Origin of the sequence: Bacillus cereus group sp. RP29 (assembly GCF_040459765.1) — a bacterium.
GTDB classification, from domain to species: domain Bacteria; phylum Bacillota; class Bacilli; order Bacillales; family Bacillaceae_G; genus Bacillus_A; species Bacillus_A paranthracis.
In genome coordinates, this window is record NZ_JARVHN010000001.1 from 5,077,501 (window position 1) to 5,135,171 (window position 57,671).

Consider the following 57,671-nt stretch of genomic DNA (forward strand, 5'->3'; position numbering starts at 1 on the left):
TTCGCTCGACTTGCATGTATTAGGCACGCCGCCAGCGTTCATCCTGAGCCAGGATCAAACTCTCCAATAAAGTTAGTTTGTCTAGCATCTAAAATAAAAATTGACGTTTCACGTTGTTTGTTTCGTTCAGTTTTCAAAGAACTAAAAGCGGGTGAAGAGAATCGAACTCTCGACCAGAGCTTGGAAGGCTCTTGTTTTACCACTAAACTACACCCGCGTGGTCGGGAAGACAGGATTTGAACCTGCGACCCCCTGGTCCCAAACCAGGTGCTCTACCAAGCTGAGCCACTTCCCGTAATTGGCGCGCCCGAGAGGAGTCGAACCCCTAACCTCTTGATCCGTAGTCAAACGCTCTATCCAATTGAGCTACGGGCGCTTATTCATGATGTTTTTTTCGTCGTTGTATTTTGGCGACTCAATTATCTTATCATACTACATTTTCAAATGCAAGTACTTTTTTCAAAAGATTTTTGATGCGGCCGAGAGGACTTGAACCTCCACGGGGTTTCCCCCACTAGGCCCTCAACCTAGCGCGTCTGCCGTTCCGCCACGACCGCGCGGAAAAAACAAAAGTGAGCCATGAAGGACTCGAACCTTCGACCCTCTGATTAAAAGTCAGATGCTCTACCAACTGAGCTAATGGCTCGTAAATGGCTGGGCTAGCTGGATTCGAACCAGCGCATGACGGAGTCAAAGTCCGTTGCCTTACCGCTTGGCTATAGCCCATCGAAATACTTATCTTATTTCCAAAGACAAATGTTATTGTACCATAATGACCAATAAAAAACAACTGCCAATTAGCAGAAGTTAAAATGGCGGTCCCGACCGGGGTCGAACCGGCGATCTCCTGCGTGACAGGCAGGCATGTTAACCACTACACCACGGGACCATTTAATCTTTACATTAATGTCATTTTACTTTTCATTATAATATTATGGTGGAGGATGACGGGATCGAACCGCCGACCCCCTGCTTGTAAGGCAGGTGCTCTCCCAGCTGAGCTAATCCTCCGTAGTGGTGACCCGTACGGGATTCGAACCCGTGTTACCGCCGTGAAAGGGCGGTGTCTTAACCACTTGACCAACGGGCCAATATGAATGGCAGAGAAGAAGGGATTCGAACCCTCGCACCGCGTTCGCGATCTACTCCCTTAGCAGGGGAGCCCCTTGAGCCACTTGGGTACTTCTCTGTATGGCTCCGCAGGTAGGACTCGAACCTACGACCGATCGGTTAACAGCCGATAGCTCTACCACTGAGCTACTGCGGAATAATAAAGACAATTTGTATCTTATAAAAATTCTCATCACAAGTCAAGAAGTTTTTTCACAACATCTTGTACAAACGTGACATGTTTATAATATACTGGATTGCGTTTTCACTGTCAAGATGTTTTCTTTATTAGAATTAGTTTCCCTTTACACTTTCCGCAGACATATCTTTTTGTATTAATTTGACGTCTTCTTACATATTGAAGCAAACATTCCATACATTCATACATATAAGTCTTTTTTTCCTTCTCTCCATTCATCATTTGTTTACAAAAGCGCGGTGCATCAACTGCCTTTAATAATTCTCGAAAATCCTTATCCCGATGCTTATACCCTCTCCCTGTAATATGTAAATGATAATGACAAAGTTCATGTTTAACGATCCCAACTAATTCTTCTTTCCCATACATTTCGTAATATCGATAATTCAGTTCAATATTGTGTGTATTCAATAGATAACGTCCACCAGTTGTACGCAACCTACTATTAAACATTGCCTTATGTAAAAACGGCATCCCGAAATATTGTAGCGATACTTTTTCCACTAGCCGCTGTATTTCTTGCTCATCCATTTTCATTCCTCCTAAACAAAAAAATATTTTTACACTTTTCTCCTCTCTTATACATATATTAAATAGTACATATACCCATCCTCATTCAAGAAGCGTGGTTTCTAAAAACATAGCAAAAATAGAAATCCACTCACCAACCTCTCATCAATAGTACTTTACATTTATGAGAGTAGGATTAAACAAGGAGGGATTCCTATGCCTACATGGCTCAAAAAACAAATGCAACGCGCATATTTTGAAAAAAACCGGTATCAAATTAAATTACTAAATGAATGCTGGTTTTATTATAGCAAAATACATCAAAGTTCCTAATCCATTACACGTTTTATCCTATAAAAAAAGAGCAGTTTCATCTGCTCTCTTCTCTTACTATTCAATCGGCAACATAGATAATGCAACGCGACCTTTTTTCGTATCAATATCATCTACCCATACTTTGACGATTTGTCCGACAGATACAACATCTAACGGATGCTTCACGTATTGTTTGCTTAGTTTAGAAATATGTACTAAACCATCTTGTTTCACACCTACATCAACAAAAGCACCAAAATCAACAACGTTACGAACTGTTCCTTCCAGTTCCATACCACGTTTTAAATCTTCTAATTTCAAAATCCCTTTTTTCAGAAGTGGTTTAGGCAACTCATCCCTCATGTCTCGCTCTGGACTAATGAGAGCATCTATAATATCGACTAATGTCGGCTCTCCTACTCCCGTTTCTTGGGACAACTTAGAAATCTCCACTTCTTCTAAACTCTTTTGTAATTGCGGTTGCCCTACGTCATCTTTCGATAATCCTAGACTCTTCAATAACAATTCAACATTTTTATATTGTTCTGGATGAATACCTGTACGGTCTAACGGATTTGCCCCTTCTAATATACGTAAGAAACCTATACATTGTTCATATGTCTTCGCACCTAAACGTGGTATTTTCTTTAAGTCTGTTCGTTTTGTAAATTTCCCTTCTTCTTCACGCTTTGCTACAATATTTTTCGCAACAGTTTTTGATAAACCCGAAACATATTGCAACAACGCAACTGAAGCTGTATTTACATTCACACCGACTTGGTTAACTGCTGTCTCTACTACAAACGTTAATGATTCATTTAATCTTTTTTGAGACACATCATGTTGATATTGTCCAACCCCAACTGATTTCGGATCAATCTTTACAAGTTCAGCAAGTGGATCTTGCAGACGTCTACCGATAGAAACCGCACTTCTTTCTTCAACCTGTAAATCTGGGAATTCCTCACGGGCTAAATCAGAAGCCGAATACACACTCGCACCAGCTTCGTTCACAATAATATAGAAGACTTCTCGTTTCACATGTTGTAATACATCAACTATAAATTCTTCTGATTCTCTAGAAGCTGTACCATTCCCAATCGCAATCATTTCAACCTGATATTTATCTATAATAGAAAGAACTTTCGCTTTTGCATCTTCATATTTACGCACTGGTGGATGCGGATAAATAACATCAATATATAGAACTTTCCCCGTATCGTCTACGATAGCTAATTTACAACCCGTTCTATATGCAGGGTCTACAGCTAACACAACCTTTCCTTTCATTGGAGGTTGTAATAACAAATTACGTAAGTTCTCAGAAAAAATATGTATTGCTTGTTCCTCAGCTGTTTCTGTTAATTCTTTTCGAATCTCCCTTTCAATAGAGGATTGAATTAATCGTTTATAACCATCCTCAATTGCTAACTTTACATACTGTGCACTTTTTGAATCGTTATCACGAATTACTTTCTTATATAAGAAAGTTACTATCTCATCTACTGGCGGAACAACAGAAACTCTCAATATATCTTCTTTCTCACCGCGATTCATCGCTAATACACGATGCGGCACGACTTTCTGCAACGGTTCTTCATAATCGTAATACATTTCATATATATTTTTTTCATCTTTCTCTTCATCTTTTACAGCCGAAGACATAACACCTTTTCTAAAAGTAACATTCCGAATCCAACTACGATATGCTGCTTCATCTGAAACGATTTCTGCAATAATGTCTTGAGCACCTTGTAATGCCTCTTCTGCAGATTGCACTTCTTTCTCGGCATTTATAAACTCCATTGCCTTCTGATTCGGATCTTCTTTTGTATATAACAATAACCATTCAGCTAATGGCTCTAGTCCTTTTTCTTTTGCAATCGTTGCTTTCGTTCTTCTCTTCTCTTTATATGGACGATATAAATCTTCTACTTCTTGCAACTTTGTAGCTTTCACAATTTGCTGACGTAATTCTCCTGTCAGTTTCCCCTTCTCATCAATAAGACGAAGAACCTCTTCTTTTCTATCTTCAAGCTGCATTATATATTGCCATCTCTCTAAAATTGTACGAATTTGCACTTCATCTAAAGAGCCTGTCCATTCTTTTCGGTAACGAGCAATAAATGGAACTGTGTTACCTTCTTCTGTTAATTGAATAACATGACGAACTTGCTTTTCGGTAAAGCCTAATTCCTTCACTAACATTTTCATTAACGCTTGTCGATTATCTACCATTTCCATATACAACCGTAACCTCCTCTATAATAAAAAAAGTTGCCCTTCAAAGAGAGCAACTTAAACTGCCGATTTAAAAATCTATTAGTCCTAAACTAATTTGTAGCGCTTCATCTACACGAATCATCATCACTTCATCTAAGTGAGTGATTTTGTCCGTTAAGCGCTGCTTATCGATTGTTCGAATCTGCTCAAGTAAAATAACAGAATCTCTCTCAAAACCGTACTTTTTCGCATCAATTTCCACATGAGTGGGTAATTTCGCTTTTTGAATCTGTGCAGTAATAGCCGCTACAATCACCGTTGGACTAAAACGATTTCCGATGTCATTTTGAATGACAAGAACCGGACGAACGCCTCCTTGCTCAGAACCAACAACTGGGGAAAGGTCTGCAAAATACACGTCGCCGCGTTTTACAATCAAAATATTACCCCCCGCTAACTAAGCGTTCTACTGTATGAGCTGCTTCATACTCTGCTAAGAAAGCTTCAGATGCAATACCAAGATTAATTTTTCCCATTTCAATGTACCCACGTCGCATTGATTCATGTTGGTAGCGTTTCTTCGTCTTATGTTGACGCAATAACAGTTGTGTTGCCTGGCAAATTAGTTCATGGCGATTCTTATTCTCTTGTTTTCCAATTCCGTCCAATTCCGTTACCATTTGCTTTGGCAACCGAACCACGATTTCAGTAGTTACACTTGATTCGGACACAAAAATACACCTCCACCGTCAACTACACACCCAAATATATATATGACACCTATTGTAATAATACCATTGTATGGAGCCTGTTGCAAAGACTTCCTTATTCCTTGCTTATGTTTTCCAATTCACAAACAAAACATTCATATTCTTTTATTTTTTATCTCATTACAACAAGAAACGGAAGAGTTTCCACGTTAAATTATGTTAAAAGTAATGATAAGTAAAAAGCTTCTCGTCAAAAAACGAACTTATTCTTAGCCAACGAAAAGTCCTCTCACATGACAAGAAGCAAATCATACTACCTTCTATATATCATTCAAATAATTGATTACTTCCACAACTTTACCGTTCCGTATAAATATTCTCGGCACACGGAAACTAATCGTTGTAATAATTTCATAATTAATAGTACCCGAATATTCCGCAACCTCTGTAGCGCTAATATATTCATCTCCTTGCCTTCCAATGAGTGTAACTTTCGTACCAAGAGGCACTTTACAAGGAAGGTGAATCATGAATTGATCCATTGTTACTCGCCCTACAATCGGTACCCTTTTACCATTTACAAGCACTTCAAATCCTTGTAATCTTCTAAGCCAGCCATCTGCATAACCAATTGCAACGGTCGCAATCCATTCTTCCGTCTTCGTTCGATAAGTGACGTTATAACTAATTCCATCCCCTTTAATCACCTCTTTAATATGAGCAACTTTCGTATGCAATGATAGCGCTGGTTCTAATTTAAACGGTAAAAAAGGGCGTATTTCTACAGATGGAGATAACCCATACATCGCAATACCAATTCGTACTGCATTAAATGTAATCCCTTGAAAACGTAGCGTTGCAGCACTATTAGCTGTATGAACAAACTTAGGATCCACTCCGAATTCTTTCAACCAACTTAACTGCTCCAAAAATGTGTTATATTGCTTATCAAAGTAAGAAGTCTCCACCTCATCTGCCGTTGCAAAATGCGTATAAACTCCTTCCAATTCTAAGAATGGTGCACCTTCTAAGCTTTTTAAAAATCCTTTTAATTCTTTACGTTCACGTATTCCAATTCTCCCCATACCACTATCGAAATTAATATGGTATTTCATCGTAGACGAACCATCCCAAAGTTTGATTGCTTCATCTACCCATTCCTTTTGAAAAACAGTTAATGCTACATCATTTTCAGCAGCTACATTTATATCACGAGGAGGAGAAGGACCTAACACTAAAATCGGCGCAGTAATACCAGCTCTTCGAAGCACTAAAGCTTCATCTAAGAACGCAACTGCTAACCTTGTCGCCCCCGCTTCTAATGCTGTTTTAGCCACCGGTACATAATCGTGCCCATATGCATTCCCTTTAACAACGGCAAAAATTTCTACATCACTCGGGATAAATTCTTTAATATGTGTAACGTTGTTATAAATGGCATCTAAATCCACTTCCACCCAAGTGTCACGGTAAAATGGCGCTTCTTCCATAAACACACTTCCTTATACACGATATGCGAAGCTTATTCTTTTATATGCTTCTTTTATGAAATCCACCCTTCAAACTAAGAAAAGACGTGGTGCACATATATCACCACGTCTAAGAAGTTTACTTCACTTGCTTCTCTGTAACTGAACGAGCAACCATTAACAGCTCCTTCGGCTCTAAACCTTTAGACACGAGCATATATTCTACTCCGTTATGCGACCACGTTAAAGAGTCTTTCGTCAATGCTCCAATTGTAAAGCCAAGATCAACCAATTCCCCGCTCACACTTATCGCTGACGAAGCCTCTGCAACTTTTGCCTTTTCTTGTATTAAAGTAAAGGATTTCTTACTTCCAGTGTATGTGAGTATCGCACGCTTGCCACTGTCTGTCTTCAACTCTTTTTCATCTTTTAAAGTCATACCTTGCGGCGTATCACGCGGATACAAAATAGCAAATGGTTTGTCTTCTTTCGCTGTCGTTTGAACATCTACTTGCGCTCTAGACATATTTTGTTTCGTATCAAATGCACCTTTATCAAATTTCGCATCAAATTTCACTTTAGAGAAATCTACTTTCACAAGAACATTTTGATCATTATCCATTAACTTCACCGAAACTGGTGTTAAATCACTTTTCTTCAATGTAATCTCTTGTCTCGGCAACATGTTTTGATGCTGATAGTTTGTTTTTGTTTTAAAGATATAATACTTATCTGTTTTTTCAAAAGTAAGGTTTTTCTTATCCTGCAAAATATCCCTCACAAGAGATTCGTATAAATAAGCCTGGCTACTATTTTGCGGCCAATCACTTTGGAAACGGAAACTCTTATTAAGCGCTGGCGTTAATACAAATACACCTTCTTCATTCCTTAAAATAATTTGACTTTGGTCTTTTTTCGCATTCTGCAAATTCACACGATAAAAAGAAGGTTCCTTATGCCATATTTCTACCTTATACTCCTGAGGCTCATTCCCTGTTTTAATAGATAATTTCGCTTCAGCTTGATAGCTTTTCAACCCTTTTACTTTCGCTTCTAAATCTCTCACAACATCATCTTGTTTCTTTTCCATACAACCGGCCAACACAAAAACGGTTAATAAACCGACAAGAACTAAAAACAGACGCCTTTTCATCACTTCAGCCCCTTTGCCCCTATAAATGAATGGAAGATGTACCTTCCTTATCGCTACCACAAATATATGAGACAAAGATATAAAATATGCAGACTAGCGTGACGAGCTTTCTAAAACAACTTGAGCAACAGCAAATTCCTTACTATGACTAATTGATAAATGAACAATATGCTCTGTACTTGTAATAAGAATCGGCTTCCCTCTATCATCATTTCTTACTTCAATATCTAAAAAACTCACTTCTTTCCCGATACCAGTTCCTACCGCTTTTGAATACGCCTCTTTCGCTGCAAATCTTCCAGCTACAAACTCTGTAAGGCGGCTTCCCTTCAGCCCCTTAGCAACATTACGTTCACTTTCAGTTAAAATACGTTCCATAAATTTAAGCTTTCCATCTATCATTTTTTCAATTCGATTCAATTCAATAATATCGATTCCAATCCCTACAATCATTTCAAAATCCCCTTCTTCTATTTAGCTTTCTTTTTTCATATTGTAAGAATAACAGAGAATCTTTCTGATGCAAAAGGAGTGATACTCACAATATGCTAATACCATCCGCCCGCATTTCCTTACAACCAATCGTCATCGCTTTACTTCTCGTACAATTAATCATGATTATATTAGGCGATTTTTTCCTCTTTCCTATGGCAGCTTCTAATGAATATATCGCTAAAGGAGAATGGTGGCGTCTCATAACTTCCCTACTCGTACATGTAGACTTACCACATTTTCTTTCTAATAGTATTTGTTTATTCGTCCTTGGCTCTTCTATTGAAAAACAACTAGGCCACTTTTCTTTCATCATTATTTTTTTCCTTTCTGGCATTCTCGGAAATATTTTCTCTTATCTTATTATGCCCCATGAATATATTCATACCGGGGCATCTGGTGGTATCTTCGGATTGCTAGGTGCACAGTTATTTCTAATGTATAGCCGCTATCGTTCTTCCAATCCAAGAGACATCGCTATTTTTTCAATCATGATATGTATATTACTACTATTCACTTTCTTCAATCCCTCTGCCAACCCTATCAGCCATTTAACAGGATTGATCATTGGTGGTATTTGCACCCCTTTATTAATAAAAAAACTCGATGGTGCAGAGCTCATTTAATATAAAAGCTCGCACCATCGATAATTTCCACATCTGTTTTTTCACTTAAATCCCTCATGAGTTGAAATAAAGACTCATCCTTCATCTTCGCTTCAATCATACAATCAATTTGTGGAACACTTCCCTTTATCTTTTTTAAAAAAGATAAAAAAGTATCTACATCAATAAAGTCCGCATGTGCTCTCGGGTCTTTTCCCTCTCTAGGACTAGAAATGTGCATTTTCACTGGTAACAAAGACGATTCCCACGTATGTACGACACGCGCCCAATCTTCATGCCAATCTTCTCGATCATGATTCATCATATGGTGATGTAAATCAAATACAACGGGAATGTCCAATTTTTCTCCTAAATATAATGTGTCCTCGAGCGTAAAAGTTGTATCATCATTTTCTAACATAATCATTTCCTGAATACCTCTTGGGACATTAGACCAATTCTCTATAAAACGCTCTAATGCAAGCTCTTTATCTTTATATCCGCCACCAACATGCATTACACATCGTTGCTTATGTTCAATCCCCATACCTTTTAATAATTTTCTATGCATCTGTAACGTCTTTACAGATTGTTTAAAAATATTCTCCTCGGGTGAATTAAGTACAACAAAATGATCTGGATGAAAATCAATACGCATATTCATTCGAATAGCGTAATCACCTAGCACTTTTAAATTTTCTTTTAAAGGGCGAATATAATTCCAATCTAACAACTCCTCATGATTCGCTAAAGGAATCAGCTTGGAACTAAGTCGAAAGAACGATATGTCATGTCCTTTATTATGTTTTAATAATCGTAAACAGTTTTCCAAATTCGAATTAGCAATTCTTTCAAGTTTACGAATCGCCGCTTCCCGATCATCTATTTTTTGAAACTGCGCGTACGTCATCGTTTGAGATGGAGATGCATTTTTCAAATGTACACTCATCGCGACATAGCCAAGCCTTACAAGCATGCGGCACCTCATTTCTACATAAGTTATTATGTAGTATGTACAATTACAAAAATAAAAAAAGAGAATGCCGGCAAAGGGCATTCTCTTTTTCATTATTAAGCTTGTGGCTTACGGCTATGATGTTTTCTTTCGCCGCGTCCGTTTGAAGATCCTGGGCGTCCTTGACCTTCGCCACGACGACCACGGTTGCCACCATCACGATTGCGATCACGGTTACCGTCACGATTACGACCATCGCGATTGCGGTCACGGTTACGACCATCGCCACCGCGTCCATCACGACTACGATTACGGTTACCATCACGGTATCCGCCTCCGTTACCGCCGCGTTTTTTAGAACCGCCACCTCTTGCAACAACTGGTGGTTCTGATGTTAAAGCGATTGGAGTTGTATCTGGCTCTTTTGTCATCATTTTTAAAGCAGCAGCTACTACTGTTACAGAGTCGTTCTCTTCTAACATTTCTTCCGCAATACGCTTGTAGTATGCTAAGTTTTCATTTTCAATTGTGTTTTGAAGTTTTTCAGCGATTAAACGTTGTTGACCTTCTAGTGCCTCGTCAAGTGTTGGTGCATCCATGCGGTCCATTTTACGTTTTGTTGTACGCTCGATATTTTTTAATTGTCCAGATTCACGTGGTGTTACAAATAGCATTGCAATACCTTTTTTACCTGCACGACCAGTACGGCCAATACGGTGAACGTATGATTCTGGATCTTGTGGAATATCGAAGTTGTATACGTGTGTTACACCCGAAATATCAAGACCACGTGCAGCAACGTCTGTTGCAACAAGAACTTCAATAGAACCTTCTTTGAACTTACGTAATACAGACATACGTTTCGCCTGAGTTAAATCACCATGGATACCTTCCGCAGCATAACCACGTAAATTTAATGCTTCTGATAATTCATCAACACGACGCTTTGTACGACCGAATACAATCGCAAGCTCTGGAGATTGAATGTCTAATAAGCGTGTCAATACATCAAACTTTTTCTTTTCTTGCACTTCTAAATAGAACTGCTGAATGTTTGGCATTGTTACTTCTTTTGCTTTTACTTTAATGTGTTGAGGCTCAGTCATGAAACGCTCAGCAATACGACGGATTGGATCCGGCATTGTCGCTGAGAATAGTAATGTTTGGTGTGTTTCTGGCACATCTGTTAAAATTGCTTCAATATCTTCAATGAAGCCCATGTTTAACATTTCATCCGCTTCGTCAAGAACAACTGTCTCTACGTTTTGTAAGCGAAGTGTTTTACGGTTAATATGATCTAAAATACGACCCGGCGTACCAACAATAATGTGTGGGTGTTTTTTTAGAGCACGAATTTGGCGGTTAATATCTTGACCACCGTAAATTGGTAAGATACGAACGCGTTTATGTTTACCAATTTTGTATAGCTCTTCTCCAACTTGAATTGCTAATTCACGCGTTGGCGCGATAACAATACCTTGAACCGATTCTTTATGTGTATCCACTTTATCTAATAGTGGTAATCCGAATGCTGCTGTTTTCCCTGTACCTGTTTGTGCTTGCCCAATAATATCCTTACCTTGCAATGCATGTGGAATTGTTTCAGCTTGAATTGGCGTAGCCTCTTCAAAGCCCATACTTTCAACAGATTGCAGTAAAGAATCACTTAATCCTAATTCTCGAAATGTTGTCAATGTTACTTCTCCTTTTCTATCCTATACTTATCATTTAAAAAAAGGCGTTTTCCGAATTTGCGGAAAAGCCCTTTTCCTGAATGCTCACGTATATAAACGGGCGTATATTCTTCACGAAAATACTTCTAAACGTTATTACACTTTATCAATTATAAGTTTTGTATGTGTAAAAAGCAAACCCAACTGTTACCTTATTTTCATATTAAGAGTTTTTTTCTTCACTTTTATTTTTTTATATTTACTGTAAGCGCTTATTATAAGTTTCTTCTTTTTTCGTTGCTATCATCCCTATTTATATACACCAATTATTTCAACATCGTAATTACTTCTTCCAATTTCATACCGCGAGATGCTTTGACTAATACAACATCTTTCGCATCGACTACTGCTTGCAACTCTTTTACTAACTCTTCTTTATTATCATAAGCCTTTACACGTTCGTTAGGGAAATTAATTTTTGCTCCTTCAGCAATTTGAGCTCCTAATTTACCATATGTGAACACATAGGAGATTTTTGCTGGATCGATTAATTTACCTACCTCATAATGAAACTGTACTTCTTGATCTCCAAGCTCTAACATATCGCCGAGAACAACAATTTTTTTAGAGAATCCATCTAAACCATTCATTAGGTGGAATGCTGCTTCCATAGCTGTTGGACTTGCATTATAAGCATCGTTGATAATTGTTAATCCACTATTTGTTTTTACAATTTCCATACGCATGCCTGTCATTTGAAGTGTTACTAAACCTTCTTTCATCTCTTCCCACGTTACACCAAAATGTTTCGCAATTGCCATAGAAGCAAGCGTATTATACACATTGTGTTTCCCTAATACCGGTAGATAGAATGAAATGTTTTCTTCTCTATTCATTTTAAAGTGTGTCCCAGTTGCTTGTAACGTTACAGTCGTTGGATAGTAATCATTTGCTCTAGCATCACCAAACGTAACTGTTTCAGCTATTAAATTCATTTCAGGAACACGATTCGTTAATAATGGCTCATCTCCGTTATATACGAACACTCCACCTTCTTGTAATCCTGTCACAATTTCTAATTTCGCTTCAGCAATTGCCTCGCGAGAGCCTAAGTCCATTAAATGCGCTTCACCAATGTTCGTAATGATAGCTGCATTTGGACGAGCTAACTTAGATAAGAATTCAATTTCCCCACGGCTTGACATTCCCATTTCTAATACAGCTACTTCTGTATTTTCTTCTAAGTTTAAAATAGTAAGAGGTAGCCCGATATGATTATTGAAGTTTCCTTCTGTTTTTTGAACTTTGAATTTAGTCGCAAGAAGACTTGTTACAATATCTTTTGTAGATGTTTTACCGTTACTACCTGTCACACCAATCACTTTAACATCCAATTGGTCGCGATAGTTTTTTGCTAACATTTGTAATGCTGATAGCGTGTCTTCTACAAAAATAACCGGAAGATTCTCAGGTGGATTTGCTACATCTTTCATCCATAATGTCGCCACAGCTCCATTTTCAACAGCTTTATCTACAAAAGCATGTCCATCGAAACGTTCACCTTGAATCGGAACATATAAGTTTCCTTTTTCGATTTTTCTCGTATCAATAGACACTCCTTGTATAGTAATTCCCTCATACTGCTCTGCTAATCCCGTACCATTTGTCATTTGTTCTACTTGTTTTAACGTTCGATTTATCATAAAAACACTCCTTACATAGAGGAAGCACTATTCCTTCGAATAGTGCCTCCTCCTTTTTTTGTTAGATTGTATATTTAATTTTTTGTTTTTCTTCGTGACGCTCCATTGCTAAACGAATTAGCTCTTCAATTAATTCCGGATACGGTAATCCAGTATGTTGCCATAGTAGAGGGAACATACTAAACGGCGTAAATCCTGGCATCGTATTCACTTCGTTAATGTATACTTCTCCATCTTTCGTTAAGAAGAAATCAGCTCGCGTTAAGCCAGCACCATCTAACGATTGGAATGCAACAATCGCATCTCGCTTAATAACATTAGACTCTTCTTCTGTCATTTCAGCTGGAATAATTAACGCTGTATCACCATCGATGTATTTCGACTTATAATCATAGAAGTCTTTTTTAGGTACGATTTCACCTACAACTGAACATTTCGGTTCATCATTACCTAGTACACCAACTTCTACTTCACGTCCAACGATATTTTCTTCCACAATAATTTTACGGTCAAATTGGAATGCCTCTTCAAATGCATTCTCAAGTTCTTCACGATTTTTACACTTATTAATCCCAACACTTGAACCAAGGTTTGCTGGTTTTACGAAGCAAGGGTATCCTAATACTTCTTCTACTTTTTCATATGCTGTTTCACGATCTTTTTCCCATCCGCTACGAATGAATGATGCATATTTCGCTTGTTTTAATCCAGCTTCTGCGAAAATGTTTTTCATAACAACTTTATCCATACCAGCAGCAGATGCTAGAACACCATTTCCTACATAAGGAATATTCATTAATTCTAATAATCCTTGTACCGTTCCATCTTCACCATTTGGTCCATGTAGTAATGGGAAAATAACGTCGATAGCATTTTCCTCAGCATTTGCAGATGGAATGATTTCTGTGCTTAATGATAGCGGAGAAATCGCATTTTCTGCACCGCTCATTTTTAGAACTTCAACATCTGTTACTTCACCTTCAATACGCTCACCGCGTACCCATTGACCTTGTTCTGTAATATAAATTGGATGAATCTCGAATTTATCTTGATTTAATGCTTTAATAGCAGCAAGAGCCGTTTGTAGCGAAACTTGATGCTCAGCTGATTTTCCACCATATAATAAACCTAATTTAATTTTTGTCACTGAAATCACCCTAACCAATTGTTTTCATTTTTCTATTTTAGCACTTTTTATAAAAATAGGTAGTTCCTATTTGAAATAAAATGCAACTTCCACAAATAATTAAATGACACCACTTATTGGTTTTCTATACTTTTTCCACTTAACTTTCTTGATAAATATATAAAGTGAAACTTTAATCAGTGGGGGGCTTCATCCCCTACTGATTATTAGTTGAACCAATCGGACTTTAATGGGCAGCCCGACCCCCACCTAAATTCCTTGCTTTCGCTGAATTTTGAGGTGGGGGTCTTACTGCCCATTAAAGTGGGATAAAATTGCAATCCAACCTAGTTATGTATCTAAAATATGTAGAAATCCCCTTTTTGTGTATGTCATCTAATTATTAAGAAGATTGTTTGGTTAGTGTGCTTTTTTGCCTTTGTTCAACGAGACGGTCTAAAGAAATATATACAATACCTGCAACTACACAACCGACAGCTAAAATTGTAAATAAAAAGTGGCCAAGTAATCGGTCTAATAAAAAACCTCCAAGAAGTGGGCCGAATGCACTTCCTGTAATCCACTGCAAACTTGCAGCTCCCATATAAGTCCCCCTCAAATGCTCAGGAGCCAAATTCGCTACAAACGTCATCTGTACAGGCGACATAATCATCTCACCTAACGTATATATGGCATATATAAACAGTAACGTTATTAAAATAATCGTAGCATTTGTATCAAGTCCTCCAAACCACTTCGGTAACCACCCTATAAAAAATAACCCAATCCCAAACAAACATGCACCATATAACATCGTCTTTCCAACAGGTTTATCTGTGACCCATTTTGAAATTTGAAATTGGAACAACACAACTAATAGTCCATTTAAAGCCATTAAATATGGATATGGATTGTTAGTTCCAAAAATACCTTTCATTTCATTGTCAAAGTGCAGTGGCAACATGCCTTCTGTTTGAGAAAATCCCATCGAAATAATGATACCTGCTAATAAATAAATCATGAGTGCCTTATCTCGCAATACAATTTTCCACACTGCTCCTGATTCTTTTTCTGTATCACCTTCTTTATTCGTACTCTTTGGCATTGTCTCTTGAATAAGGACGAATACAAGCAATGCATAAAATAACATCGTAGATGCGGCAATAATAAACACAAGGTTCTTCGATAACATAACTACTGAAGCCCCCATTATCGGACCAATTGCAGCACCTATATTGTGCCCCATTCGCAATAAACCATATGCTTCTGTTCTTTTTTCTGGCGCCGTTACATCCGCAACCATCGCTGATGCAGCTGGATGAAATAACGAATTACTTAATCCTAAAAAAACAGATAAAATCGCATATGGAATAAATCCTTCTATAAATAAAAAACCGAGCATGAATACTGCATTGCTCGCCATCGAAAATATCATAATCGGTTTTCTTCCATATATATCAGCAATTCTTCCCCCTATAATTGATCCAAAGCTTGCAGCAATTGGAGACAGTGCCATAATCACTCCGACCTGTAATAATGAATCTACCTTATCTTTTAAATATAATGCAAAAAAAGGCATCAACATCATCATTGCAATTCCATTTAACGTCTCACCAATAAACCGAATCCATACGTTACGGTCCATCTCCCTTAACTCACGCCACGTATTTTTCATTATTTCACCCCTTTTGTTCAACAATAATTATCTTATAACAAGTTCAGAAGAATGTAAATTTTCAAAATTAAAAATCCATTCTAACAGAATTAGAATGGATTTTTCTACTTATAAATTGGCTGCGTCGTCTTCTTCTTTACTATTATTTAAAGCACTATGTTTTCGGCTATATAAGAAGTAAACCGCAATACCGATAATCATCCATACACCAAAACTAATCCAAGCCGTCCCGGATAATTGAAGCATTAAGTATAAACAAAAAATTACCGTTAACGCTGGTAAAAATGGTACAAGCGGCGCCTTAAATGCTCTTGGTAAATCAGGATGCGTTCTTCTCATTACAATAACAGCAACAGCTACAAGTGCAAAGGCTGATAAAGTCCCCATATTTACAAGATGCGCTAACACATTTAAATCTATTAATCCTGAAATAAGTGCTGCAATAATTCCCGTTGTCCACGTATTTAAAAACGGTGTTTTAAATTTCGGGTGAACTTTAGCAAGACGTTTCGGCAACAATCCATCTCTACTCATTGCATATGAAACTCGTACTTGCCCATACATCATAACTAACATTACTGTTGTGATTCCTGTAATTGCGCCTACTGAAATTACTCCCGCTAAACTATCTTGTCCAATAAATTGAAGTGCAAAAGCGACTGGATCTGATATATTCAACTGCCCGTATGGAACAATTCCTGTCAAAATAAGCGAAACGATAATATAAAGAGCCGTACAAATTAATAAAGATGCAATAATACCAATTGGTAAATCACGTTGTGGACGTTTCACTTCTTCTGCTGCCGTTGAAACTGCATCAAACCCTATAAATGCAAAGAACACTGTAGCAGCTCCAGCCATTACACCATCTAAGCCAAATGGCATAAAAGGCGTCCAGTTTTCAGGTTTCACATAATTAAAACCAGCAAAGATAAAAATAAGAACAACCGCTAGTTTAATAAATACCATAATATTATTTACACGTGCACTTTCACGAACACCTCTAGATAAAAGAACTGTCATCACTAAAATAATTAGAACTGCTGGCAAATCAATTATTCCACCCTTTCCTGTACCAGGGGCTGAGGAAAGAATGGTAGGAATATGAATTCCAAATCCCTTTAATAAAGATTGGAAGTACGCGGACCAACCATTTGCCACAGCAGAGGTTGCAAGTAAATACTCAAGCATTAAGTCCCATCCAATTAAAAATGCGAATACTTCTCCCATCGTCGCATATGTGTACGTGTACACACTGCCTGAGACAGGAACTGAAGAAGCAAATTCAGCATAACAAAATGCAGCAAAGGCACACGCTAACGCGGCTATCGCAAATGATAATATAATAGCTGGTCCAGAATGTTTCGCTGCTACCACGCCCGTTAGAACAAAAATACCCGTTCCAACAATTGCCCCGATTCCAAGCATCGTTAAATCTAGTGCGCCCAATGTTCTTGCTAACGTCTTTTGTTTACTCTCTTGCATTAACTTTGCAATAGGCTTCTTTTGAAAAATTTGCTTCATAGCATGCTCCTCCAAGTTTTAAATTTTCTGAAAATTTTTAATTCGCTTTTTCATTTTACTCATAGTACTTTTTCCAGTCAATACTTTTGTCGAAATAAGTAGAAACTCTTATGAATATGCACGATTTTTATCATTCTTTCTATATATCTTTCTATAACTTTTTTTGGTATTATTATACATGTCGATTCCATGAAAAAGGCATGCTCTGTTATTGAGCATGCCTTTTTTACTTATTTCACAGTATATGATCCCTGTTCAATCCAGCTATACATATATTTTTCATCTTCTGTTTCATGTGCTTGTTTTACAATACGAAGCGGACGGAATGTATCTATCATAACAGCTAATTCAAGCGTTTCTTTTTTCCCTATACTCGCCTCTGTTTTCCCAGGATGTGGACCGTGAGGAATGCCGCTCGGATGAAGTGTAATAGACCCTTCCTCCACACCTTTTCGGCTCATAAAGTTACCTTCTACATAGTACAGTACTTCATCGCTATTCACGTTACTATGATAATACGGTGCCGGAATAGATTCTGGATGATAGTCATATAAACGTGGTACGAAAGAACAAATAACAAAATTGTGACCCTCGAACGTTTGATGTACTGGAGGTGGCTGATGAATACGACCTGTGATTGGCTCAAAGTCCTCAACATTAAAGACCCACGGATATAAATAACCATCCCAACCAACAACATCTAACGGATGATGTCCTAAAACATGTTTATGCATATATCCCCTCGACTTTGTCATTACGACAAACTCACCTTTTTCATCATACGTCTCTAATTTTTCAGGACCACGAATATCTCTCTCACAAAACGGACTATGCTCTAGCAATTGTCCATATTCATTACGATAGCGACGCGGTGTTGTAATTTGACTATTTGCCTCTACAACAAGAAACTTAGTCTCTCCTTCATCCGGAATAACACGATAGATCGTTCCAATTGGAATTGTTACATAATCGCCTTTTCGATAATGAATCGTTCCAAACATCGTTTCAATTTTTCCTGTTCCGTAATGGACAAACAACATTTCATCGCCATCACCATTACGGTAGAAATAGTCCATTTTTTCTGTTGGGCTCACTACTCCGATTAATAAATCCTCATTCCCAAGTATAAAGTTTCTTCCGCTTACTGCATCACCACTTTTTTTATTTTCTTTCGTGCGAAAGTGACGATGAGAAAGAGCAACATCTTCTTCATACTGCAACTGACAAGAATGAGATAATGCCGCATGCCCTACTTCCGTTGGCATATAATGATGATACAAAATAGATTGCGTACCAGAAAAACCTTTTGTTCCCATTACCTGTTCACGATAAAGTGATCCATCTTTTTTACGGAATTGCACATGTCGTTTATGAGGTAGCTCCCCCATGTGACGATAAAACATGCTCATCACCTGCTTCCCTTTCTATTTTGACCGTATTACGTAATGTACCTAAACCAGTAATCGTAAGTTCTACCACATCACCATCTTGCAGCCACTCTTCTGTACCCAGTTCTAAAATACAACCTGTTCCTACTGTTCCAGAACCAATCACATCGCCTGGATATAACGTAACATCTTCCGAAGCACGTTCAATCATTTCAGCAAATGTATAGTAAATATCTCGGAAGTTCCCTTTTGATAATAGCTTTCCATTTACATGAGCAGTCATCTCTAACTCATAACGGTCACCATTACGATAAATATCTAGTTCCTCTTTCGTAACAAGGTACGCTCCTAATGAAGTTGCAAAATCTTTTCCTTTCGCTGGACCAAGTCCTACCTTCATTTCTGTTGCTTGTAAGTCCCTTGCACTCCAATCATTCATAATACAATAACCAAAAATGTATTCCTCTGCTTGCTCACGAGAAATATTTCTTCCTTCTTTCCCAATTACGCAAGCAATCTCTAACTCATAATCAAGTTTTTTAGATTTCTTCGGACTAATTACAACATCATCTGGACCAATTACAGCACGATGGTTCGTAAAATAAAAAACCGGAATATCGTACCATTCAGGTACAACATCTAACCCTCTTCGGCTACGTGCCGTTTTTACGTGCTGTTCAAATGCATAAAAATCCCTAATACTACTCGGATTAGGAATCGCTGCTGCTAATCGCACTTCCTCTAAAGAATATATGCCCTTTTCCGGATTATTAATATTACGCAACACTTCTACATACTCATCCGCTTTCTCTAAAAAGGCGAACATAGAAGAAGGTAATTTTCCACCACTAGCAAGATTCATATCGATTACTTTGTCACCTTCAAGCCATCCAGCTCGCATTTCTTTTGAAGGAAGACGAAATGTAACAAATTTCATCATGATTCCTCCTTATGAAAATGAAATTTCCACCAGCAAAAGAATGATTGCTGGTGGATATAAATTTTATAAATTCCCGCGACGCTCTTGTTCTCTTTCAATTGATTCGAATAACGCTTTAAAGTTTCCTTCTCCAAATCCACGAGAACCTTTACGCTGAATGATTTCAATAAATAAAGTTGGACGATCTACAATTGGTTTCGTAAAGATTTGTAGTAAGTATCCTTCATCATCGCGATCTACTAAAATCTTTAATTCTTTCAACTTATCAATTTCCTCATCAATTTTTCCAACTCGTGCAGTTAATTCATCATAATAAGTATCTGGTGTATCTAAAAACTCCACACCATTTGCACGTAGCGCTTCTACTGTTTTAACAATGTCATTTGTTAGTAAAGCAAGATGCTGTACACCTGCTCCATTATAGAACTCTAGATATTCTTGAATTTGTGATTTTCTCTTTCCATCCGCTGGCTCGTTAATAGGGAACTTAATACGACTTCCATTTGTCATAACCTTCGACATTAATGCTGAATACTCTGTACTAATATCATCATCATCAAAATGGATCATTTGTTTAAAGCCCATAACGTTCTCGTAATAACTAACCCACTCTTCCATCTTTTCAACATTACCAACTACATGGTCTACAGCAATTAAACCTGACTCTTCAAATGGAATATCAAACTCAGCCTTTTGGAATCCTGGCATAAATGTCCCTTTATAATTTTTACGCTCTACAAGCGTATGAATTGTATCACCATACGTACCAATAACTGCTTTTTTCAATGTACCGTTCTCATCTGTTAACTCTACAGGCGGAGCAATTGCGACGGCACCACGTTTCACCGCTTCTGAGTATGCTTTATCAACATCGTCAACAAGTAATGCCACATCTTTCACGCCATCACCATGAGTCTTTACAAACTCTGCAATACGATTGTCACTACTTAAAGCCCCAGACACAACGAAACGCATATTTTTTTGCACAAGAACATAAGATACTTTTTCACGATTACCAGTTTCTAATCCAGAGTAAGCCACAATTTTGAATCCGAATGCTCTCGCAAGATAGTAACTTGATTGCTTTGCATTTCCTACGTAAAACTCCAAATGATCTACATCACGTACTGGAAAAAAGTCCTCCATTTGTGCAGCTAGCGTATCCATAGATTTTTGTTTCATAAAATCCTCATCCCCCTGTAAATAGATTAAATGGTTCATACTTAAAACCAACCGAAAACGCTTCCAACATCAATTGATAGAAATTAGTTAGCAAGCTAACAAATTCTGACCTTTAAAATTTTCTATCTTTTCTGTCAAATTCCTCTTTTTTTCTTACATATAAAATTCGACTTTTTTCTCTTTAAAATAAAGGGGGCTATTCATACTTGAAGGGATATATAGAAGAAAAATAAAAAAGACTCCAACATATTAATTACTTACTAATATGCTAGAGTCTTTATTTTTTTTGAATGATTGTATTTATATGTCTCATACTAATACTTTTGCAAGGAATAGAATAAATGATGTTAATACTACCGCTCCACCTAATGATCCTAATAAATCTGTTTTTGTTACTTGTAACACTTGCTCACCGTTCATATTCCTCATTCTCCTTTCATTTTGTATAATGTAAAACTTCTATTATACTAATACACTTGATAGAAATACGATTAATGCTGTTAATACTACCGCTCCACTTGCTGATCCTACGAAGTCACCTTTTGTTACTTGTAATACTTGCTCTCTCATTTTGCATTCTCCCTTCTTTTTTCCTTTGTTACAAAACTTCTATTATACTAATACGCTTGATAGGAATACGATTAACGCTGTTAATACTACTGCTCCACTTGCTGATCCTACGAAGTCACCTTTTGTTACTTGTAATACTTGCTCTTTCATTTTGCATTCTCCTCTCTTTTTCTTTTTACAAAACTTCTATTATACTAATACGCTTGATAAGAATACGATTAATGCTGTTAATACTACTGCTCCACTTGCTGATCCTACGAAGTCACCTTTTGTTACTTGTAATACTTGCTCTTTCATATTATGTATCCTCCTTTTTAATAAGTTATCTATATGTAATTTCTAAGAAATGTTTATTTCATAGTTTTTATGTTGATGTTACATTAAATTTAATAACGTAACGTTTGTAACATTAATGTAACATAACTATTGTTACGTTGCAATATAATTACGTAAATTTTATTACACTTTTTTTACGTTTTTTTATAAACACCTTCAAAAAACTTGATTTAATGCATTTTCTACTAAATCCATATTTGTAACATTCATGTAATATTACAGTCATATAACGAAACATCCCTATACCTACCTCTACTTTTGTTACAAAGTAAGATAAATCTTTCATTAATAAAGTGGAATCTATCAAATTCTTACTGATAGTTCATGAGAGATAAAATACAATCTTTCCAAGATAAGTTTATATGTTTCCTTTATATAACTATGTATAATAAGAACAAAGAGGTGGTCATTTTGAAATTAATCGCATTAGATATGGATGGTACACTACTATCATCTAATCTTGAAATCTCCAAAGAGAACTTACAAGCTATCCAAACTGCAAAAGAGGCTGGTCATATTGTCATGATTTGTTCTGGCCGTGCAAAAGAGGATGCTTTGAAATTATTGGAAGAGTATAAACTATCTCTTCCAGTTGGAGCAAGCAATGGGGCAATTGTTTATGTGGATGGAGAAGTAATTAACTCGCGTTGTATACAAAACGACAAAGTGTACAAACTTGCAAAATTACTAGAATCTGAAGGCTTTCCTTATAAGCTATATACAAATAAAGGAGTTTATTCTCCATATACATGGCAAGATCAAGTTATGCAAGCGTTCGAAGAAAATAAGCATGCACTAGATGTTACGCTTGAGGAACTTGAAAGAATTACAGAAAAACAAAAGAAATCAAACTTAATTACTGATTTCCAAAAAATAGAAGATGTTGTAAATAATCCAGAATTAGAAATATCTAAATTCTTTATTTTGACATTTAACGCAGGGCATCGCGCACAGCTATTAAGTATGTTACAAGAAGATACTGATATTATGGTTACAGCATCTGCTCCTACTAATTTAGAAATTATGGACAAGAATGGACATAAAGGAAATGGACTGAAACAAATGGCAGCCCATTTTAATATACCAATTGAAGATACAGTTGCTATCGGTGACAATTTTAACGATGTACCCATGTTAGAAGCAGCTGGTTTATCAGTTGCAATGGGTAACGCTGAAAAAGATGTAAAAAAACTATGTGATGTTGTAACATTAACAAACAATGAACATGGTGTTGCTCATGCAATCGAACAATTTGTATTGAAACAAACTTCATCTAGTAAATAAAAAAAGGACTCTTTCTATTTGAAAGAGTCTTTTTCTTTTATACATGATGACAAGCAACAAAATGCTCCTCACCAACATTACGAAATTCAGGTACCGTTTGTTTACAAATATCTGTTGCAAACGGGCAACGTGTATGAAAACGACACCCCGAAGGTGGATTCGCTGGACTTGGAATGTCACCCTCTAGTATGATTCTCTCTCGCTTCACTGTTGGATCTGGTATTGGAACAGCGGATAACAATGCTTTCGTATACGGATGAAGTGGATTCGTAAATAACTCATCACGCGGCGCTGTTTCCACAATCGTTCCTAAATACATAATTCCAATCTTCGTACATAAGTGCTCTACTACGCTTAAATCATGTGAAATGAACAAATAAGATAATCCCTTTTTCTCCTGTAGCTCACTAAATAAATTAATGATCTGTGCTTGAATAGATACGTCTAATGCTGCCACAGGTTCGTCAGCTACAATAAATTCTGGGTTTAATACCATAGCTCTTGCAATAACGATACGTTGGCGTTGTCCACCCGAAAATTCATGAGGGTACCGATCAATATGATATGGGGCTAAGCCACATAACTCTAATACTTCTGTCACTTTTTCACGAACATTTTCTTTCGTCGCTAATCCGTGAGCTAACATCGGTTCACCAAGCGCTTCCCCAATTCTCATTCTCGGATTTAATGAGCTAAATGGATCTTGGAAGACAAGTTGCATATTAGGACGATGTTTTCTCAATTCTTCCTTAGATAAAGAGTGAACATCTTGCCCTTTAAACTTCACTTCCCCTTCCGTTTTTTGGACGAGACGTAAAATTGTTTTTCCTATCGTTGTTTTTCCGCTTCCCGATTCACCAACGAGGCCGAATACTTCACCTTTATTAATAGTAAAACTTACTCCATCAACTGCTTTTACATGTCCAACCGTTCTACTAAATATGCCGCCTTTAATTGGAAAATATGTTTTTAAGTTTTTTACTTCTAATAATGGTTCACTCATTGTTTCGCACGCTCCTCATATAACCAGCAAGCAACTTTATGATTCTCATCATGTACATTCAAACTTGGCGCTTCTTCTTTACATATTTCCATACAATGCTCACAACGGCCGCTAAAGTAGCAAAACTCATCCAAACCAACTAAATTAGGAACTTGCCCTGGAATAGAATATAGTTTATCTATTCGTTTTCCCATCACTGGTTTTGATTTTAACAAACCTTTCGTATACGGGTGTTTCGGATTTTGGAATATTTCTAGTACCGGTGCTTCTTCAATAACTTTCCCACCATACATAACGACAACATAATCAGCCATTTCCGCTACGACACCTAAGTCATGTGTAATTAATAAAATGGATGTTTTAAATTCCTTTTTTATTTGCCTTAATAAATCTAATATTTGAGCTTGAATCGTAACATCAAGAGCCGTTGTCGGTTCATCAGCAATTAATAACTTAGGATTACAACTAAGTGCAACAGCAATCATAATACGTTGTAACATACCACCGCTCAGTTCGTGTGGATAAGAATGGACGATTTCATCCGCGCGGGCTATACCGACTTTACGAATTAACTCAATTGCCTTCTTATATGCTTCATTTTTACTAAGTAATTCATGCTCCCTTAACGTCTCTACAATTTGTTCCCCTACAGTAAAGACTGGATTTAGCGATGTCATCGGTTCTTGGAAAATCATCGCAATATCATTCCCTCGTAAACTACGAAGCTCTTTCTCTTTCATTCCTAAAAGACTTTTTCCTTCATATAAAATATCTCCACCTACTACACTACCTGATTCAGCAATAAGTCCCATAATAGATAAAGCCGTTACACTTTTCCCGCAACCAGATTCACCTACAACACAAACAGTTTCACCTTCTCGAACAGAAAAACTAACATGATTCACAGCTTTTACTGTTCCTTCTTCTGTCTGAAAGTGTGTTTGTAAATCTTTTAGCTCTACTACTGCTTTACTCATATTCCCTCACCTACCGTCTCATCTTTGGATCTAACGCATCACGAAGTGCATCACCAAGTAAATTAATGGATACAACTGTTATAAAGATTGCAAAACCAGGCGGAATCCATAACCATGGGCGCTTTTGAAAATCAATTAATGAGTTCGCTGCACTAATCATATTCCCCCATGATGGTGTAGGTGGGACAACGCCGAGACCTAAGTAGCTTAGTGCGGACTCACTTAAAATAGATCCAGCCACGCCCAAAGTTGCTACAACAATAAGCAACGGAAAGACATTAGGAATTAAATGATGAATAATTTTTCGAGAATCCTTTAATCCTAATACATCTGCTGCTTGCATAAATGCTTGCTCCCGCAATGTTAAAATTTGTCCTCTCACAAGACGAGCAAGTCCTGGCCATCCTACTAAACTTAAAATAATCATTACAACATATAAACGGTATTCTGATGGTAATTTCCATTCTGATAAAATTGCTCCCATTATAATAAGTAGCGGTAATCCCGGAATGGACATTAACACATCCGCAACACGCATAATTAAATGATCCACAACCCCTCGATAAAAACCAGCAATTGCTCCTAATAAAGCTCCTAGTATAACGGATAGTAGCATCGACGCTAAACCAATTGTTAATGAAATACGACCTGCTTGCATAAGTCTAGTTAAAATATCCCGTCCCAACTGGTCTGTTCCAAGCCAATGTGATAGGTTGGGTGGTTTATTAATTTGTGTTACTTGTACTTTTCCATCAGCATATGGTGAAAAGATTGGACCGATAAAACTAAATAAAAACATAAATATTAAAACGTATAATCCGTACAATGCCATCTTATTTTTCTTAATTTTTTTATACGCTTGGCGCCATGGTGATGATTCGTTTCTCTTTTTCCGTTCTTTCTTTTTCTCTATTATTGGTGTAATGGTCTCCATATCTTTCCCCCCTTACTTCAATCTAATTCTTGGATCAACAAACGCATATACAATATCTGCTAAGAAATTAGCCATAATTGTTAAACACGAAAGAAACATCGTAAAGGCCATTAATACTGTATAATCACGGAAGTTTAATGCTTCTAATTGAATACTCCCGATTCCTGGCCAGTTAAAAATCTGTTCAATAATAATAGCTCCTGAAAATAAACCTGGTAATTCAAAAGCGAGTAATGTAATTGCTGGCAAAATTGCATTTTTCAATGCATGTTTATAAATAACGCTTCTTTCTTTTAAGCCTTTTGCACGAGCAGTACGAATATAATCTTGTCTAATAACATCCAACATGCCGGTTCTAAAATATCGTGTTAACGATCCTACACCAAGAAGCGTTAAAATAAATACAGGTAGAATCATATGACGTAATACTTCTAATATGTATGCTATCCCTGTTGAGTTACTCCCGATATCAATCATGCCACCAATAGGTAATAACTTTAAATCAACTGCTAATAATTTTATTAAAAATAGTCCGATAAAGAATGATGGAAATGACATTGCTGCAAAGACACCGATTGTTACCAATCTATCAAACCAAGAGTGCTGCTTTGTTGCAGAAATAACCCCAATAATAAGAGCAATAATCCAAGTGAAAAATAAAGCTGCAACAGCAACAATAAATGTATTCCAAATGAATTTATTAAGTAATGAAGTTACTGGTTCTTGGTACTGTAAAGAAAATCCAAAATCACCATGCAACGCATTCACTAACCAATGAAAATACCTTTCAATAATTGGTTTGTTTAAGCCGTATAATTCCCTTAATTCTTGGGCTCTCTCTGGTGTTAACTTCGGATTTGAATCGATATAATCTCCCGGCAAAAGTGCAAATAAGAAAAAAATAATAATAGATGTACCAAACAATGTAGGGATCATTTGAAGGAACCTACGAATGATATATGTTTTCACCTTTTGTCTCCCCAATCCTATTTACTTAAAAATAGAAGAACATTTTTTCAAAACAGCTACCATTCCATTGCTGTGTGAAAAAACGTCTTCTATTATTTAGGTCAACCCTTATTGTTCAATAGATAACACTGGTAAGTTGGAACTGATGCTATCGTACTTTTCTGGATCAATTCCTTTTATACGTGCATTATGAGCATAAAGTAGTTTACGATAATTTAATAAAATAACTGGTGGATCATCACTTAACTCTTTATACAGTTCTTTATAAATTGCTTTACGTTTTTCAATATCTGTCGTCCCTATGCCTTTTACAATCAAGTCATCTACTTTCGGATTACTATAACCCGTATCACTTTTTGGATTAGTCGATAAGTAATCACTTACAACTTCACTTGGATCACTAATTCCTGGTGTTGAAACTGCCGCTAAATCGTAGTCACCTTTCCCTACTTTTGAAAGCATCGTATTAAAGTCCATCAACTCTGGATTTAATTCAACACCTATTTCTTTGTAACTTTCTTTTGCAATTGGAATAAAGATATCATTTGTTTTACCTGTATTTGATGCGTAGTATGTTAATTTTAATTTTTGACCATCTTTTTCACGAACCCCGTCAGAACCTACCTTCCAACCAGCCTCATCTAATAATTTTTTAGCCTTTTCTACGTCGTGTGGATATTTATTAATACCTTCTTCTGTATATGCCCATGAAACTGGCGCAATTGGTACGTTAGCAACAGATCCATATCCTTGTAAAGCTGTATCCACATACTTCTTACGGTCTAATCCATAAGTAAGTGCTTGACGTACCTTTTTATCTTTCAAATACGATTTCTTATTATTTACATAGATATAAGCAATATCACTTGATGATTCAAGATTAATGTTTGCAAACTCTAATCCTTTTAATTGTTCTATATTCTCAGGATTTGCTCTAAATCCACTATAGTCCAGTTCACCGGTTTGGAATAATTGGAATCCAGTATCACCTGATGTGATTTTGTAAATAAAGTTTTGGATTTTTGGTTTACCTGCATAATAATGTTCGTTAGCAACAAAGCGTACTTCTTGACCTGGAACATATTTTTCAAATTTATATGGACCCGCCGCAATTGGTTGCCCATATAATGCTTTTAAATAGTCTAAACTTGTATTTTGTTTATAATCTTTTCCATAATAAGCTTTTGATAGCACTGGACCACCTAAATTAATTAGCGCCTGTGAATTAACTTTTTCAGTTGTAATTTTAATTGTTTGTGGATCAATAACTTGAATTCCTTCAATAGAAGTTGCTTTTCCTTCTTTATATTCTTTTCCACCTTTAACAGCATACTGAGCAATGTCCATTCCACCTTCATACGCTTTATCATGAAGTAGTGTTAATGTAAATGCTACGTCCTCAGCCGTTAAAGGCGAACCATCACTAAATTTTAGATTTTTACGTAAATGGAATGTATATGTTAACTGATCAGCAGAAATATCCCATTTTTCTGCAAGGTCCGGAATGGGTTTACTTTGTTTGTCTGTTGTTACTAGTGATGCAAAAATTACAGACGTTACATTTCCATCCCAACCATTCTCTTGGAAATATGGAAGGAAAACTCCCCCTGGCTTAGAAATGGCCGTAATAAAAGTATCCTTTCGCTGATTTGCTTTCTCTGGACTTTTCTTTTTATCTGTAGCTGGAATTGATTCAATCTTAGCGTCTTTTAAGTCTTGTTTTTTTACCGGTTCTGTAGAAGCAGTATCTTCCTGTCCCCCACAAGCAGATAACACAAGCGAACTACTCAGTAATACCGAAAATACACCAGCCCATTTTTTTGTCTTTTTCTTCATTGTCCCCACCCTAACTTTTTAATAGTGATACCCTTTGAACTTATTACCTTATGTATGCCTCCCACAGCAACATTTATAGCCAATCGGAAAAGTCGGTTTTAATCGTAAAAAAATAGATGTTTTTGAGGGGTAACAATCCTATTCCGACCTTTCCGGTAGACTTTATGGTTATTAGCTTATATCTTCCGTTATATTTTGTCAATTCTTTCTAAATAAATATTTTTAAAATTTTTCAAAAATTATTATTCTATCTTTAATTTAGGTAAACTTAACAAGATACCGTTATAGTTATCTTCTTGCAATCCTTGAATGCGCGCATGATGTGCAGACACAACCTTGCTATTATTTAAGAAGATTACAGGTGGATCTTCACTTAACTCCTGGTACAACTTTTTATAAATTTCTTTTCGTTTTTCAATATCTAATGTTTCTAGTGCCTGCTTCGCTAATTCATCTACTTTCGGATTATGGTATCCATCATAGTTTCGTTTACTTGTTGAAACAAACTCTTCAATCGTTCCACTCGGATCATCAATCATTGGCGTAGATACCATCGCTAAATCATAATCACCTTTTATCACTTTTGAAATCATCGTATTAAAGTCCATATATTCTGGATTAAACTCTACACCAAGCTTTTTATAATCCTCTTTCATCACCGGGATCATTACATCATTTATTTTACTTGCAGAAGAAGCAAAATAACTTACCTTCAATTTTTGGCCATCTTTTTCGCGAATTCCATCTGAACCAGCTTTCCATCCAGCCTCATCCAATAATTTCTTTGCTTTCTCTAAGTTATACTCATATTTATTAATCCCTTCTTCTGTATACGCCCAAGAAACTGGCGTAATCGGTACATTAACGAGTGAAGCATAACCTTGGAAATACGTATCAATAACTTTTTGACGCTCTAATCCGTAAATAAATGCTTGGCGGACACGCTTATCTTTAAAGTATGGTTTCTTATAATTCATTTTAATGTAACCATAAGAGCTTCCTGTATATACATTAATATTGGCAAAACCTAAATCCTTTAACTGTTCAATCGTCTCCGTGTTTGTCGTAAAACCATCATAATCTACTTCCCCGGCTTGAAATTGTTGTAGCTTTGTATCACCTTTTGAAATTTTATAAATAAAGTGCTCAATCTTCGGTTTTCCTTCAAAATAATTTTCATTAGCTACAAATCGAACCTCTTGACCAGGAATATATTTATCTAACTTATAAGCTCCTGCTCCCATCGGTTTTCCATACAACTCTTTTAAATACTCTAGGTGCCCTTGTTTATACTCTTTCCCGTAATAAGCTTTAGATATAACTTCTCCACCGATTAATGATAGTGTTTGAGCATTTACCTTTTCAGTCGTAATCGTAATTGTTTTCGGATCAATGACTTGAATTCCCTCAATAAAGGTTGCCTTTCCTTCTTTATACGCTTGCCCACCCTTTATTGCTGTTTGACTTATATCAGTCGCTCCACTATAAGTTGGATCGTGTAATAGCGTTAATGTAAATGCTACGTCATCTGCAGTTAGTGGTGATCCATCACTAAACTTTAAACCATCTTTCAAATAGAACGTGTATGTAAGCTGATCCTCCGAAATATCCCACTTCTTCGCTAAAATTGGAATTGGTTTTCCTTCCTTATCGAGTCCAACAAGAGGTGCAAAGATAGCTTGCGTTATATTACCATCCCATCCATTCTCCATAAAGTGCGGAAGGAATATCCCTCCAGGACTCGGCATTCCAACTACAAAAGTATCTTTTCTTTCTTTTGCTTTTACGGGACTTTTTGCTTTGTCGCTTGCCTGAATAAATTCATCCTTTACTTTCGGGACGTTCCTGGCCTCGTTTGTACTCGCTTCCTCTTGACCACATCCGGCTAGTAATACTGATACACTCAAAAATGTAGCAATTGCTCCTTTAAAAACATTTTTCATTGCACTATCACCTTTACCTTCCTAATTTTTAACGATGTAGGAACATAGGACTCCTTCCTGTAACTATATTTATTATTCCTATAAAAATAGTATGAATTAATTTCAAGATTATTCCTTTCCTTTAAACATGTCAACCGTTCTTTTTTATTTCGTATTAAAAAATTAAAAATTCACTTCTATTCGTTCCGTATGAAACATAGAATACTAATAACCAATTACCAAAAAGGGGGCGAAAACATGGACAACCTATTCCAATACGTCCTTCACTACGTATTATTAACAATTATGATAGTCGGGGCGCTATTACTATTCCCGTTCTTCCCAAAGTTCGTCCTCTTTTTAGCTTTTTTTATGATGCTCGGGATCGCTATTATCATTTCAACAAGGGAAGATACGACACAAAAAGAAAACAGAGTTCAGCGTGTAAAGCTGTAACTCTGTTTTTTTCAGTCGTAACGTATTCTTGTTAAACTAATTATGAAAAAGACTCCTGCAAATAAAATGAGTATACCAATATATCCTCCTATATCAGCCAATGTACCTCCCCTTACAATTAACTCCGTAAAGCCACGCATCGCCCAAGTTTGCGGAACAAAATTTGCTGCTGTCTGCATCCATGCTGGTTCAATTTCAATTGGCCAATACAGGCCACCAATCATGCATGTTGAAATCACAACGATATTACCTAATGCAGACTGTTGTTCTGTTGTTTTCACGATACTTGCTAATAATAAGGCTAGACCAATGACAGCTAATAATAATACGGAAACGAGTATAATAACCCCTAACAAATTTCCCCACTGCACATTAAATAAGGAATTCGTTAATATCATTAGAACACCAAATTGAATCCATCCTATTAAGAAGAATGAAAGGATATATCCCGTTAGTATTTGAACTTTTGAAACTGGTGCTTCTAATAAACGAGACCAAACACCAAGTTGTCTAGCTTTCAAAATAGTCCCCGTCGCACTTAACATAACAATCATAACGAATAGAATTGAAAATCCCGCTGCTCGCCCTGTAACGTTATTTAACTTTTGATCATCATGTGAAATTGATTCTTTTTGAATCGAAGCAGGTTCTACTTTTGTATAGATTTCTTTATACATAGGTTCCCACGAAGCGTTACTTTTCTTCTCAAAATCTCTCGCTGCACTAACTTCTATCTCCATTTTTTTTAATGCACTTGCCAATACTTGCTCTACAGAAGTTCCACCAGTAAAATCAGCACTAGCTTGAAACTGAATATTTTCTACCCTTCCATCTAACATATTCTTTTGAAAGTCTTTCGGAATAAGAACTATGCCGGATGATTTTTTGTTTTCAATCTTCTGTTTGCCTTCCTTATACGTTACCTTCTCTATAGAAATTAAGTCACTTTTCTGTATGTCCTCGTAATACTTGCTAGATAATACAGAACCATCTTCATCTACTAAGCTAACATTTACTTTCTTATTCCCACTTCCACCTAAAAGTCCGCCGAAAATGAGTGTAAAAATAATAGGCATTCCAAACATAAGTATATAACTTTGTGGTTTTATTAAAATTTGTTTTAACTCTAGCCAACAAAGTGCCCAAACCTTCTTCATCATTTCTCCCTCCTATCTCGTACGTAAACGTAATGTCCCTATCATAACGGAGACAATTCCTGCACCACATAAACTAAAAATAACAGGGAGTAACACATCCCAAGATGTTCCCGACATAATATTTAAAAAGCTTGTAAGTGCCCATTTATTCGGAGCAACATTCGCAATTGTTTGAAGTGTATCAGGGAATACGTAAATTGGTAACATCGATCCTCCTAATATAGCGAGTATTTGAATACCGATTCCTCCCATTACATCTGCCGTTTTTTCCTCACGAATAAAAGCGGCAATTAACATAGATAAACCCGAAACACAAATTGCATAAGACATTCCCACCGCTACTATTTGAGATAAGTCTCCGCCCCATTCCACATGAAACATAAAGTGTGTAGCAACTATAAATATCCCAAATTGTATACAAGCAAATAATAATGTACCTAAAAACTTCCCGAATAAAATTGAAAATGAACTCGTCGGTGTACTGAACAAACGCGCCAACGTCTCAGTTCGTTGCTCTGTTACAACTGACTTTGCACCTACTGTTATGTTATATAGTAAAAACATGACTAACATCGCTGCGGCATAATATTGCATCGCTGCAACTGTTTTTTTACCTATCGTTCCTTTTTCAATGTTATCTGCACCCGAAGTTGCTACTGTTTGTAAATCCCCACTTACTTCTTTTGCAACTTGTTCCACATTACTATGCTGAGGATTTGCTAATTCCGTCACAACACTTTTAGTAGATACCGCAATTGTTTGAACACGCTCTGAAAAAGAGCGGACCATTGATTCAGCGATTTTCGCTTGTATATCTTTTGATGGGTCTATAAACACCTTTGGTTCTTTTAATTTTCCATCTTGTACTTGTTCGCTCCATTTATTCGGGATGACGATTCCCACATCGATTTTCTTTTCCTTTAACATATCTTCAAGCTCTTCCTGAGAATTAACTATCTTTACTTTCACATCATCTTTTAATTCTTTAGATTGCAATACGTCTTTTTGAAAGACATCTGCAAACTCATCATTTCCTACTTGATAATAGCCAATCACTGTTTTGGGTAGTCCACCATTATCAAATATATTACTTAACGCTGAACCTAAAATCGCTGTTAATAAAAGCGGCATAATTAACATCATCATAAATCCGCGCCGATCAATTAAACGTATTTTTAAATCTTTCCATGCAATAATAAAACTTTTCATCTCGCACTAACCTCCTTAATCACGAAGTGAACGTCCTGTTAATTGTAAAAAGAGTGCCTCTAAATTCGGTTCTTGCACTTCAAGCTTTAAAATTTGAGCGTTGTTCTCCACAACTACTGACACAACTGTACCAATGGACTCACCACCATTTAGCCCAATATCAATCGTACTATTATCTTCATCAAAAATAATTCGTTCAACAACAGAGAGTGCTTTCAACTTTTGTAGCAGTTCCGTACTATAACGATTTAATTGCAATCTCACTATAAACCCATCCGCCAGGCGATTACATAGTTCCCTTTTCGTTCCTAATGCAATTACCTTTCCATGATCAACAATTGCAATTCTTTCACATAAATACTCTACTTCTTCCATGTAATGACTCGTATAAATAACTGTCATCCCTTTTTCATTTAACTTTTTAACAGTCTCTAAAATATGGTTTCTCGATTGCGGATCAATCCCAACTGTCGGTTCATCCATAATTAACAACTCTGGCTCATGCATAAGTGCTGCACCAATATTAATACGCCTTTTCATTCCACCTGAAAATGTTTCAATTTTATCTTTTCCACGGTCCTGTAAACCGACGTAAGCTAATACTTCCTCCGCTCGTTCTTTTGCAATTTTTCCATTTAAACCGTACATTTTTCCCCAAAAAACCAAATTTTCCTTCGCTGAAAGTGTTGGATAGAGCGCAATGTCTTGTGGAACAATACCAATTTTCTTTTTCGCCTCTAATGGATATTCTTTTACTGATTTCCCGCCAACTTTTATATCACCACTGTCGTATGAAATTAACCCGCAAATCATTGATATCGTCGTTGATTTTCCCGCACCATTTGGACCAAGTAATCCAAATGTTTCCCCTTTCTTCACCTCAAAAGAAACATTCTTTATAATTTCCTTCTTACCAAATGATTTCGTAATATGATCTATGACTAACATACTGATTCAGCCCCTTTGCATTCATCTACACTTTCATTGTAGAAAAATTTCTTCTTCTCTCCATCATCCTTGAGATAGAAATACAAGATAAAAAAGCAGCAAATTCTGCTGCTTTTTCACACTTATATATGCCAAAAGTCATGTGTACATCGTGATGCCATACCTTACTGCGTATATGGCTGCTTGCGTTCGATCTCTCAGTTCTAACTTACTAATTAAATTAGAAACATGATTCTTAACAGTTCCCTCTGTAATAAATAACTTTTCCGCAATCTCTTTATTATTTAACCCAAGTCCAATTTCCCTTAAAACATCTACTTCTCGCTCAGTTAATTGCGCTAATTGTTCTGGTGTGGTGCACTCTACTGCTACTTTTGTCTTTTTTAATTCTTTTATGATTTGCGCTGTTATATCCTGAGGAAGCACAGCCCCTCCACTATGCACCGTTAAAATTGCTTGAGCGATTGCATCTGTCTCCATGTCCTTCAATAAATAACCACTTGCTCCTTGCTCCAATGCTTCAAAGATAAGCTCACTATCACTAAAAGTCGTCAACATAAGTACCTTTATATGAGGGAACTGTTCTCTAACTAAACGTGTTCCTTCAACACCATTCATACGGGGCATCCGAATATCCATCAAAATAATTTCAGGATGTAACTCTTTCACCTTTTGTATCACTTCGTCTCCATCTGTAGCAGTTCCCACTACTTCAAGTTCCTGACGTAAATTTAATAACATCGCTAAACCATCACGAATGAGTGATTGATCATCAACAATCATAATCCGAATCATACAGTTCCCCCTATTAACCACGTTTTCTCCTGAAGTGGAAATTCAATCTGTAACCGAAAGCCTTTTTCTATCTCACTCTCAAATTGAATAGTTCCACCATGTTCCTCTACTCGTTCTCTCATATTAAGTAAACCAAAACCTGGGCTTACCTCGTTAACTCCCACGCCATTATCCAAAATACATAGTTTAACTTGTTTCGCCGAACAAGTTAAACTCACTTCACATAAGCTCGCCTTGCCATGCCGCTTTGCATTTGTTAAAGACTCTTGCATAACCCGGAGCAGTGTAGGTTGTAGTGACAGCGGAATCACAACCGGATCTCCTTGTAATTGAAACGATACTTGTACTTTCGTCGCTTTAGAATATCCATGTAACATTTCACGCATATTCTCTATTATGTTCCCTAGTTTACCTTCTTCTTTTAAGGCATGTACAGACGCTCTCACCTCTTGAAGTGATTTCCTGGCTAGCCCATGACATGTATGTAAAACCTCTTCCGTAGCGTCCGACTTTTGTTTCCACAAAGCCTCTGCCAGTTGTAATTGGACAAGTAAGGCTGTCATATTATGACCGACAGTATCATGAATTTCTCGGGCAATATCATTTCGCTCTCGAACGGCTGTCAATTCTTCTACCTCTTTGGCATATAGACGTAATTGTTCATGCGCTTCTTTTAGAGCTGTATGAGACAATGTCAATTCCTCATATTGTTCATCTACCATTTTCCGAGCAGCTGTAAGTTTTTTTATTAAGCTTCCAGCTAAAGCACTAAAAACGATGAACATAAAATTAATGGAATTACTCTCCAATTCTAAACTACCTGTATGTTGATACGCATGTAATATATTTATAAACCAACAAAGAAAGAAAAAAGTAATAAAAAAGTACGTCATGCTTCTACGAAACTCATGAATAAATAGCCCTACTGCATCAATTCCAAATATAATTAAATATAAACATGTCTCGGGAAATAAAAAACCTAATAAAGCTGTGACTATCCCATTTGCTAATAGTGTATAAAAACCAAGTTTTTTACCTCCATTCACTTTTACTAGCAAAATATGATTCACAATATAAATAAAAAGTGCTGTACCTACAAAAAATTGCAAATATGCTGTTTCACGTGAAACATGGTTTGCATAAACAAAACAAATCATGACGATTGTAATAATTCGCGCGTATCCTAACATAAAATTCTCCTCACATTTTAATAACCTAAAGTGCATCTCTTCATTATAATAACAAGAAAATTATACCAATTACTTCTCTTTCCTTACACACAAAAAAAGCAAGCCCCCCTCAAAACATGAGAAAACAACTTGCTCTTTCATTCTAATCTCTTTACTCCATGATATTCTCTAACTCATTATATAACTCCGCTCGTAACAACTCTTTCTTCTTCTTTTCTTCATACAATTGTTCAAGCATTTCAACATCAACTACTTGTTCCATCTTATACTCAAGCGTATATATATCTTCTTCAACATGCATTAACTCGGTTTCAATCTCCTCAATATTCCTAACTTCTTTCTTTTTTACAGGGACTATTTCAATACTTTTTCTTCCTTGGCGTTGCTGCTTTATCACTTGCGTCTCGAGCCTTTCCTCCCACTTTTGACGCGCCCATGCATAGTTCCCTGCAAACTCAAATAATTTACGCTCATCAATCCAATACGTCTTTTCAAATAACTTATTTAAAAAATAACGATCATGTGAAACAGCTAAAATCGTCCCATTATATTGTTCAAGAGCTTCCTCTAAAACCTCCCTTGATTCAATGTCGAGATGGTTTGTCGGCTCATCTAAAATTAAAAAATTGATATCTTGATACATAAGTTGCGCAAGTCTTAACCTCATTTTTTCTCCACCACTCAGTTGCGTTACTTTCTTAAACACCGCTGGACCATAAAATAAAAATTTAGCTAATATATGTCTCGCTTCTCCCTCTGTTACAGCTACACATTCCCTGAAAGCCTCCAATACGTTACTCTTCATATTTCCGTACGCATGCTGGGATAAATAACCGATTTTCACACTACTTCCAATTCGAATTTCTCCAGCGTCTGGTTCTATTTCTTCTAATAATAACTTTAATAGCGTTGTCTTTCCTGTACCATTACGACCAACAATAGCTGCACGCTCTTGAAAACGAACATGTAAGTTTGCTTCGTTAAATAAAAGATGTTCCGCAAACCCTTTACTCACTTCTTTCATTACAACAACATCTTTTCCACTTCTCTCTTGCCCTTCAAACTGAAGTCCCATTTGTTTTCGTTCTAAAATAGGTTTCTTTAGTTTTTCCATACGTTCCAGTGCACGTTCCATGTTTCTTGCTCTCTTATGCAATCCTTCATTTGGAGGATTCGCCTGATTCGCCCATTCACGTAGTCGCTTAATTGCTTCTTTCATTTTCTTTATTTTCTTTTGCTGTTCTTGATAAGCCTGAAACTCCTGAAGCAACCTTTCTTCCTTCTCTTCAACAAACCGAGAATAGTTTGTATGATACACGTGAATCTCTCCATCTTCTAAATCAAAAATCTTCGTTACAACTTCATCAAGGAAATAGCGATCATGTGAAATAACCATAACTGTTCCGTTGTATTCTTTTAAAAATTGCTCTAACCATTCGACTGCAAATAAATCTAAATGATTGGTTGGTTCATCTAATAAAAGTAAATCTGGTTTCTGCAACAGCATGTATGCAAGGCTTACTTTTGTTTGCTCTCCACCACTTATCTCCACAAATGATCGTGGGAATAGTTCTGTCACCTGTAAACCATTTGCTACCTTCATAATGTTCGCTTCGATTTCATAACCACCAAGAAACGCAAACTTTTCTTGGATGATTCCGTATCTTTCCATTAATTTTTGTAAAACAGAAGATTCCTGTTCTTCCGCCATATCTTTTTCTAAAGTACGCATCTCTCTTTCTAATTCCTTTTCTATTTTAAAAGCGGAACTCAATACTTCATATACAGTCATACTCTCATCAAATTTCGGAATTTGTGCCACATGACCAATACGTGTACCTTTCTTCATATGAATGGCCCCTGCATCCAAACTTTCCATTCCAGTTAAAAGCTGAAAGATTGTTGTCTTCCCACTACCGTTACGACCAACTAATCCAACACGTTCACCATTCTTTATTTCAAGCGATATATTTTCAAATATGATGTTTCCACCAAAAGATTTCGTTACATTATTTACACTACAAATTGTCATTTTCCGTACTCCTTTCAATATAAAAAACCATGGGAAAGAAACATTCCCCATGGTTTTCGGTATAGAAAAAGGAAGCTAAATAGCTCCCTTTTCACACGTTTATTAAAAATGGGTGAAGAGATTTCTACCGTTCTATAGCTACTATGCAATTGTTAAAAAAGGACAGACGTATCCCGTTAACAACTACATCATGAAAAATCGCACGACAAAAATAGATAAAATCTAAAAATTTGGCACGTGCAGCTAAAGAACGTTTCATCTCATTCACCTCTTTCGTACGGAATTTAATACTTACTTCTTTATTATACTTTCCCATTTCATGTTTGAATAGTCATTTTTCTGAAAATAATGAAGATAGACTAAACATTTCAATAAGTGACATCAAATCTTACAAAACTGTTATGTTCACGTAATGGAAAGCGATAGTACGAAAAGATGCCTCCCTATACAATAAAGATGTAAACAAGAGAGACAACAAAAGGAGGAAACAATCATGATGAAAGAAATCGTAAAAGCAATCTTTGAGGTATTAGTGAACGGACAAGCAGTTGTAAAAGAACTAAATGAACTATAAAAAGGAGTGAAAGAATATGATGAACATGGTAAAAATGATTTTACACGCTCTAGTTGATGCAAAAGCAGTTAGCCAAGAATTAAACCAACAATAAAAAGGGGTATGTGAATATGAAGAAAGCCATTTTTGTAATCGCAAGTACAGCAATTGCCTTATACACAATAAAAAATAGAGAAAAGAAGCATAATAAAAACGATCTATATTATCCATACACATTATTAAAGAAAAAATAAAAGACAAGGTACCCTATCTTAATGAGGATATCTTGTCTTTTATTTTTTATATTCCCTTTAAAGGATTTTCTTCTCCTTATCCCGAATGTATTAAGCGGGATTTTTACACATATTTTAAAGGGGCATATATACAAATGGATACACAACAACTATACTTTTTAAACGATATTGGCAAACAAAAACCAGAAAGCATCCGGAATAGAAGCGCTGCATGTCCTTTTTGTGACAGAGAAAATTTAACGGATATTTTAGCAATTGAGGGCTCAATTATTTGGCTAAAAAACAAATTTCCTACATTAAAAGATACATTTCAAACGGTGCTAATCGAAACAGATAATTGTGAAGACCATATTGCGACATATACAGAAGAACATATGAAATCGCTAATTCGTTTCTCCATTAAACATTGGTTAGATTTACAGAAGAATGAAGAATTCACATCTGTAATTTTATACAAAAATCATGGTCCATTCTCAGGTGGAAGTTTGCATCATGCACACATGCAGATTATTGGAATGAAATATGTAAACTACCTCGATAACGTAGAACACGACAACTTCCAAGGCGTAATTGTTCAAAAGAACGAACACATTGAACTCAATATCTCAGATCGTCCTATTATCGGTTTTACTGAATTTAATATCATTATTGAAGATATTGGATGCATAGATGAACTAGCAACTTATATTCAGCAAACTGTACGTTACATACTGACAGATTTCCATAAAGGATGTAGTAGTTATAACTTATTCTTCTATTACTTAAACGGAAAAATCATTTGTAAAGTTGTTCCTAGATTTGTCGTTTCACCGTTATATGTAGGATATAAAATACCGCAAGTTTCCACCAAACTAGAAGACGTAAAAATACAACTAGCAGCGTATTTCACAAAACAAAACGACGCGATTATCCACAAAAAAATAGAGTAGGTATCAAAAACCTACTCTTTAATTACACCTTTATTTCGATAGTACACATCTTCTAATCCGATGTTATACTTCATATTATTATCCGTCCACTCTGGCCCTAAATTCCCTGGCCATCCAGATGTATTTGCTATATATTTTAATAATGCAAAATCCGTCAAACCTTTTTGCACCCCGCGCTTATATCCTTTCATTAAATGCGGCATTGCAATTTGCGCATTTGTACGTGGATCTTTCAGCTCGTCATCCGTTAAATGATCCGGTGCAAGTCCACCACCGCGATGCAATTGAAACAATCCGAATGAAGTTCCGTTATCTCCAACACTTCTTGGATTTAATCGACTTTCATGTTCGGCAATTGTAAGAGGTATCCATTCTGGAAGATTGACTTTCTTTGCTTCCTCTATAATAATTTGTTTCATCTGTTTTGCTTCTTCTGAGTCAACATAGCTTGTCTCATTTACTAATTTGCCCATTCCTTCAGACTTTCCTTGGAAGTATAAGTACACTCCAAGAACAACTAAAAATCCTACAAAGAATTTCTTCACTACCTCTACCTCTTTCTCCGCTGAAATTTGTCCCCTTTCAGCCTTCTTCCCTTTACAATTACCCACATTCTATCATTCTCTTACTCTTTTATCATAGCAAATAACTATACATATTATCATCATGCTTTAGACCGATTTTGTGAAAAAACAGCTGGTAAATACGTGAAAAAATGTAACTTTCATAGACTGAAACATATTTTTTGTATATAATTGTAAACTGAATTCTAAATATAAACTAGGAGAATAATAATATGAAAAAATGGTTGCTACTCTTATTTAGTTTACTACTATTAATTCCTGTCCCTATTTCCGCACAAAAAAACGAAAATCCAAAAGTCCTTATTTTATACAGTTCGAGCGATGATCAAATTACAAGTGATACCCAAATACTTAATACACAAGTAGGACATTTTACTAATAACATAACAATAAAAAACATAAAACAGTTAGCTGGAATAACTGATAAATCTTCATATACACATGTTATTTACATAGGTGAAAAACAAGAAGAACTTCCCACTGAAACAAAAGAATTTCTAGAAAATTTCTCAGGACCACTACTCGTTTTAGGTCAAAATATAGAACAATTATCCAAACGTTTTTCATTTATTATACTTAAAAATGAAGATATAAACTCTGATACAATTGAATATCCAACACGTAAACTAAAGAATACATTAGAGGACGAACGATCCATTAAAAACCTTGATACAAATGGAACAATTCTTGCCAATGCTTTAAAAGGAAATACTACTTACCCATTAATTGTACAACAAAATAATTCTTATTATGTTGCAACTTCTAACCTCTTTGATTGGATATCTTATTATATTGGCGAAAGCCTATTTTCTTACTTTGAACAAAAGCCAACGTAAAATAAAGTGGAAGCTTATTTACGTCTTGAAGACGTTCATCCAGCCGCAGATATAAATCAATTAAAAGAAATTGCTGAATTATTAAAAGAGAAAAAGATGCCATACATGATCACTGTTATTCCTGTATATACGGATCCAGAAACAGGTAAAACACTACATTTAAAAGATAAACCCGAACTAGTCGATCTTTTACGCTCTATGCAAGATGATGGTGCAGCAATTATTATGCATGGTTATACTCACCAATTTTATGATAGTGAAACTGGTGAAGGTTTTGAATTTTGGGACGTAAAAACAGACCAACCAATTCGTCAACCGAAGCATGAAAAACCAAAAACAAAAGATGATTTCCCTAATATAGAGGCATATAATACATACGTAAAAAAAGGGGAAGAATTTGAAGAAAAATATACGACTGATCATATTGAAAAAGGCATTCAAGAACTTGTAGATGCCAAACTATATCCGGTCGCATTTGAAGCACCTCATTACACGATGTCTCAAAAAGGATATGAAATATTATCAAGATACTTTTCAACTTATGTAGGACAACTACAGTTAAGTGACACAACTTGGAAATCTATGCACTCTCCGGCATACAGAAGTACACCATCATTTTTACATGGCATGAAATTAATGCCTGAAACAGTTGGATTTATCGAAGAAGATAAACCACACGCTATTGCTAAAATGAAAGCAAATGCTGTATCTGTTGCCAAATTATCCGATGGAGTTATTGGTGCATTCTATCATCCTTACTTAGGTGTAAAACCATTAAAAGAAGTACTAAAGGATCTAGAAAGTATTCCAAATATAGAATGGATTGATTTACAAAAAGAAACAAATGAAGTGAAAATGAAAGATATTCATATCACTACTAATAAAGACGGCATTCACGTTGAAAAACCAACAAGCGCAAGTGACATAATAGATTATATAAAACAATATGGATTCTTCCTTATACTCGGTTTCCTCGTCATTGTCTTTCTCTTATTATTAAGACGTGCGAAAAAATTAGAATCCTAATACAAAACCACCAAGCAAAATGCTTGGTGGTTTTTTTAACTTAAACCAAAACGTGGCATATTATTAATAACCCATTGATTATGTTCATAAATAAATTCAACTTCTACTGTTTCCGTTACATTATCATAGTCATTATACGTTTCAACCTGCGCTTTTATTTTCCCATCCTTTAACTCAGCAGAAATAATTTTTGTAAATTTAGTTGCTGCTTTTGACCCTGGATCTCCAATAGCATAGTGCATTTTTCCATTTAACTCTTTAATATATTTACTCTTCATATACTCTGCTATAAATGATTTTGAGAAGTACGTAGATAGCGTAGTCTCTAAATTATCTTTCTTATTATAAATAGGGTTCACTAATTCCCCGTATGAAAAATCCCCTACTCGTTTTGGGTTTCCTGTTAGTGCAGCCATTTGAACATTAGTCAGTTCCTTCTGTGCATTCCATACTTTCTGTAACATAACGTTATCTGCTAGCTTCTTATCTTTTACTTCATTTGATTTCTTTGTATCCAAATTCATGATAGTTCCATTATCCGTATAGAGATACATATCTCCTGCTACAAAATATAAATAGGATTTAGTTGGTTCAAACGCTTTATTATAAATTACTTTTTCATTTCCACCATTTATTTTCTTCTTATATACTCCATCCTTTTTTAAATAATAAAAAGTATCCCCTTTCACATTCATCTGCAAGGCATCCTTTACCAATAACTTTTCATTATTTTGTTGAACGTCTATTTCATATATGCCATGCTCAGCTTCATTTGTTTCAAAAGGTAACGAAAAGTCGACAACAGCATATAATTTTTCATTATTATACGTAGCACTAGATATTGTTGCATAATTTTCTTTTGACCAAGTTTTATTATCCTTTGTCATTTGTGTTCCACGATTTTTATTCCAATGTAGAATACTATCATCTATCGTTCGAGACCAACCAGAATTTTTAAATACCGCTTCTTCTTCCTGTCCCGTCTTCAAATTGATTTTTGCGATCCCTACAATATCAAAACCACCATGCTCAGAATATTTTTTCGGATAAAATAAAGTTTGATCTTTTATATAAACATAATTTGTATCCGCTTTTAACGTATCTAACTTTTTATTAGATATATCATACTTCATTAGAGAAGATACTCCCGCGTTCTTCTCTTCATCCGTATGAATAAAATATAAAGCTTTGTTTTTTATATTTATGTAAGAAGCATTTACACCTTCCACTACACGTTCCGAAGTCTGAAACTGATCTTTCGTACGATAAATGCCTCCTGTATTTTTATCACCATTTACAGAATAGTAAATCCAACCTTTACTCTCTGCCATCTTTCCTTGGTTAGAGATGTTTCCAACCAAATTCCCGTTTTTCTCATTTTCTTTCATCTGTTTTTCAACTACTGGATCAATTTGTACTTCTTTATTTTCTTGTGTGGCATTTGAATTTATAGTCTTTTTTTCTGTTTCACAACCAAACGCTACAAGTGAAAGTGCACCAACCATAATTGTAATAGCTATTTTTTTATATGCTTTCCCCATTTTCTCCCCTACTTTCTTCATCAAATTAAATACATCACAAATTATAGAAAATATTAGAAAAAATATCCATAAAAAAGAGATAAGAGAAACTCTCCTATCCCTTCAAATAAAGTGAAATCTTAATCATTCAGGGTCTTAATTTCTGGAAAATAGCGGGGTAAAATTGAATCGTATTTTCATATATCGTTTCTGCAACCTTATCAACAGCTACGTTTTTTATAACACTAATTTCCTTTAATACCTCTCGAATCATTCTCGGATGTGTCATAACACCCTCTTGAAATTCCCACGGTCCATCTGTTTCTACCATCATATATTCAAGAGGATAATACGAAACAATTTTTCTAATCTTCTCCTTATGTAAAACATCTGGCGTGATAGAAATGTAATAACCATTCCTCATCATCCGTTTCATTGTTGTTTCACTTCCTTTAAACCAATGAAAGTGTGCACGTGAAACTTTATATTTCTCCAGTAAATCACATACAATATCAGCGTCTTCATACACTGCATGTAATATAATTGGTAAATCATATTTACTAGCTAGTTCAACAAACCGTTGTAACACTGATATATACGAATTGATAGCAATGCGCTCATCTTCTTTTCTTAAATAATACGGTAAGCCAACTTCACCAATCGCAACTATATCATCTACATGCTCTTCAATTAATTTATAAATTTGCTCACATTCTTCTTTATGAATCGGTTGCTCCGGATGAAAACCTATTGCTGGATGTACAAAAGGATATAGTTTTGCTAAAGATAAAGTTTCTTTACATGATTGATAATTCATAGATACTGCAATAAGCCCCTTTATCTCTTTACTATGTTCCACATCTTTAAGTAATTTACTTTTCTCTTCATCCTTATATTGGTCAACATGTATATGACTATCAATCCACTTCACCTTTATTCCCCCATAAAAAAAACAAGAAAGGATCTCCCTTCTTGTTTTGTCATCTATATTATTTAACAATTAAGTTTGTTATGATATCAAATAACCCAATACATACTACGGCAACAGTAAAGTAGCTACAGAAATCTTTAATTGGAAACTTCACTACTTCTTCTTTACGCATCCCATTCTTCTCCCTTCTTACTATATCCCTAATTATTTTTATCTATTTGTATCTATTATGCAAAAAATATGACAAATTTACTATCGAATTAACTTACGTAAACCTTACAATGTTGTAAGGTTTATAAAAAGGGCCTCATCTCCATACAGATGAGGCTATTAAAAAGTAGTTGGTTTTTCATTCTTCATTCATATTACAAACAGAAAGTAATACAGTGAGACTTTCTAATTACACTATATAAAATTCACTATCTTTTAACCATCGAATTACATTACAGAAGACTTACATGTTTGTAAGCTATGTGTAATGTAATTCGATAGTTTCTCTTACTGACATCTCGTACAATAAAGTTAGCAATAAGCCAAATAAGAAGAACACTCACATAACCAAATTACATTGCTAGTAGCTACTCTTCTTATACCTTTCACTCATGCTACTACAATGTACCCCCTTCCCCTTTATATATTAAAAAAAGCCTTAGTCCATATGGACTAAGGCTTTTTTTGCACACACCAAAATACCCCTACCCAGTATTTTTATTTTCGACAAAAAATAGGTGGGGGTATAATTCGCTATCTCATCGCTAAAAGTTTACTCTTTGCATTAATAGGAATATTTACAGCTTCAATTTCTTCAATTGACTCGCCGTAGCGTCCTTTTGCGTACACTTTTAATGTTTCATCTCTCTTTAACATATGCTTAACAGTCTTCTTTATTTTTTGTTCTCTTCCACGTTCGTCAAATGCAATAAATTCATATTCATACCACTCATCGCCAATATGCTGACCAATTGTATTCACAACCGTATAGTATTCTTTCGTCTTATAAAATGGATTATATTTATCGATAACCGGTCCAAGTTTCGTAGGTAGTAACATTATTACTATGACTATCATCGCTATTATAGTAGTGATCATTTTTTTCTTCATAATAAACATTCCTCCTCTGCAGGATATATATACATCCATTTTAAAAAGAAGGAATACAATCTACTATTGAATCTCATTACATTACACTTACATTTTTGTAAGAATTAAAAAAAGGTGAACGAATTTACTCGTTCACCTTTTAGCTCGCTTTAAAGCCCCCACCAAGTACATCACGTACATCATGGATAACGACGAAAGCATCGTCATCTACTCGACTAATAACTTGCTTTAACTTAACAAGCTCTTGTTTATTAATAACAACATATAAAACTTCTTTATTTCTACCAGTATATCCGCCGCGCCCTTCTAATACAGTAACGCCGCGTGTCATGTTTTTCGTAATAGCCTCACGTATTAACTCTGGTTGATTTGAAATAATTGTAACAGCCGTTTTTGTGTCCATTCCTTCTACAATGAAATCAATTACTTTCGCTCCGATGAATACTGCAACAAGTGTGTACATCGCTTTTTCTTGCCCTATTATAAATACGGAACCAGCAATTACAACGATATCAATAATAAGTACACCTTTACCGACGCTCCAACCTAAATATTGATTTGCTAACCGTGCTAAAATTGCCGATCCCCCTGATGTACCTCCAGCTTTGAACATACAGCCTAATCCGATACCGACAAATACACCAGCAAATAGTGCCGCTAATAACGTATCACTATTTACATGATACTCAATATGTTCCGTAACATATAAAAACAAAGATGTTTCTACAATCCCTAAAATTGTATAAACCATCGTTTTCTTATCAAAAAATTTATAACCAACAGCTAGTAAAATTGCATTTATAGCAAAATTCACAATCCCCGGCGACCAATCAAATAAATAGTACGTAACAACCGTTAAACCAATAATTCCACCCTCTGATAGACGGTTTGGAATTGCAAAGTAATTAATACCAATTGCGAATAATAATGAACCAATTGTAATTAGTGTTATTTCCTTTATACGTTGATTAACCATAGTTCATACCCTCCCCCCATTTGACATTGTATCACTATCTCCTAGAGGTTTAGAAGTTGTTTTTATTCAGCATTTTTCCTCATAAAGACCAGGATATTATGTTTAAACAGCGGGGTGATTAATTATTCACATTTGCTCTAACTATACGGACAAATTGCTCCACATTCCCCTTCTGAATATACTTAGCTCGGATGGTTTCATGATTACAAATAAATTCGAAATACAGGCGAAAAACTATGCTATCTATATGCAAATATGAGTACTCTTTAAATGTTGAAGGATAGTATGGAAATTTTCCGTAAAACAGGAGACGTCTAGTAGTCGCAACAAAAATCCCATGTTGATAACATAACGTGAAATGATCCTTCTCAAAAACCCCCACCACAAAGGCTAAAACATTTTCGTCATTCCCTAAAAACTTTTTTATACTTAATAAAAGTTCATTCATGCATTTCCCTCCAAATACTATTTTTGAAAAGAATCCATGGATTGTTACAAACCGGTTTAACCCCTTTATAAAGTATGAAACGCGTTTCCTGTCAAAGGTATTTCAAAAAAATAATCCGTTATGCACTTATACACATAACGGATTAAAACTACACTGTAGATCGCTCCACAAGTTCATATGGAATTTCCACCTTTTCTTGTTTAGAACTTTCAGCATTTGTTTGCCGATAAAACATTTCAAAGGCTTTTTTACCTATTCCCTTTAAATTTTGATCAATAGTTGTAAGTTGTAACACTTGCGAAATAGGTTGGTTATCAAATCCAATAATCGCTAAGTCTTCAGGAACTTGAATACCTAATTTTTCAGCTTCCGTCATAACCCCAATTGCAACCTCATCTCCTGCTACTATTAATGCTTCAGGAAGATGCTGCATTTCCTTTAATTTATGAGCCACTTTCACACCATCTTCTAACGTAAAACATTCTGTAAAAATCCACTCTTCATTCACTTCTTCATCTATAGATTGCAATTGCTGTTTATACACATCAAAACGTTTTTGACTACTCGGTCCTAGCTTTCTTCCCGTGCAATAACCAATTTTTTTATAACCTTTCTCAATCAAATAATCCATTCCTAATTGAAAAGCTGCTGAATGATTCGTATATACACTTGAGATATTTGAAATATCATTATCTTCACAAGCAACAATTGTTCCATAGGAAGCATACGGCTCTATCGTTTCCCATTCATTCGCACGAGAACAAATAATAAGACCATCCAATTGTTTTGTTTTTAACATATGTAAACTTTTCATTTCTTCTTTTTTATTATAATTTGTTTGGCAAAGTAGCACTCTGTAATTATGAGCTAACGCCACCTCCATCATCCCGCCCACCATCGCATCAAAACATGGATGATTAATATACGGTAAAATTACACCAACAATATTCGTTTTCCCTTTTGATAAATGAACGGCATTTGCGTTTTGTGAGTAATTCAACTTCTCAACTATCTCTATAACCGCTTTCCTTTTTTCTTCACTTACATACGGATGATCATTTAATACTCTTGAAACAGTCGTAACTGAAACTCCCGCCATCTTTGCAATATCTTTAATATTAGCCATACACTCACCTCTACTTTTAAATTAATAAATCCCATGAACATATGTCAAACCTTCTCATCATTACACCTTCATTCGTTTTTCTTACAAAAGTGTAATTTTCCTGTAAGCTAATTCGATAGTTACTCTCTGCTATTTTTCATACAATTAAGTCAGAAACAGGGCAACCATTATTCGAAAAGGAGCGGATTTATATGATGAACAAAATGAAATCAAACAATTTTTTAAATACAATGAGCATGGTATTTTCCGCTTTTATCGATGCAAAAGCTGTTGCTTCTACATTAAACAAGTAAGGAGAATATATTATGAATAACATCACTTTTAACAAATTAGATTTTTTAGGACTGGCTAGTGGCTCGATTCTTCTTACTGCTTTTATTTACGCCACTACGCTTGTATAAATTTTGTGTCCCCTTTCCCCTTTATTATAAATAGTAATAGAAAAGACGACCGTCTATGCCCGGTCGTCTTTTCTTACTTTTGATTTGATTCCAAAGCTTCCTTTAGCTCCTCAAACTTCTCATTTAATTGGTCTGTCATCATTTTCATAGCTGTTTTCCGATCTATTTGTTCTTCAGCATCAATTTGAATCGGATCTCCAAAAATCAATTGTGCCTTTTTCCCCTTTATTAATTCTTTTACACTTGATGGACCAACATAAGCTGCTGGTATTAATGGAACGTTAGAACGCATCGCAATTGTCACAGCACCAGCTTTTAACGAAACATCTTCTGTCGATCTCGTTCCACTTGGGAAAATCCCTACCACTTTTCCTTCTTTTAATAAGCGAGATGGAATTTTAAGTGTACTCGGTCCTGGATTTGCACGATCTACAGGGAATGCATTTACATTTTTAAAGAACCAATTTTTGAATTTCCCTTCAAATAATTCTTTTTTGGCCATGTAATGAATCTCTGTTGGGTACATCCCTGTAGCTAACATTAATACATCCATAAAACTTGTATGTGTACACGCAACAACATACGGGCCACCTTCTGGTAGCTTTTCTCTTCCTTGCACTTCTACTTTCCCAGCTGTTTTAAATATATATTTCAACAAAAATGTAATTGGTTTATACATTGGTTTCGTTCCTTTCTGAACATCCGAAGTATAGTCATTTTCTTACCTCAATTATAACACTAAGTTATAGGAGTTGGTAATAAAAATGAGTATTAATTGTTAAATTTCAATTCTTACAAAAGTGTAATTTTCTTGTAAGCTAATTCGATAGTTACTTCTTGCGATATTTCATACAATTAAGTCAGAAACAGGGCAACCATTATTCGAAAAGGAGCGGATCAATATGATGAACAAGCTGAAAACGAACAATCTTTTAAATACAATGGGCATGGTATTTTCCGCTCTTATCGATGCAAAAGCTGTTGCTTCTACATTAAATAAGTAAGGAGAATGCATCATGAATAACATTACTTTTAACAAATTAGATTTTTTAGGATTAGCTAGCGGCTCTCTTCTTCTTACTGCTTTTATTTACGCTGCTACGCTTGTATAACTTTGTGTCCCCTTTCCCCTTTATATAGAAAAAGACGACCGTCTATGCCCGGTCGTCTTTTTAAATGTTTCTTTCTTTTAACTCTTTTAAAAGCTCTATCATTTCAGCTTGTTGTTTTATCTTCTTACGACCATTTCGATTAATTGCTGCAAGCTCACAAGCAACTCCGACGGCAAAGAAAAACAATAAACTTTCTAACATGTAAAATCCTCCAATTGCCTATTAAACAGCTTGACGTAATTGCTCTTCTTCTAAAATTCTCTTGTTGATATTTTCTTCTTTCCTCTGACAAACATTATTACGAATAAGTGCAGCAATAACAAGTAAAGTCCCTACAATATCAAACATTGTTATTTGATATCCTTGCATCATCATAATAACTAAGGTTGTAATTGGTACAAAATTAATAAATAAAATCCCATTAATGGACGATAAAATTTTCACACCATAGTTCCAAGCTAGTAACGCTACTATTCCTGGTAATGTCATCATAAATAACAAATCGTATTTCACAATAAAAATCGTTCCCATACTCGGAACTGAAACATATCCAAACGCCGTTATAATTATCGTTATAATTCCTGTAACAGTCGTACCGAATACACACGTCAACGTAGAATAACGTAATGTTGACCAATCGCTACACGTTTGACCACCCATCGTATAAATAACCCAGCCCACAACTCCAACAAATATACATGCTAGTGAAAACATGTTATCTTTCAATGTTAAAAAGAAACTCATGTCGCCCTTTGTAATAACAAATACAGCCCCTACAAAAGCGATAATCATGCTCGTTATCATATACTTTTTCGGTTTTACACGCTTATATCCCCATAGGATACAAATAGAAATCATCGGCATAAGTGCTTCCATAATGGAGGCTACCATCACACCTGATTTTCCCATTAACATTTGACCTAAAAATATAAGTACATTATATACAGTAAACGCCATCGTTCCGAAAAAGACGAGTAACTTTCCTCTTCCCTCTAAACGAAATGCCCGTTTTCCTTCTTTCATTAACAACAATACAATCAGCATTATCGCCACCGCTCCATAGCGAATAAGCGAAAAGTAAAATGGATCTATGTATTCTAACGCATGATCAGCAACTGGAAACATTGCTCCCCATGACATACTTGCAATTAAACACGCTAAAGCGCCTATTATCATTTGACCTTTTCTCACCGCAATCCCCCACTTCTTTCTATTTACACAAAGAGAATTGTAAAAGAAAAAATATATCACGTAAAATGATTCAAAATGATGTTAACTATCATTTATAATGATAGTTAACATCAAGGAGGATCGTATTATGGAATTAAGAGATTTACAAATCTTCCAGAGCGTTGCTGACCAAGGTAGTGTAAGTAGCGCAGCAAAGGAATTAAATTACGTACAATCAAATGTAACAACGCGTATTAAACAACTGGAGAACGAGCTGAAAACACCGCTCTTTTATCGTCATAAACGAGGCATGACTTTAACAGCTGAAGGAAGAAAAATGCTCGTTTATGTTAATAAAATTTTGCAAGATGTTGAGGAGCTAAAACAAGTATTTTTAGATAGCGAAACACCCTCTGGCATATTAAAAATCGGTACTGTCGAAACAGTAAGTACATTACCTACCATTTTATCTTCTTACTACAAAAGCTATCCGAACGTCGATTTATCATTACAAGCAGGTTTAACAGAAGAATTAATTAGAGAAGTACTCGATCATCAATTAGACGGTGCTTTTATATCAGGGCCAATAAAACATCCCCTTATTGAACAATACGATGTTAGTACAGAGAAATTAATGCTTGTAACACAAAATAAAGCTTTTCATATAGAAGAATTTACAACAACGCCTTTACTCGTTTTTAACCAAGGATGTGGATACCGTTCCAAACTAGAACGATGGCTGAAAGATGAAGGTTTGCTACCAAAAAGAATTATGGAATTTAATATATTAGAGACTATATTAAACAGTGTTGCACTCGGCCTTGGAATTACGCTCGTACCACAGTCTGCTGTCCACCACCTTTCTAAAGCAGGGAAAGTACATTGTCATGCAATCCCTGAAAAATACGGCAGTATTTCAACGGTTTTCATACGCCGCAAGGATAGCTATATGACAAATTCAATGCGTAGCTTTTTAAAAACAATCGAAGAGCACCACCACATTAATATGCTTTAAAAGACATTCTTACACGAATGTCTTTTTTTCTTACAAAAGTGTAAGTCTTCCGTAAGCTAATTCGATAGTTGCAGGCGATCATATTTCCTATAATTAAGATATAAAGCAGGGCAACAACAATTCGAAAAGGAGCGGATACGCATGATGAACAAAATGAAATCAAACAAATTTTTAAATACAATGGGCATGGTGCTATCCGCACTTGTCGATGCAAAAGCCGTTGCAACTACATTAAACAAATAAGGAGAGATTATAATGAACAACATTACATTTAACAAATCAGACTTTATCGGACTTGCAAGTGGAGCGACTCTTCTTACAGCTTTCATTTACACACTTGCTAAAGGTCTTGTTTAACACTTTGTTTCCCCAAACCCCTTTATATATAGAAAAAGCTGCTCGTCTTATAGACAAGCAGCTTTTTATTTTGTTTCATATATAGTTTGACCTGTTTTCGCCATATCGTATCCGCCAATCGCTTTTAATTCATTATGAAATTCTTCCGATTGCAGAATGTCTTTCACAACTTCGATTAGCTCTTCATTTTCTTTATTCTTCAAAATTACTAAATCATACTGTTCTTTCATAATTGGAATAAAGTCTACGTTTACAATTTGTGAAAACTTTTCTGATCCTACTCCCACATCAGCTTTGCCATTCGCGACTTGCGTGGCAACACCAAGATGATTCGACTCTTCCCATTCATATCCACTAATATTCTCTTTATTTAACTTTTGAATGCGCAATTGTTCATCCACTAGTACCCTAATACCAGAACCTTTTTCTCGATTTACAAATCGTATAGATGAATGAGATAAATCAGCCCATGTTTTTATATTTTTTGGATTTCCCTTTTGCACATAAAACCCAACGTTCCTTGCTAATAAATTAATCATCGTACATGGTTGTCCTACTAAAATACGTTTTACGTAAGGAACATTATATGTACCCGTTTCGCCATCAAACAAATGCAAGCTAACGATACTTCCTTCTCCTTGATACATTTTTACTAGGCTCGTTAAACTACCTTGATATGCCCTTAATATTTTTGAACTTGGCAGGCGATTTTCTATACGTTTTGCCAACATGTCTAACGTTAGTTCTTGTCCACTAATAATACATGTATTCGAGATACTATTACTGTCATTCTTTACAGAAGTAACTTGTACGTTACCTGTTTTCATTTGCTTAATATATTGTTCTAAATCTGCTGCATCAATGCGCATCTGTCTACCAATTCTATAAGAAGGCAGTTCTCCTTTTTTAATTAAATCGTATACAGTTAATTTTGATACTTTTAATCGCTTCGCTACTTCTTCCGTTGTGTAGGAATGATGATCCATAGACGATTCCTCACTTTCTTTCTTCATTGTAACAAAGAAAAGAATATTTCTCCTATATTTTAAAAATAACTACATCGTTCAAATTATATTCAATTATAACTAGTTATATTTAGTTATATTTAGTTATAATTAATTATGTCAAAACGAAAGGGGATTTTTTATGAATAAGTTTACATTACAATCCATCGGGGCACTTATCCTTTCTTTTCTTCTTATATTTAGTGTTGCATGTACAAGCGGAGAGAAGAAAGAGAAATCAACCGCTAAAGAAGGAAAAACGGTTGAACTTACTATATCAGCAGCTGCAAGCTTACAAGATGCGCTAAAAGAAATTGAAACAAAATATAAAGAAAAAGAACCTAATATTAAACTTTCTTTTAACTTCGGCGCTTCTGGTGCACTTCAACAACAAATCGAACAAGGTGCACCTGCTGATTTATTCTTCTCAGCAGCCGAAGATAAATTCCAAACTCTCGTTAAAAAAGGATTCATTAATGAACAAGAGGGGAAAAATCTCCTTGGAAACGAACTCGTTCTAGTCGTCCCAAAAGATAGTTCTCTTACAAAAATTCAAGATTTAAAAGATGAAAAAATAAAAAAAATCGCACTTGGTACACCTGAATCTGTACCTGCGGGAAAATACGCAAAAGCTTCTCTCACACATGAAAATCTTTGGAATGACATTCAAAATAAAGTCGTATTTACAAAAGATGTTCGCCAAGTGTTAACATATGTAGAAACAGGTAATGTTGATGCTGGTATTGTATACAAAACAGATGCTCTTATTTCAAACAAAGTAAAAATTGGTGAGACAGCAGCGGCTACTTCTCATGAGCCAATTCACTATCCTTTAGGTGTTATAAAAGAATCTAAACACAAGAAAGAGGCGACTTCATTTTATGAGTATTTGCAGTCAAAAGATGCACAATCTATCTTTAAAAAATACGGATTTACAGTCCTATCATAATTGCCATGAGCTTTGATACTATTTTATCACCAATCTTTCTATCTTTACGAGTAGCTGCATGTGCCACCATTATCGTTACCATTTTAGGAACGATAATCGGACGAGCGCTAGCACGCTCCTCATGGAGATATAAAGTAATATTAGAAACTATTTTCTTACTACCAATGGTACTTCCGCCAACTGTAATCGGCTTTTTTCTCATTATCATTTTTGGAAATAACAGTCCTATTGGAACGTGGATAGAATCAATATTTCAGCAATCTATTATGTTCACATCTACTGCTGCTATCATTGCTTCTACAGTTGTTGCATTTCCGCTTATGTACCAATCAGCAAAAACAGGATTTTCTATCGCGAATGTACAAATTGAAGAAAGTGCTCGTGACCTTGGTGCAAGTGAATATCAAGTTTTTCTACACGTCACACTTCCGCTTGCATTTCCTGCCTTACTAAGTGGAATGATTTTGAGCTTTGTTCGTGCGCTTGGTGAGTTTGGTGCTACGCTCATGTTTGCCGGAAACATTCCTGGTAAAACACAAACTATCCCAACTGCCATTTACATGGCGATTGATGCAAGTAATATGCAGCTCGCCTGGACACTAGTAGTTATCACTATTAGTATGTCCCTCCTATTTTTGCTATGTATTCAGCTTATTAATAAAAGAATTACTAACTCTTAAGGCAGCTCTTTTTGAAGCTGCTTTTTTATTTCTTAGGAAATAAAAATATACCACCGGGAAATAACTGAATTTTAAATTTTATTTAAATATACATTCTATTTGAATTTACTTTCTAAAATAGGCAATTTCCTGTTATTATATGGAGGTGTTTCAAAAATTGAAGAAATGAAAACGCATTTATATCGTGAATTCTTCATCCTGTTTTAACGATCGGTAATCTTCTACTCTAGTAGTGGGGCATTACCGATCGTTAGAACGATATGTAATTATATTGGTATAGCAAAACGAAGGGAGTCTTGTAATGGACATTTTATTAGCGCTTCTTCCTGCAATTGCATGGGGAAACATCTTATTAGTAAGCGTAAAAATGGGCGGTGGTGCATATAGCCAAACGGTAGGTATGACAATCGGTGCTCTATTCTTCGCAACAATTATGTATGTATTTACTCAACCAGCTTTAACAATGACAATCTTGATTGTTGGTTTTATTTCAGGTTTATTCTGGGCTTTAGGACAAGTAAACCAATTAAAAACAGTTGAAAAACTAGGCGTTTCAACTACCGTAACAATTTCTACTGGTATGCAACTTGTTGCAACTTCTATCTTTGGGGTTATCGCTTTCCATGAGTGGACTACTACTACAACGATCATTCTGGGAACGATTGCAATCCTATTAATCGTAGTTGGTGTTGTATTCACATCATTAGATGATAAAGAAAATGCTCAGCCACCAGGACAATTGAAAAAGGGACTTCTTACTTTAATTGTTTCTACTTTTGGCTATCTTGTATATGTAATTATTATTCGTTGGTATAACATCGATGGTTGGTCTGCTATTTTACCACAAGCAGTTGGTATGTTTGTTGGTGCGGTTGTACTGACATCTAAACATAAACCATTTAACAAATATGCAATCCGTAACGCTTTATCTGGTTTACTATGGGGAACTGGAAACTTATTCTTACTTCTTTCATTACCACGTGTCGGAGTAGCAACAAGCTTCCCATTATCTCAAACTGGAATCGTTATCTCAACATTTGGTGCGATTGTCTTCTTAGGCGAAAAGAAAACGAAACGTCAATTGATCTTTATTGCACTAGGTAGTGTTTTAATTATCGGCGGCGCTGTATTACTTGGTATGACAAAAGCATAAACTTATAATCTATTAGTAAACCCCTGAGGCACATATGCTTCAGGGGTTTTTTAATTCTAATTATTTTCTAGATATAATTATTTGTATGTTTTTGGCCCTTATAATTATTCTTCCACTCTAGCAAACCCGCTACACATATAAAGAGATTAATAACAGCTAATATTAGCATAACATATAACCCAGTGGAGATATAAATTGAAATACTAACTACATTATATAAAATCCATAAATGCCAGTTTTCTAGGATTTTTCGACTTAGCATAAATTGAGCTACTAATCCTAGTACAGCATTTAAAGCGTCTAAATATGGACTTGTTGATTCTAAGTAATGGACTTGATAATACCCCCAACCAATCCATGCAACTAAAATAAAGATTATATAAAAAATCCAACCTTGCAAATCTAAACGAACTGTTGCTTTTACCTCTTCCTCCCCACTATGTGCAATCCAATGATACCAACCATATACATTAAATATAAATTGAAAACCTGCCAATACTGCCATTGCATATAAACCTTGTGTAATAAAAATATACAGAAATACCGCAACGGTAATCATACCGAATAAAAAGTTGGATACTTTTTCTCTTGCTAATAGCCAAACATTAATAATTCCCATGACCGATGCAAAGATTTCAATATAGCTCGATTGAATATACAATCCAACCAATACACAAATAATACTAGTAATGGGTAAAAAGAGCGGACTTCTAATCATAATCATCTCTCCCCAGATGTGTAATAAATTCCCTATCACCAGTATAAAGAATCACTCTCCCCTTCACCATTAATTTCCTACTTTTCATTATCTATTCCATCTACAATAAGCCTTTTCTTTTTACAAAATTCTCTTAAAAATGGTATCGTTTTTTATAACATATCTCCACTAGAAAGGAATAGAGGATATGCTAACTAAACATCGAATTCTATTTATTGGTGCTGGTCGTATGGCAGAAGCTATATTTTCCGGATTACT

The 57,671-nt window shown here is 35.6% G+C and carries 59 protein-coding genes, 11 tRNA genes, 1 rRNA gene and 1 pseudogene (2 of these 72 only partly in view); 15 read left to right on the plus strand and 57 right to left on the minus strand.

The annotated features are described in order from the left end of the window. The 13 genes from QCI47_RS26715 to QCI47_RS26775 all read right to left on the minus strand — a co-directional run. Positions 1–70 (minus strand): 16S ribosomal RNA (locus QCI47_RS26715) (it extends 1,481 nt beyond the left edge of the window). A 76-nt stretch (positions 71–146) separates the two neighbouring features. Next, positions 147–217 (minus strand) — tRNA-Gly (locus QCI47_RS26720). 1 nt (position 218) lies between these two features. Continuing rightward, positions 219–295, minus strand: a tRNA-Pro gene (locus tag QCI47_RS26725). 4 nt (positions 296–299) lie between these two features. Further along, a tRNA-Arg gene (locus QCI47_RS26730) sits at positions 300–376 on the minus strand. A 98-nt stretch (positions 377–474) separates the two neighbouring features. Further along, a tRNA-Leu gene (locus QCI47_RS26735) sits at positions 475–557 on the minus strand. A 16-nt stretch (positions 558–573) separates the two neighbouring features. After that, a tRNA-Lys gene (locus QCI47_RS26740) sits at positions 574–646 on the minus strand. Between the two features lie 5 nt (positions 647–651). Next, positions 652–726 (minus strand) — tRNA-Gln (locus QCI47_RS26745). An 87-nt stretch (positions 727–813) separates the two neighbouring features. Continuing rightward, positions 814–889: transfer RNA gene (locus QCI47_RS26750), tRNA-Asp, on the minus strand. A gap of 46 nt (positions 890–935) precedes the next feature. Beyond that, positions 936–1,011: transfer RNA gene (locus QCI47_RS26755), tRNA-Val, on the minus strand. Positions 1,012–1,015: 4 nt separating this feature from the next. Beyond that, positions 1,016–1,090 (minus strand) — tRNA-Glu (locus QCI47_RS26760). 8 nt (positions 1,091–1,098) lie between these two features. After that, a tRNA-Ser gene (locus QCI47_RS26765) sits at positions 1,099–1,189 on the minus strand. Between the two features lie 3 nt (positions 1,190–1,192). Next, positions 1,193–1,267 (minus strand) — tRNA-Asn (locus tag QCI47_RS26770). Positions 1,268–1,381: 114 nt separating this feature from the next. After that, positions 1,382–1,840 carry a SprT family protein gene (locus QCI47_RS26775; protein ID WP_000344257.1) on the minus strand — a complete coding sequence of 153 codons (459 nt, stop codon included), beginning with the start codon at positions 1,838–1,840 and terminating at the stop codon, positions 1,382–1,384. 195 nt (positions 1,841–2,035) lie between these two features. Between QCI47_RS26775 and cmpA the strand changes: the two genes are divergently transcribed. Beyond that, positions 2,036–2,152, plus strand: a complete 117-nt coding sequence (gene cmpA / locus QCI47_RS26780; RefSeq protein WP_001143642.1) for a cortex morphogenetic protein CmpA — start codon at positions 2,036–2,038, stop codon at positions 2,150–2,152. Between the two features lie 57 nt (positions 2,153–2,209). On the opposite strand, the gene QCI47_RS26785 is transcribed toward cmpA, so the two are convergent. The 6 genes from QCI47_RS26785 to acpS all read right to left on the minus strand — a co-directional run bounded on the left by QCI47_RS26785 (position 2,210) and on the right by acpS (position 8,142). Further along, positions 2,210–4,378, minus strand: a complete 2,169-nt coding sequence (locus QCI47_RS26785) for a Tex family protein (protein ID WP_071741907.1) — start codon at positions 4,376–4,378, stop codon at positions 2,210–2,212. A 67-nt stretch (positions 4,379–4,445) separates the two neighbouring features. Then, positions 4,446–4,796 carry a type II toxin-antitoxin system endoribonuclease NdoA gene (ndoA, locus tag QCI47_RS26790; protein WP_000635963.1) on the minus strand — a complete coding sequence of 117 codons (351 nt, stop codon included), beginning with the start codon at positions 4,794–4,796 and terminating at the stop codon, positions 4,446–4,448. Between the two features lie 4 nt (positions 4,797–4,800). Next, on the minus strand, positions 4,801–5,088 hold the full coding sequence (locus tag QCI47_RS26795) for an antitoxin EndoAI (protein ID WP_000004570.1): 288 nt from the start codon (positions 5,086–5,088) through the stop codon (positions 4,801–4,803). A 299-nt stretch (positions 5,089–5,387) separates the two neighbouring features. Then, positions 5,388–6,557: an alanine racemase gene (alr, locus tag QCI47_RS26800; RefSeq protein WP_000390599.1), complete on the minus strand. Its 1,170-nt coding sequence runs from the start codon at positions 6,555–6,557 to the stop codon at positions 5,388–5,390. Between the two features lie 118 nt (positions 6,558–6,675). Beyond that, complete coding sequence (locus QCI47_RS26805; protein WP_025991724.1) at positions 6,676–7,626, minus strand: LolA family protein; 951 nt, start codon at positions 7,624–7,626, stop codon at positions 6,676–6,678. A gap of 156 nt (positions 7,627–7,782) precedes the next feature. Continuing rightward, positions 7,783–8,142 (minus strand): holo-ACP synthase, encoded by a 360-nt coding sequence (gene acpS, locus QCI47_RS26810; RefSeq protein WP_000635037.1) that lies wholly within the window; start codon positions 8,140–8,142, stop codon positions 7,783–7,785. A gap of 92 nt (positions 8,143–8,234) precedes the next feature. Here acpS and QCI47_RS26815 point away from each other — a divergent pair, with 92 nt between their 5' ends. Further along, positions 8,235–8,807, plus strand: a complete 573-nt coding sequence (locus QCI47_RS26815) for a rhomboid family intramembrane serine protease (protein ID WP_000906924.1) — start codon at positions 8,235–8,237, stop codon at positions 8,805–8,807. Here QCI47_RS26815 and uvsE read toward each other — a convergent pair. The 13 genes from uvsE to QCI47_RS26880 form a co-directional block, all read right to left on the minus strand. Further along, positions 8,800–9,762, minus strand: a complete 963-nt coding sequence (gene uvsE / locus QCI47_RS26820) for a UV DNA damage repair endonuclease UvsE (RefSeq protein WP_353811992.1) — start codon at positions 9,760–9,762, stop codon at positions 8,800–8,802. The genes QCI47_RS26815 and uvsE overlap by 8 nt on opposite strands. A gap of 95 nt (positions 9,763–9,857) precedes the next feature. Next, positions 9,858–11,435, minus strand: coding sequence for a degradosome RNA helicase CshA (cshA, locus tag QCI47_RS26825; RefSeq protein ID WP_000206582.1), 1,578 nt, complete (start codon positions 11,433–11,435; stop codon positions 9,858–9,860). Between the two features lie 305 nt (positions 11,436–11,740). Next, entirely contained in the window at positions 11,741–13,117 is a 1,377-nt protein-coding gene (murF, locus tag QCI47_RS26830) for a UDP-N-acetylmuramoyl-tripeptide--D-alanyl-D-alanine ligase (RefSeq protein WP_000610683.1), read from the minus strand. Positions 13,118–13,178: 61 nt separating this feature from the next. After that, on the minus strand, positions 13,179–14,264 hold the full coding sequence (locus QCI47_RS26835) for a D-alanine--D-alanine ligase (protein WP_000161445.1): 1,086 nt from the start codon (positions 14,262–14,264) through the stop codon (positions 13,179–13,181). Between the two features lie 382 nt (positions 14,265–14,646). After that, positions 14,647–15,918, minus strand: coding sequence for an MDR family MFS transporter (locus tag QCI47_RS26840; protein WP_074543891.1), 1,272 nt, complete (start codon positions 15,916–15,918; stop codon positions 14,647–14,649). Positions 15,919–16,026: 108 nt separating this feature from the next. Continuing rightward, positions 16,027–17,442 carry a branched-chain amino acid transporter BcaP gene (gene bcaP, locus QCI47_RS26845; RefSeq protein ID WP_000809368.1) on the minus strand — a complete coding sequence of 472 codons (1,416 nt, stop codon included), beginning with the start codon at positions 17,440–17,442 and terminating at the stop codon, positions 16,027–16,029. 230 nt (positions 17,443–17,672) lie between these two features. After that, positions 17,673–18,845 carry a homogentisate 1,2-dioxygenase gene (locus tag QCI47_RS26850; RefSeq protein ID WP_353812017.1) on the minus strand — a complete coding sequence of 391 codons (1,173 nt, stop codon included), beginning with the start codon at positions 18,843–18,845 and terminating at the stop codon, positions 17,673–17,675. After that, a complete protein-coding gene (locus QCI47_RS26855; RefSeq protein WP_076874882.1) occupies positions 18,811–19,767 on the minus strand; it encodes a fumarylacetoacetate hydrolase family protein in 957 nt (318 codons plus the stop codon). The genes QCI47_RS26850 and QCI47_RS26855 overlap by 35 nt, the downstream gene beginning before the upstream one ends. A 66-nt stretch (positions 19,768–19,833) precedes the next feature. Further along, positions 19,834–20,952 carry a 4-hydroxyphenylpyruvate dioxygenase gene (gene hppD / locus QCI47_RS26860; RefSeq protein ID WP_000810913.1) on the minus strand — a complete coding sequence of 373 codons (1,119 nt, stop codon included), beginning with the start codon at positions 20,950–20,952 and terminating at the stop codon, positions 19,834–19,836. A 309-nt stretch (positions 20,953–21,261) separates the two neighbouring features. Next, positions 21,262–21,381, minus strand: a complete 120-nt coding sequence (locus QCI47_RS26865; RefSeq protein WP_001993573.1) for a DUF3948 family protein — start codon at positions 21,379–21,381, stop codon at positions 21,262–21,264. A gap of 33 nt (positions 21,382–21,414) precedes the next feature. Next, a complete protein-coding gene (locus QCI47_RS26870) occupies positions 21,415–21,522 on the minus strand; it encodes a DUF3948 family protein (RefSeq protein WP_048520051.1) in 108 nt (35 codons plus the stop codon). A 42-nt stretch (positions 21,523–21,564) separates the two neighbouring features. Continuing rightward, positions 21,565–21,672 (minus strand): DUF3948 family protein, encoded by a 108-nt coding sequence (locus tag QCI47_RS26875; RefSeq protein WP_000664237.1) that lies wholly within the window; start codon positions 21,670–21,672, stop codon positions 21,565–21,567. 39 nt (positions 21,673–21,711) lie between these two features. After that, positions 21,712–21,819 (minus strand): DUF3948 family protein, encoded by a 108-nt coding sequence (locus QCI47_RS26880; RefSeq protein ID WP_000664237.1) that lies wholly within the window; start codon positions 21,817–21,819, stop codon positions 21,712–21,714. Between the two features lie 450 nt (positions 21,820–22,269). Between QCI47_RS26880 and QCI47_RS26885 the strand changes: the two genes are divergently transcribed. Then, positions 22,270–23,142, plus strand: a complete 873-nt coding sequence (locus QCI47_RS26885; RefSeq protein WP_071741911.1) for a Cof-type HAD-IIB family hydrolase — start codon at positions 22,270–22,272, stop codon at positions 23,140–23,142. Between the two features lie 37 nt (positions 23,143–23,179). Here QCI47_RS26885 and QCI47_RS26890 read toward each other — a convergent pair whose 3' ends face one another. From QCI47_RS26890 to QCI47_RS26915, 6 genes are all read right to left on the minus strand, one after another. Next, positions 23,180–24,145, minus strand: a complete 966-nt coding sequence (locus QCI47_RS26890) for an ABC transporter ATP-binding protein (protein WP_001294512.1) — start codon at positions 24,143–24,145, stop codon at positions 23,180–23,182. Continuing rightward, entirely contained in the window at positions 24,142–25,122 is a 981-nt protein-coding gene (locus QCI47_RS26895; RefSeq protein ID WP_000030784.1) for an ABC transporter ATP-binding protein, read from the minus strand. The genes QCI47_RS26890 and QCI47_RS26895 overlap by 4 nt, the downstream gene beginning before the upstream one ends. Before the next feature lie 10 nt (positions 25,123–25,132). Then, positions 25,133–26,056 (minus strand): oligopeptide ABC transporter permease, encoded by a 924-nt coding sequence (opp4C, locus tag QCI47_RS26900; protein ID WP_000447961.1) that lies wholly within the window; start codon positions 26,054–26,056, stop codon positions 25,133–25,135. Between the two features lie 12 nt (positions 26,057–26,068). Then, positions 26,069–27,025, minus strand: coding sequence for an ABC transporter permease (locus tag QCI47_RS26905; protein WP_000860690.1), 957 nt, complete (start codon positions 27,023–27,025; stop codon positions 26,069–26,071). A gap of 108 nt (positions 27,026–27,133) precedes the next feature. Then, on the minus strand, positions 27,134–28,861 hold the full coding sequence (locus tag QCI47_RS26910; RefSeq protein ID WP_000730668.1) for an ABC transporter substrate-binding protein: 1,728 nt from the start codon (positions 28,859–28,861) through the stop codon (positions 27,134–27,136). Positions 28,862–29,103: 242 nt separating this feature from the next. After that, complete coding sequence (locus QCI47_RS26915; protein WP_163072765.1) at positions 29,104–30,804, minus strand: ABC transporter substrate-binding protein; 1,701 nt, start codon at positions 30,802–30,804, stop codon at positions 29,104–29,106. A gap of 237 nt (positions 30,805–31,041) precedes the next feature. Here QCI47_RS26915 and QCI47_RS26920 point away from each other — a divergent pair, with 237 nt between their 5' ends. Then, positions 31,042–31,239 (plus strand): hypothetical protein, encoded by a 198-nt coding sequence (locus QCI47_RS26920; protein WP_000369262.1) that lies wholly within the window; start codon positions 31,042–31,044, stop codon positions 31,237–31,239. A gap of 11 nt (positions 31,240–31,250) precedes the next feature. Here the strand turns inward: QCI47_RS26920 and QCI47_RS26925 are convergent, their stop codons facing one another. The 7 genes from QCI47_RS26925 to QCI47_RS26955 form a co-directional block, all read right to left on the minus strand. Further along, positions 31,251–32,396 carry an ABC transporter permease gene (locus tag QCI47_RS26925; protein WP_061185326.1) on the minus strand — a complete coding sequence of 382 codons (1,146 nt, stop codon included), beginning with the start codon at positions 32,394–32,396 and terminating at the stop codon, positions 31,251–31,253. Positions 32,397–32,408: 12 nt separating this feature from the next. After that, a complete protein-coding gene (locus tag QCI47_RS26930; RefSeq protein ID WP_076873735.1) occupies positions 32,409–33,605 on the minus strand; it encodes an ABC transporter permease in 1,197 nt (398 codons plus the stop codon). A gap of 15 nt (positions 33,606–33,620) precedes the next feature. Further along, positions 33,621–34,553, minus strand: a complete 933-nt coding sequence (locus QCI47_RS26935) for an ABC transporter ATP-binding protein (RefSeq protein ID WP_000960160.1) — start codon at positions 34,551–34,553, stop codon at positions 33,621–33,623. 138 nt (positions 34,554–34,691) lie between these two features. Continuing rightward, positions 34,692–35,348 carry a response regulator gene (locus QCI47_RS26940; protein ID WP_000619343.1) on the minus strand — a complete coding sequence of 219 codons (657 nt, stop codon included), beginning with the start codon at positions 35,346–35,348 and terminating at the stop codon, positions 34,692–34,694. Continuing rightward, positions 35,345–36,538 carry a sensor histidine kinase gene (locus QCI47_RS26945; protein ID WP_061130865.1) on the minus strand — a complete coding sequence of 398 codons (1,194 nt, stop codon included), beginning with the start codon at positions 36,536–36,538 and terminating at the stop codon, positions 35,345–35,347. The genes QCI47_RS26940 and QCI47_RS26945 overlap by 4 nt, the downstream gene beginning before the upstream one ends. Before the next feature lie 151 nt (positions 36,539–36,689). After that, on the minus strand, positions 36,690–38,570 hold the full coding sequence (gene abc-f / locus QCI47_RS26950) for a ribosomal protection-like ABC-F family protein (RefSeq protein WP_229132565.1): 1,881 nt from the start codon (positions 38,568–38,570) through the stop codon (positions 36,690–36,692). 124 nt (positions 38,571–38,694) lie between these two features. Continuing rightward, positions 38,695–38,829, minus strand: a complete 135-nt coding sequence (locus QCI47_RS26955) for an RAxF-45 family protein (RefSeq protein WP_000830642.1) — start codon at positions 38,827–38,829, stop codon at positions 38,695–38,697. 419 nt (positions 38,830–39,248) lie between these two features. Here QCI47_RS26955 and QCI47_RS26960 point away from each other — a divergent pair, with 419 nt between their 5' ends. Further along, the gene (locus QCI47_RS26960) at positions 39,249–39,377 is read left to right on the plus strand and encodes a hypothetical protein (protein WP_061130863.1); all 129 of its coding nucleotides are present in this window, start codon (positions 39,249–39,251) and stop codon (positions 39,375–39,377) included. A 134-nt stretch (positions 39,378–39,511) separates the two neighbouring features. Beyond that, the gene (locus QCI47_RS26965; protein ID WP_061130862.1) at positions 39,512–40,306 is read left to right on the plus strand and encodes a DUF4931 domain-containing protein; all 795 of its coding nucleotides are present in this window, start codon (positions 39,512–39,514) and stop codon (positions 40,304–40,306) included. Between the two features lie 11 nt (positions 40,307–40,317). Here the strand turns inward: QCI47_RS26965 and QCI47_RS26970 are convergent, their stop codons facing one another. After that, the gene (locus QCI47_RS26970; protein ID WP_000713259.1) at positions 40,318–40,851 is read right to left on the minus strand and encodes a transglycosylase SLT domain-containing protein; all 534 of its coding nucleotides are present in this window, start codon (positions 40,849–40,851) and stop codon (positions 40,318–40,320) included. Between the two features lie 251 nt (positions 40,852–41,102). Between QCI47_RS26970 and QCI47_RS26975 the strand changes: the two are divergent. After that, positions 41,103–42,752, plus strand: a pseudogene (locus QCI47_RS26975) (DUF2334 domain-containing protein). Between the two features lie 35 nt (positions 42,753–42,787). On the opposite strand, the gene QCI47_RS26980 reads toward QCI47_RS26975, so the two are convergent. The 6 genes from QCI47_RS26980 to QCI47_RS27005 form a co-directional block, all read right to left on the minus strand. Continuing rightward, positions 42,788–44,293: a DL-endopeptidase inhibitor IseA family protein gene (locus QCI47_RS26980; protein WP_000513821.1), complete on the minus strand. Its 1,506-nt coding sequence runs from the start codon at positions 44,291–44,293 to the stop codon at positions 42,788–42,790. Between the two features lie 127 nt (positions 44,294–44,420). Then, complete coding sequence (locus tag QCI47_RS26985; protein WP_000871072.1) at positions 44,421–45,203, minus strand: TatD family hydrolase; 783 nt, start codon at positions 45,201–45,203, stop codon at positions 44,421–44,423. Positions 45,204–45,947: 744 nt separating this feature from the next. Further along, entirely contained in the window at positions 45,948–46,304 is a 357-nt protein-coding gene (locus QCI47_RS26990) for a YxeA family protein (RefSeq protein WP_000728419.1), read from the minus strand. Between the two features lie 139 nt (positions 46,305–46,443). Continuing rightward, positions 46,444–47,280: a YitT family protein gene (locus QCI47_RS26995; protein WP_309423309.1), complete on the minus strand. Its 837-nt coding sequence runs from the start codon at positions 47,278–47,280 to the stop codon at positions 46,444–46,446. A gap of 118 nt (positions 47,281–47,398) precedes the next feature. Continuing rightward, positions 47,399–47,728, minus strand: coding sequence for a PH domain-containing protein (locus QCI47_RS27000; protein ID WP_071741917.1), 330 nt, complete (start codon positions 47,726–47,728; stop codon positions 47,399–47,401). Positions 47,729–47,876: 148 nt separating this feature from the next. Then, on the minus strand, positions 47,877–48,854 hold the full coding sequence (locus QCI47_RS27005; protein ID WP_061130860.1) for a LacI family DNA-binding transcriptional regulator: 978 nt from the start codon (positions 48,852–48,854) through the stop codon (positions 47,877–47,879). A 305-nt stretch (positions 48,855–49,159) separates the two neighbouring features. Between QCI47_RS27005 and QCI47_RS27010 the strand changes: the two genes are divergently transcribed. Continuing rightward, positions 49,160–49,255, plus strand: a complete 96-nt coding sequence (locus QCI47_RS27010) for a DUF3948 family protein (RefSeq protein WP_001060001.1) — start codon at positions 49,160–49,162, stop codon at positions 49,253–49,255. 73 nt (positions 49,256–49,328) lie between these two features. Here QCI47_RS27010 and QCI47_RS27015 read toward each other — a convergent pair whose 3' ends face one another. Further along, the gene (locus QCI47_RS27015; RefSeq protein ID WP_000277774.1) at positions 49,329–49,934 is read right to left on the minus strand and encodes a lysophospholipid acyltransferase family protein; all 606 of its coding nucleotides are present in this window, start codon (positions 49,932–49,934) and stop codon (positions 49,329–49,331) included. A gap of 337 nt (positions 49,935–50,271) precedes the next feature. Here QCI47_RS27015 and QCI47_RS27020 point away from each other — a divergent pair, with 337 nt between their 5' ends. Next, the gene (locus QCI47_RS27020; protein ID WP_001060007.1) at positions 50,272–50,367 is read left to right on the plus strand and encodes a DUF3948 family protein; all 96 of its coding nucleotides are present in this window, start codon (positions 50,272–50,274) and stop codon (positions 50,365–50,367) included. A 60-nt stretch (positions 50,368–50,427) separates the two neighbouring features. Here the strand turns inward: QCI47_RS27020 and QCI47_RS27025 are convergent, their stop codons facing one another. Next, positions 50,428–50,568 carry a YrzO family protein gene (locus tag QCI47_RS27025; RefSeq protein WP_000894066.1) on the minus strand — a complete coding sequence of 47 codons (141 nt, stop codon included), beginning with the start codon at positions 50,566–50,568 and terminating at the stop codon, positions 50,428–50,430. Between the two features lie 21 nt (positions 50,569–50,589). Beyond that, a complete protein-coding gene (locus QCI47_RS27030; RefSeq protein ID WP_061130858.1) occupies positions 50,590–51,558 on the minus strand; it encodes a DMT family transporter in 969 nt (322 codons plus the stop codon). Between the two features lie 127 nt (positions 51,559–51,685). On the opposite strand from QCI47_RS27030, the gene QCI47_RS27035 reads away from it, so the two are divergent. Continuing rightward, a complete protein-coding gene (locus QCI47_RS27035; RefSeq protein WP_000423059.1) occupies positions 51,686–52,552 on the plus strand; it encodes a LysR family transcriptional regulator in 867 nt (288 codons plus the stop codon). A gap of 255 nt (positions 52,553–52,807) precedes the next feature. After that, positions 52,808–52,909, plus strand: a complete 102-nt coding sequence (locus QCI47_RS27040) for a DUF3948 family protein (protein ID WP_001060016.1) — start codon at positions 52,808–52,810, stop codon at positions 52,907–52,909. A gap of 65 nt (positions 52,910–52,974) precedes the next feature. Here the strand turns inward: QCI47_RS27040 and QCI47_RS27045 are convergent, their stop codons facing one another. Further along, the gene (locus tag QCI47_RS27045) at positions 52,975–53,922 is read right to left on the minus strand and encodes a helix-turn-helix transcriptional regulator (RefSeq protein WP_076872024.1); all 948 of its coding nucleotides are present in this window, start codon (positions 53,920–53,922) and stop codon (positions 52,975–52,977) included. 133 nt (positions 53,923–54,055) lie between these two features. Between QCI47_RS27045 and modA the strand changes: the two genes are divergently transcribed. The 3 genes from modA (at position 54,056) to QCI47_RS27060 (ending at position 56,695) form a co-directional block, all read left to right on the plus strand. Continuing rightward, positions 54,056–54,862: a molybdate ABC transporter substrate-binding protein gene (gene modA / locus QCI47_RS27050; protein ID WP_001032220.1), complete on the plus strand. Its 807-nt coding sequence runs from the start codon at positions 54,056–54,058 to the stop codon at positions 54,860–54,862. A gap of 5 nt (positions 54,863–54,867) precedes the next feature. After that, entirely contained in the window at positions 54,868–55,542 is a 675-nt protein-coding gene (modB, locus tag QCI47_RS27055; RefSeq protein ID WP_001996525.1) for a molybdate ABC transporter permease subunit, read from the plus strand. Between the two features lie 301 nt (positions 55,543–55,843). After that, positions 55,844–56,695 carry a GRP family sugar transporter gene (locus QCI47_RS27060; RefSeq protein WP_000353542.1) on the plus strand — a complete coding sequence of 284 codons (852 nt, stop codon included), beginning with the start codon at positions 55,844–55,846 and terminating at the stop codon, positions 56,693–56,695. A 67-nt stretch (positions 56,696–56,762) separates the two neighbouring features. Here QCI47_RS27060 and pnuC read toward each other — a convergent pair whose 3' ends face one another. Further along, the gene (gene pnuC / locus QCI47_RS27065; RefSeq protein WP_242277236.1) at positions 56,763–57,413 is read right to left on the minus strand and encodes a nicotinamide riboside transporter PnuC; all 651 of its coding nucleotides are present in this window, start codon (positions 57,411–57,413) and stop codon (positions 56,763–56,765) included. Between the two features lie 187 nt (positions 57,414–57,600). On the opposite strand from pnuC, the gene proC reads away from it, so the two are divergent. Further along, positions 57,601–57,671: the beginning of a pyrroline-5-carboxylate reductase gene (gene proC / locus QCI47_RS27070; RefSeq protein ID WP_074541449.1), read on the plus strand. It continues 733 nt past the right edge of the window; only the first 71 of its 804 coding nucleotides appear in the window; its start codon is at positions 57,601–57,603; its stop codon lies off the right edge, out of view.

Coding starts and splice junctions, on each gene's coding strand:
- QCI47_RS26775 (WP_000344257.1), bottom strand. CDS start 1,840: ATGGATGAGCAAGAAATACAGCGGCTAGTGGAAAAAGTATCGCTACAA.
- cmpA (WP_001143642.1), top strand. CDS start 2,036: ATGCCTACATGGCTCAAAAAACAAATGCAACGCGCATATTTTGAAAAA.
- QCI47_RS26785 (WP_071741907.1), bottom strand. CDS start 4,378: ATGGAAATGGTAGATAATCGACAAGCGTTAATGAAAATGTTAGTGAAG.
- alr (WP_000390599.1), bottom strand. CDS start 6,557: ATGGAAGAAGCGCCATTTTACCGTGACACTTGGGTGGAAGTGGATTTA.
- QCI47_RS26805 (WP_025991724.1), bottom strand. CDS start 7,626: ATGGAAAAGAAACAAGATGATGTTGTGAGAGATTTAGAAGCGAAAGTA.
- acpS (WP_000635037.1), bottom strand. CDS start 8,142: ATGATTGTAGGGATTGGAATCGATATTATTGAATTGAATCGAATTGAA.
- QCI47_RS26815 (WP_000906924.1), top strand. CDS start 8,235: ATGCTAATACCATCCGCCCGCATTTCCTTACAACCAATCGTCATCGCT.
- uvsE (WP_353811992.1), bottom strand. CDS start 9,762: ATGCTTGTAAGGCTTGGCTATGTCGCGATGAGTGTACATTTGAAAAAT.
- murF (WP_000610683.1), bottom strand. CDS start 13,117: ATGATAAATCGAACGTTAAAACAAGTAGAACAAATGACAAATGGTACG.
- QCI47_RS26840 (WP_074543891.1), bottom strand. CDS start 15,918: ATGAAAAATACGTGGCGTGAGTTAAGGGAGATGGACCGTAACGTATGG.
- bcaP (WP_000809368.1), bottom strand. CDS start 17,442: ATGAAGCAAATTTTTCAAAAGAAGCCTATTGCAAAGTTAATGCAAGAG.
- QCI47_RS26850 (WP_353812017.1), bottom strand. CDS start 18,845: ATGTTTTATCGTCACATGGGGGAGCTACCTCATAAACGACATGTGCAA.
- QCI47_RS26855 (WP_076874882.1), bottom strand. CDS start 19,767: ATGAAATTTGTTACATTTCGTCTTCCTTCAAAAGAAATGCGAGCTGGA.
- hppD (WP_000810913.1), bottom strand. CDS start 20,952: ATGAAACAAAAATCTATGGATACGCTAGCTGCACAAATGGAGGACTTT.
- QCI47_RS26865 (WP_001993573.1), bottom strand. CDS start 21,381: ATGAGGAATATGAACGGTGAGCAAGTGTTACAAGTAACAAAAACAGAT.
- QCI47_RS26870 (WP_048520051.1), bottom strand. CDS start 21,522: ATGAGAGAGCAAGTATTACAAGTAACAAAAGGTGACTTCGTAGGATCA.
- QCI47_RS26875 (WP_000664237.1), bottom strand. CDS start 21,672: ATGAAAGAGCAAGTATTACAAGTAACAAAAGGTGACTTCGTAGGATCA.
- QCI47_RS26880 (WP_000664237.1), bottom strand. CDS start 21,819: ATGAAAGAGCAAGTATTACAAGTAACAAAAGGTGACTTCGTAGGATCA.
- QCI47_RS26890 (WP_001294512.1), bottom strand. CDS start 24,145: ATGAGTGAACCATTATTAGAAGTAAAAAACTTAAAAACATATTTTCCA.
- QCI47_RS26895 (WP_000030784.1), bottom strand. CDS start 25,122: ATGAGTAAAGCAGTAGTAGAGCTAAAAGATTTACAAACACACTTTCAG.
- opp4C (WP_000447961.1), bottom strand. CDS start 26,056: ATGGAGACCATTACACCAATAATAGAGAAAAAGAAAGAACGGAAAAAG.
- QCI47_RS26910 (WP_000730668.1), bottom strand. CDS start 28,861: ATGAAGAAAAAGACAAAAAAATGGGCTGGTGTATTTTCGGTATTACTG.
- QCI47_RS26915 (WP_163072765.1), bottom strand. CDS start 30,804: ATGAAAAATGTTTTTAAAGGAGCAATTGCTACATTTTTGAGTGTATCA.
- QCI47_RS26920 (WP_000369262.1), top strand. CDS start 31,042: ATGGACAACCTATTCCAATACGTCCTTCACTACGTATTATTAACAATT.
- QCI47_RS26925 (WP_061185326.1), bottom strand. CDS start 32,396: ATGAAGAAGGTTTGGGCACTTTGTTGGCTAGAGTTAAAACAAATTTTA.
- QCI47_RS26930 (WP_076873735.1), bottom strand. CDS start 33,605: ATGAAAAGTTTTATTATTGCATGGAAAGATTTAAAAATACGTTTAATT.
- QCI47_RS26935 (WP_000960160.1), bottom strand. CDS start 34,553: ATGTTAGTCATAGATCATATTACGAAATCATTTGGTAAGAAGGAAATT.
- QCI47_RS26940 (WP_000619343.1), bottom strand. CDS start 35,348: ATGATTCGGATTATGATTGTTGATGATCAATCACTCATTCGTGATGGT.
- QCI47_RS26945 (WP_061130865.1), bottom strand. CDS start 36,538: ATGTTAGGATACGCGCGAATTATTACAATCGTCATGATTTGTTTTGTT.
- abc-f (WP_229132565.1), bottom strand. CDS start 38,570: ATGACAATTTGTAGTGTAAATAATGTAACGAAATCTTTTGGTGGAAAC.
- QCI47_RS26955 (WP_000830642.1), bottom strand. CDS start 38,829: ATGAAACGTTCTTTAGCTGCACGTGCCAAATTTTTAGATTTTATCTAT.
- QCI47_RS26965 (WP_061130862.1), top strand. CDS start 39,512: ATGGATACACAACAACTATACTTTTTAAACGATATTGGCAAACAAAAA.
- QCI47_RS26980 (WP_000513821.1), bottom strand. CDS start 44,293: ATGGGGAAAGCATATAAAAAAATAGCTATTACAATTATGGTTGGTGCA.
- QCI47_RS26990 (WP_000728419.1), bottom strand. CDS start 46,304: ATGAAGAAAAAAATGATCACTACTATAATAGCGATGATAGTCATAGTA.
- QCI47_RS26995 (WP_309423309.1), bottom strand. CDS start 47,280: ATGGTTAATCAACGTATAAAGGAAATAACACTAATTACAATTGGTTCA.
- QCI47_RS27000 (WP_071741917.1), bottom strand. CDS start 47,728: ATGAATGAACTTTTATTAAGTATAAAAAAGTTTTTAGGGAATGACGAA.
- QCI47_RS27005 (WP_061130860.1), bottom strand. CDS start 48,854: ATGGCTAATATTAAAGATATTGCAAAGATGGCGGGAGTTTCAGTTACG.
- QCI47_RS27010 (WP_001060001.1), top strand. CDS start 49,160: ATGAATAACATCACTTTTAACAAATTAGATTTTTTAGGACTGGCTAGT.
- QCI47_RS27015 (WP_000277774.1), bottom strand. CDS start 49,934: ATGTATAAACCAATTACATTTTTGTTGAAATATATATTTAAAACAGCT.
- QCI47_RS27020 (WP_001060007.1), top strand. CDS start 50,272: ATGAATAACATTACTTTTAACAAATTAGATTTTTTAGGATTAGCTAGC.
- QCI47_RS27025 (WP_000894066.1), bottom strand. CDS start 50,568: ATGTTAGAAAGTTTATTGTTTTTCTTTGCCGTCGGAGTTGCTTGTGAG.
- QCI47_RS27035 (WP_000423059.1), top strand. CDS start 51,686: ATGGAATTAAGAGATTTACAAATCTTCCAGAGCGTTGCTGACCAAGGT.
- QCI47_RS27040 (WP_001060016.1), top strand. CDS start 52,808: ATGAACAACATTACATTTAACAAATCAGACTTTATCGGACTTGCAAGT.
- QCI47_RS27045 (WP_076872024.1), bottom strand. CDS start 53,922: ATGAAGAAAGAAAGTGAGGAATCGTCTATGGATCATCATTCCTACACA.
- modA (WP_001032220.1), top strand. CDS start 54,056: ATGAATAAGTTTACATTACAATCCATCGGGGCACTTATCCTTTCTTTT.
- modB (WP_001996525.1), top strand. CDS start 54,868: ATGAGCTTTGATACTATTTTATCACCAATCTTTCTATCTTTACGAGTA.
- QCI47_RS27060 (WP_000353542.1), top strand. CDS start 55,844: ATGGACATTTTATTAGCGCTTCTTCCTGCAATTGCATGGGGAAACATC.
- pnuC (WP_242277236.1), bottom strand. CDS start 57,413: ATGATTAGAAGTCCGCTCTTTTTACCCATTACTAGTATTATTTGTGTA.